This window comes from Acidocella sp. (genome assembly GCF_050253495.1).
GTDB lineage: Bacteria > Pseudomonadota > Alphaproteobacteria > Acetobacterales > Acetobacteraceae > Acidocella.
The window spans coordinates 227,939-285,328 of the sequence record NZ_JBFWIX010000001.1; the positions used below are offsets into that span (position 1 = coordinate 227,939).

The following is a 57,390-nucleotide window of genomic DNA, read 5'->3' on the forward strand; positions in this document are numbered from 1 at the left end:
ACCGCGGTCGGGCTTTATGTGACGTTCTATTATATCGGCGGCAGCTTCGGCGGCATCATCCCCGCCGCGGCCTGGCACACGACGGGCTGGGTTGGCTGCGCCGCCATTACCGCCGCCGTGCAGGTCGGCATGCTGGGCTTCGCGCTGCGCAGCTGGCGGGATAAATGATCACGCCTTGTCCGGGGCGGAATGGGTGGGATCCACCCAATAAACCTCCTCGGGCGGTTCGACGGGGTCGATCGTGTCGATATTCACCACCACGGCCTCGTTATCCGAACGCACCAGCACGCATTGCAGCACCTGGGTTGGATCGGCGTTGATCTCCTGGTGCGGCACATAAGGCGGCACATAAATGAAATCGCCCGGGCCGGCCTCGGCCACGAATTCGAGCCGGTCGCCCCAGCGCAGCCTCGCCTTGCCGCTGACCACATAGATCACGCTTTCCAGTGCGCCGTGATGATGCACGCCGGTCTTGGCGTTGGGGGTGATCGCCACGGTGCCCGCCCAGATATGCTGCGCGCCGACCCGGGCGTGATTGATCGCCGCCTGCCGGAACATGCCCGGCGTCTGCGCTGTGTTGGTGTCGAGCCGGTCGCCCTTGATGACGCGCACGCCATCATGTTTCCAGCGTGGCGCGGGTTCGTCGCCATGGTGATCGTGCGGCATGTTGTTCTCCCCTCTCGGTTCCGGCCAGCATGATGGCTTATCCCGCCCTTGAAAAGCCCCGCCCGGAATCGCCCGCGAGCGGGGGTCAGGAGCGGAAGCGCACCGCGCGGCCCGCCGGCTCGCCGCTCACCTGCCCCTCATACATCACCACATGGCCACGAATGATCGTCGCCATCGGCCAGCCTGTGCAGGCCGTGCCGTCGAAAGGCGTCCACCCGCATTGGCTGGCGATCCAGCTATTTTCGATGGTGCGCCGGGCCTTGAGATCCACCACCGAGAAATCCGCGTCATTCCCGGCGACAATCCGCCCCTTGCCGACCGCGCCATAAATCCGCGCCGGACCTTCGGACATTAATTGCGCCAGGCGCAGCAACGAAAGCCGCCCCGCATTCACCTGGGTCAGCATCAGGGGCAGCGTGGTCTGCACCCCGGTCAGGCCGGAATGACAGGATGGCCAGGGGCGTTCCTTGGCCTCGCGCGGGTGGGGGGCGTGGTCGGAGCCGATATTGTCCACCGTGCCATCCGCCACGGCGGCCCAGGCCGCATCCATATGGCGCTTGTCGCGCAAGGGTGGGTTCATCACCCCATAACCTCCAAGCCGCTCATACACATCCGGCGCGCATTGCAGCAGATGGTTCACCAGCACCTCACAGCCCACCAGATCCTTGTGCGCCTTCAGGAAGCCGAACTCCTCGGCGGTGGAGACGTGCAGGATATGCGCCGGGCGGCCCGTCCGCGCCGCGAGCGCGGCGATGCGCCGCGTTCCCTTGAAGGCGCATTCCTCATCGCGCCAGACCGCGTGCTGGCTGTATGGCTCGCCGAGATTGAAGAGCGGCTTGCGCTCCTGCAACCGGGCTTCATCCTCGGAATGGAAGGCCACGCGGCGGCGGCCAGAGCGCATCACCCGCTCGATGCTCGCATCGTCCGCGACCAGCAGATTGCCGGTGGAGGACCCCGCGAACACTTTCATGGCGCAAACGCCGGGCAGAGTTTCCAGCGCGCCCGTATCGTCCAGATTTTCCATCGTGGCGCCGGCGAAAATGCCGATCTCGCACCAGCTATGGCCCTCGATGTAATCATGCTTGGCTTGAATGCTCGCCGCATCCACCGCCGGCGGCTTGGTGTTGGGCATGTCGAACGCCGCCGTCACCCCGCCCAGCACCGCGCCCAGGGAGCCTGAGCGCATATCCTCCACCCCCTCGACCCCGCCTTGCCCGCCATCGCGGAAATGCACATGCGGATCGATCACCCCCGGCAGCACATGCAGCCCCTTGGCGTTGAAGCGCTCGGCCGCCGGCCCGAGATTTTTGCCGATGGCGGCGATCTTGCCGTGCCGCACCGCCACATCCGCTTCGCAAGCCCCCCAGGGAAGGACCAGAACACCGTTTTCCAGGATCAGATCATAGCTCATGGGCTTTCCTATAGGCCGAGAAGTTCAAAAGCGGCAGTGGCGACGGTGGCGACGCCAAGCCCCTGCATCGGCGCCTCGCCCTCGGGCCCAGGCGCCACGGCAATGGCGGTACGCAACCCGGCGGGGGCATATTCGCTGGCCTTGGAGCGGCCGAACAATCCCAGGGTCGGGGTTCCGGCGGCGGCGGCCAGATGCATCAGCCCCGAATCATTGCCCACGAACAGCCGGGCCCGGCGCAGGCAGGCGGCGGCTTGCGGCAATGAAAGGCGACCGACCAGATCGATGGCGTCCGGCAGGGCTTCCAGAACCGGTGCCGCCAGCGCCGCTTCCATCGCCCCCGGTCCGCCGAACAAGGCCGCGCGGGCGTCGGGGCATCTGCGCCGCAATTCATGAAACAGGCTGACGAACCGGTCCGCCGGCCAGATCTTTCCGTCCCAATTGGCCGTCGGGGCCAGGGCGATCACGGGCCCGTCCCCCAGCAAGGCGGCGGCCTTGGCGTCGTCCTCCGGCGCGGTCCAGGCCACGGGCAAGGGCGGCGGGTCGAACCCCAGCGCGGCGCCAAGCTGCGCATAGCGCCGGCCCGGGCGGCGGCCGCCCTTTAACATATAACGCTTGCGCGCCCCCAGGGCGAAGGTAATGGCCGAGCCGCGCACATCCACGGCGATGTCCCAGACATGCGGCACCAGCCTGGTCCAAAGGCGGAACCAATGCAGATCGTATTTCTCCTTCTCGAACACGATCAGCCGTTCCAGCGCCGGAAAACGCGTGAACACGCCCTCCGCCACCGCGCCGCAGGCAATGGTGAAACGCGCTTGCGGATGGCGCCGGCGCAGCGCCTCCAAGATGCCGCAAGAGATCACGGCATCGCCGATCCGGGAGGAAGTGATGAACAAAATCCGCATGCCCGGCGGCTGTAACCCGCCGCCGCGCCCACGGCAAACCTGGCGGGCTTGCGGTGGCCCCGCCATGGGCCCATCTTGTTCTGCATGAGCAAGATTGCGCATCTGCCGCGGCGCGGCGTTCTGGAACTCAGCGGGGCCGACCGCGTGGCCTTTCTGAACGGGCTGGTGAGCAACGATGTCCTGAAAGCCGGGCCAGGCCGGGCCGTGTGGGCCGCCCTGCTGACCCCCCAGGGCAAATATCTGGTGGATTTCTTCATCCTTTCGGATGGCGAGCGCCTGCTGCTGGACATGCCGCGCGCGGAGATCCCCGCCCTGGCACAGAAGCTGCGGCGCTACAAACTGCGCGCCGAGATCGAGATCAAGGATGTCTCGGAACATTTCAGGATCTATGCGGCCTGGGGGGGCACCCCGCCGCACATCCCGCTCACCGCCGCGGATCCTCGCCTGCCGGAGGCCGGCTATCGCTGCCTGAGCGAAACCGACATGCCCTGCAACGCGACCGAGCAGGATTATGCCGCGCATCGCATCGCCCTTGGCCTGCCCGACGGGCCGCCCGACCTGGAACCGGACAAAACCCTGCTCCTGGAAGCCGGGTTTGACGAACTTGGCGGCGTGGACTGGAAAAAAGGCTGCTATATGGGCCAGGAACTGACCGCGCGCACGAAACATCGTGGACTGATCAAACGCCGGCTGATGCCGGTGAAGCTGGAGCGGCCGGGCATTCCGGCGGGGACGCCGATCCTCGCGGATGGAAACGATGTCGGAACATTAAGATCAAGCGAGAATCTGCAAGGCCTCGCCACCCTGCGCCTCGATGCGCTGGAAAAACCCCTGTCCGCGGATGGAAGCCATCTCACCGCCTGCCCACCTGTCTGGCTGAAACGCACCGCCCCGCCTTAAGCGGAATGGAACGCCGCCACCGGGCGCACTGGCTGCCCGAGGAAGCCGCACCCCCAGCCTTCAGGCCGGGAGGGTAACGCGGCGCGTGGAACCGGCCTGTTGCACATCATGGAGAACCGACCACCCTTCCCGCGGCGAACGCCCTTCCATGAAGCCCGAATGTTCGAAATGCGCGCTGGCAGAAGATACGGTTCCGTTACGTATCGCCTCCGCGACATCGGGATATTCCGAGAGATACCAGCTTTCATCGACCGTCACCGGACGTGGCAGCCTGTTCTCGAAATAACCGGCGGTGATATAATGCGCGCGGGCGGATGCAAGCTCTCCGCTGCGTACCGCCTCCGCGACATCGGGATTGGTGAGCAGATACCACGCCTCGTCAATTTCGGCGGATTGCAGCAACAGCCTGATCAAATGGAGCAGCTTGTCTTCTTGCAACTCGACATAATGGCCCGCACCCGGACCTATATCACTCATCAAATAACTATATGAGCGCATCGCAACCACCCAGCCAAGACCATCAGTGCGCGAATATTAAAGCAGCCTTCACTGTGCGGCGCAACACAGGCTTCATAAAACTCGCGTAATTATCATTCCTCCCTCATGAAAAGCCCTGACCTTCTCATCGATCCAACAATAAAATCCTCACCTTTCCGAAACGCGGCCTTGAGCGCGGCGGGCTGATGGAGGACAAGATGAAGACGGGACTGGCGGCAGGAACTGGACGGAGACTCAATGGCGGTCAAAGGGCACGTGGACACGATGGAGGGCAGCTATGTCACCGGTTGGGCGGCCTCCGTGCCCGACACGGGCAATTGCGTCATCACCATCACGAATCTGGAGGGCAAATTACTGGCGAAGGGCCGTGCCTCGCGGCATCGGCCGGATCTTGCTTCGCTGGGGTTGGGCCGCACCACCCTGGCCTACAGAATCGCCGTTCCCCTCGGAGCGGACGCGCAAAAACTCCGTGTCTTCGCCGATGGCGAGGAGCTGATCGGCTCGCCCCTGGATGTCGGCCCAGGATTGTACGATGGGTTCTGCGCGGTCGAGACCGACAAGGTCACCGGTTGGGTCTCCGAACGCATGAAGGGTGGCGAGCCCCCCTTCATCACCGCGGTCAACCAGGCCGGCCTGGAGGTCGCGCGCGGCGCCAGCGCCTTCGAGCCCGGCGCCAAGGATCCGCTCTTCAACCCCGCGAAATTCACCCTCACGCTCGACAGCGATTGTTTCGGCGCCGGCGAAACCATTCTCGACATTTATGCCGATGGCGTGCCGATCGGCCAGACATCCTGCAATCTCGGCCTGCGCGCCTATCTGGAAACCATCACGCCAGAACGCGTGGCGGGCTGGCTCCATGCGCCGGACGCACCGAAACGTGTCTTCGAGCTATCGATCTATCGCGACGGCGTGCTTGAGGAAAATGTCACCTGCGAGCGGGAACGCACGGATGTGCGCGCGCATTTTCCCGATTGCGGCACGCCGGGTTTCGACATCACGCTGGCCTCCCAGCCGCGCCCCGTGGATCAGCCCGTCTCCCTGACGTTGCGCTTCGCGGGCGGACGGCGCGATCTGTTCGAGGGCCCTTATCTGCTGGCCGGCCGCCCCGCTGCGGTCACGGCAATTCACAAGGCCGCGCGTCTGGCCAATAGCGGCCTGCCCGGCATCGGCCCTGGCGAGCGGGCGGTGCTGACGGAAGCGCTGCGGGATTATCTCGTGAAAACCCGTGCCAGCGAGGGCGTGGTTCTGAACAAGCAGCCCAGCCAAGCGCACGCGCCGGGCAAGCTGCGCCTGGCGATCATCGTCCCGATTTATCGCGGCGTGGCGGTGACCCGCGCCTGCATCGAATCCGTCCTGGCGCACCGCGACCATGAAACCGATCAGCTTATCCTGATCAACGATTGCTCGCCGGATGCGGAGATGGCGGGCATGCTGGGCGCCTATCGCGCCGTGCCGAATGTGACATTGCTGGACAATGCGGAAAATCTCGGGTTCGTCGGCACGGTGAATCGCGGCATGACACTGGCCAAGGGGCTGGACATGCTGCTGCTCAACGCCGACACGGTGCTGCATGCGGGCGGACTGGATGAAATGATCCGCGTCGCCCACGCGCATCCCGAAATCGGCACCGTGACAGCGATGTCCAACAACGCGACCATCTTCTCCTATCCTTGCGCGGAATTGCGCGAAACTTCACTGCCAGACATTGACTGGCCCACCCTCGCGGCCCTCGCCCTGGCCGAGAATGCCGGGCGTTGCGAAGACGTGCCGACCGGTCATGGTTTCTGCATGCTGATCAAGGACGAGGTGGTCCAGCGCATCGGCTTCCTGGATGAGGCGTTCGGGCGCGGCTATGGCGAGGAGAACGATTTCTGCGCCCGCGCCGCGGCATTCGGCTACCGGAACGTGGCGGCGGGCGGCGTGATCGTGGAACATAAGGAGAGCATCTCCTTCGGCAATGAGCGCGCGAGCCTGATCGCGCAGAACCAGCCCCGGCTAAACGCGCTCTACCCGGAATATACACCGCTGATCATGGCGTTTGAAAAACAGGACGGGCTGCGCCGAATGCGCTGGGCGCTGGACCGTGCCCGGCTGAGCCGCGCGCGCGACGCGGGCACGCGCTTCGCGCTGGTCATCTCCAACGCGCTGGAGGGCGGCACGCCCAAGGCCATCCACGACATCGAAAACCGGATCGGCTATGGCGGCGCCACGCGCCTTTCCCTCAGCCTGACGGCGACCGGCTTGATCGAGCTGAGCTGCGAGGCGCCATTGCTGTGCGCGCATTTCACGGCCGAAGAGACGGACGAATTATTCGCCCTGCTGGACAGCGCCGCGCCCGAACTGGTGCTGGCGCATCAGCTTCTGGGGCTTCCCCTGCCCGTGCTGACCACGCTGCGCGGCTGGCTGCGGGGGGGAGAGGCCGAACAAAAAGATGCGAAAACGAAACGGAAACACCCGGTCCAAAACCGGCACAGCCTGTACTGGGCGCATGATTTCTACGCTTTTTGCCCGCGCGTGACGATGATCGACGCGATCGGCCGGTTCTGCGGCGGCGCGGATGCGCAGACCTGCGCACGCTGTGTCGAAATGGGCGGCGCGCATGAAACCTCCGTGCTGACCGCGCTGACCCCGGACGAACATCGCGCGCTTTTCGGTGAATTGCTGGCCTGTTTCACACATGTCATCGCCCCTTCGGCCAACGCGGCGCACTATCTGAGCAAGATTTTCCCGCATGTGGAGATCGAAACCGCGCCCCACCCCGAGCCCGCCCAGGCCGTCGCGGCGGCGGCGCGCACGGGCACGGACGACGAGATCGTGCTGCTGGGGGCCATTGGCCCGCACAAGGGCTCGCAGACATTGCTGGACATCGCGCGCCGGGCCCGGCTGACGCATCCGCATCTGCATTTCAGGGTGATCGGCTACACCAATATCGACCGGGCCCTCAAAGCCGTTGGCAATGTGACGATCACCGGCAAATACAAACCCGAGGACCTACCGCAATTGCTGCGTGAGACCAAGGGGCGGTTGTCGCTGTTTCTGCCCGCCTGGCCGGAGACCTATTCCTACACGCTCTCGGAACTGGTGAAGCACGGCTTCATTCCCTTGGCGCCGGATATTGGCGCGCCGGCCGACCGGATCCGCAAGACTGGTTTTGGAATCGTCTTTCCCTTCCCGGCCGATGCCGAAACGGTTCTGACGCTGATCGACGACATCGCCACCGGAGAGCGCTCCCCGCTGGCCAAGGGCGCACAGCCCATGGGCTTCTTTTCACGGCAGGAGGATCTCGACCGGCTGACGCGCCTGATTCTGGAGGAGGCCGGGCCCAAGCCCGCCATGCCGGTCAAACCCAGCCGGAAATCCATGAAACGCGGCACGGAAGCCAATGTGAGCCAACCCGCGCCTGGCGCTCTAACACCCTGACACAACCGGGCCGTTACGAGGCCTTGCCGGCGGCGGCGTCGATGCGCTTGCGATGGCGCATATTGTAAGATTTGTACGTGGCGAAACAGCCCGATGCCACGCCATGCCCCAGCGCACGCCGGTCCAGCAGCGCGACCCCCGGCGGCAACCCCGCCAGAACACCGCGCATGGCCAGATATTGCGCCAGCACCCTGGTCAGCAAGCCCGGGCCGGATAGCAGCCAGGGAATTTCATTGTCGCCGCGATTCAGCGCCGTCACCACCGCGCGCAGCGCCGCCTGCAACACGGGGTGCCCCGGCACCGCGGCGATGAAATGATTGGCCGCGCAGCCAAACTCCTCCTGCGCCAGCACCAGGGCCGCGCGCCGGGGCAGCACCATGTCCAAGGCGCGCAGGCAGCGATCGTCGGCATCGGCATATATACCGCCTTCCGCCACCAGCAGCGCCAGCCGGAAAAGATCGGCCTTTTGCGGTATCTCCCGCACGCGTTGATAAGCCTGCGAAACGGGCCCCGGAAATTTCGAGGCCAGATAGGCGCGCGCGCGCGCCTCATCGAAACAGCGCCACTCATAATCTGGGTTGCGGTCGCGCCAGCTGCGCATCATGTCCGCGACATCCTCGGGCGGCTCGGGCCTGTCCCAAAACGCGTTGATGACCCGGGGAATGGCCGGTGCTCCTTCCGCCTGGGGTATGAACTCCAGCCCCTCCGCCTGGCGCATGGCCAAAAGCAGGCTGGCGGCGGGGGCCGTGCTGTCGGGCGCCTCGCGCACCAGGGCGGCCAGGGGCTCCAGCCGGTTGCGGGCGGGCTGGACGCTCAAAGCATGAATCGCCCCGGCCAGCTCCTGGTCAAGGGCGTATTCATCGATCATCTGGCCCAGCAGGGATTGCGAGATATTCAGGGACTCCCCACGCAACCGGCGCTCGGCGGCCACCAGCTCATAATGACGGCGCAAATGCCGCCGCGCGCCGGGCAGGTCGAGCCGCATCAGCTTCACGCGCGTGAGGGCTTCCTGCAACCCGGCATCGTTGGGATTCAGCCCCGCCGCGCCTTCGTAATATTCAAGGGCGCAATCGATCTGCCACAGGCTTTCCGCCAGCGCGCCGACGGAACGGCGCTTGATGGCGTGCTCGGGCCGGGTGGCGGCGGGAATGCCGAACAGGCATTTCTGCACCATTGCGTCCGAACCGGCGAGCAGTTCGGTCTGGAAGCGCTCATTCCACAGCCAGGTCTGCTGCGGTGCCGCGGCCGTGGCCTCACGCGCGGCGCGCAATGCCTCGTCCATCTGCCCGGTGCGGCGCAGCAGCGTGATGCGCCAGCTTTGCAGCTGCGGGGTCACGCCATGCTCCAGCTCCACCGCCTGCAAACCCGCCAGTGCATCCTGAATCCGCCCTTGCCAGGCCAGCGTGTCCAGCATGCCGAACCGGAAAGCGAGTTCCCCCGGGCGGCGCCCGGCCGCGGCGCGGTAAATATCATGAGCCTGGGCGGCATCGCCCACGGTCAAGGCCTGGCTGGCCAGCTGGGTCACCGCATCCACATGCCCCGGGTCGAGCGCCAGGGCGCGTGTCAGATGTTCATTGCTCTCCCGCTGACGGCCCAGCCGGTATTCCTGGCGCGCCAGCTCGGCCAGCAGCGTGGGATTGTCCGGTTCCAGCGCCAAGGCCTCGACGAACCAGCGCGCGGCCTCGGCCTCCTGGCCGGCCTGGCGCTCGGTCTGGGCAAGATTGAGCAACAGCGGCAAATGACCGGGATGATCGCGCAAAAGCGCCAGCGCGGCCTCGCGCGCTTCGTCCAGCGCCCCGGAATCACGCAACGCCTCGATCAGCCCCAGACGAGGCGCCAGCTCCTCCGGAGCCCGCCGCGCGGCCGTCTCGAAATGCCGGCGCGCCTCATGATGCTCCGCCAAGGCACGGGCGCAATATCCAAGCCCCAGCTCCACCGCCCATAAATCGGGCTCCAGCGCCCCCGCCCTCAGCAGGCTCCGCCGGGCTTCCTCGACCAGGCCAAGGGCCCGTTCCTCCTCGGCAATATCCAGCCAGCGCCAGACATCCTCCGGCACCAGCCTGGCGGCCTGCCTGAACCAGTCGAGCGCCTGCGCGCGCTCGCCCGCCTGACGGGCCAGATGCCCCAGCGCGACATGCCCATGCCAGAAGGCCGGATGCCGCGCGAGCAACGCTTGCAGCACGGTGGCGGACTCCGCCGCCGACCCAGCCTCCCCCAGCGCCACCGCCAGGGCCATGGCGTGCCATGGTTCCTCCGGCGCCAGCCGCAACGCCGCGCGCAAGGCTTCCAGCCGTACCTCCATGACGGTCTCGGGCCGCGCCGCGAACGCCGCCAGCCGGCCGGCGAGATCCCCTGGCGAAAGGCTCAAGCGGGTGGGAAATTCCAGGCCGGTGCGCGCCTCACGGGCCGAGATGACGATCTCACCCGTTCCGGTGAGCGCCTGAAGGGAAAGCGGCCAAGCGAAGCCGTAATGGCCATCGCCATTGCCGGCATCCGCCACATCCTTGCGATAGAGATGAGCACCGGCCTGGCCCGCCCGCGCGCCATTGATGAAAAACGCGACCTCCAGCCGCTCGTCGGGACTGGCGGGGCACCACGCCCACCCGCAGACAAGAAGCCGGTCGCTCAGATTGTCGATATAACCGGCGGGCAGACAGGCCCCGCCGCTTATCCCACCCCCATCATTTGGTTCCGGTACACCCAACGAACTTCTCTTTCCGCTCAGAAAGTATCAATTATTAGCTGAACATGATCGTATCATTCTCAAATGATTTCAAGCCGGAATCGTAACTTAAATATTGCTTACAACCATTGGTCATTCAAGGAATTCCATACTAATTAAGCCTCAAAATGACGGGATTGTGATGATGGATTTCGATCTTTTCGTGATTGGCGGCGGTTCCGCGGGGGTGCGTTGCGCACGTATCGCGGCGGGCCATGGCGCGCGGGTGGGCGTGGCGGAATCGCGCTTCTGGGGCGGCACCTGCGTGAATGTCGGCTGCGTGCCGAAAAAATTCATGGTCATGGCGGCCGAATATGGCGCCGCCGTGTCGGATGCGCGGGGATTCGGCTGGACCATCACGCGCGAAGCGCATGACTGGGCCACGCTGATCGCGGCGAAGGACAAGGAAATCGCCCGTCTCAACACCATCTATCGCCAACTTTTAAACAAGTCCGGAGCGAAGATTTTCGATACAAAGGCTGTTTTTATAGACAGCCACACCCTCGATGTCGGCGGTCAGCGCCTAACGGCGGAAAAGATCGTCATCGCCACGGGCGGCTACCCGACGGGGCTCGACATTCCAGGCGCCGAACATGCCGTGATCTCCGACGATATTTTCGTGCTGAAGACCATGCCCCAGCGCGTGGCCGTGGTGGGCAGCGGCTATATCGCCGTTGAGTTCGCCGGCATTTTCGCCGGGCTGGGGGCGCAAACGCATCTGGTCTACCGCCAGCCTTTGCCGCTGCGCGGTTTCGACGAGGATCTGCGCGGCATGCTGGCCGAAGAGCTGGCGGGAAACAACGTGACACTGCATCCCGGCACCACCCCCGCCGCCATCACGGCGGATGGGGAGGGCAAGCAGCTCTCCCTGTCCAATGGCGAGGTTCTGGGGGTCGATCTGGTTTTCTTCGCCACCGGCCGGGCGCCCAATACCAAGGGCCTGAACCTGGAAGCCGCCGGGGTGCGAACCGGCGCCAAGGGCGAGATCCCGGTGGGGCCGGATTTCGCCACCAATATCGCCAATATCTACGCGCTCGGCGACGTGACGGACCGGCTCAACCTGACCCCCGTGGCGACCGCGGAAGGGCATGCGCTGGCGGACTCGCTGTTTGGCGGCCATCCGCGCGGGGTCAGTCTGGACAATGTGCCGACGGCCGTCTTCTCCATTCCGCCCATCGCGACGGTGGGGGTCACCGAGGCGCAAGCCCCGGCCGGCTCGAAAATCTTCGTCTCCAAATTCACCCCCATGCGCCACACCATCTCCGGGCGGAGCCGCAAGACGCTGATGAAGCTGATCGTGGACGCCAACACCGACAAGGTCCTGGGCGCGCACATGCTGGGCGAGGACGCGCCGGAGATCATGCAGGGTCTGGCGGTGGCGATCACCGCGGGGGCGACGAAGGCGGATTTCGACCGGACCATCGGCATCCACCCCACGGCGGCGGAAGAATTCGTGACCATGCGCACGCAGACCCGGTAAAAACCAACCCCGCCCCCGGCGTGGCGCGTGGCAGGGTTGCCGGGCCGTTGCGGGCCGGTGAGTAGCGCTCCGGCGTGAAACGCGCTTAATTAAGGCGATAAGGAACGCCCTTTGGAGACGATATGGATACGATCACCCCAGCCGAGTTGACGTCCGGCTGGACGCCGAGCAGCTGGCGCGACCACCCGATCAAGCAGGTGCCGAGCTATCCCGATCTGGATAAGCTCGCCGCCGTGGAGACGCGCCTGAGCATGTTTCCACCCCTGGTTTTCGCCGGCGAGGCACGGAACCTGAAGGCGCAGCTCGCCAGGGCGGCGCAGGGGCAGGCCTTTGTTCTGCAAGGCGGCGATTGTGCCGAGAGCTTCGGGGATTTCACCGCCAACATCATCCGCGACAGCTTCCGCGTGCTGCTGCAAATGGCGGTGGTGCTGACCTTCGGCGGCGCCATGCCGGTGGTGAAGCTGGGCCGCATGGCCGGGCAGTTCGCCAAGCCCCGTTCCTCCGACACCGAGACCATCGGCGCCACCACCCTGCCCTCCTACCAGGGCGATATCATCAACGGGCCGGAATTTTCCGCCGCGGCGCGGATCGCGGACCCGGCCCGCATGGAGTTCGGCTATTTCCAGTCCGCCGGCACGCTCAACCTGCTGCGCGCCTTCGCCTCCGGCGGTTATGCGGACCTGCATCAGGTGCACCGCTGGAACCTGGATTTCGTGCAGCATTCCCCCCTGGCGGCGAAATACCGGGATCTCGCGGCGCGCATCGACGAGACGCTGGGCTTCATGGCCGCTTGCGGCCTGACCAGCGCCGAAACGCCGCAGATCCGCGAAACGGATTTCTATACCAGCCACGAGGCGCTGCTCCTGCCCTATGAGCAGGCGCTCACCCGCGTGGATTCCACCACCGGGGATCATTATGCCTGCTCGGCGCATTTTCTGTGGATCGGCGACCGGACACGGCAGCTCGACGGGGCGCATGTGGAATTCATGCGCGGCATCAAGAACCCGATCGGCATGAAGGTGGGGCCGAGCATGACGCCGGACGAGCTGCTGCGGGTCATGGATGTGCTGGACCCGCAGAACGAGCCCGGCCGCCTGACGCTGATCACCCGCATGGGGGCGGGCAAGGTGGCCGAAAAGCTGCCCCCCCTGCTGCGCGCGGTCAAGCGGGCCGGCCGCGCGCCGGTCTGGCAGTGCGATGCGATGCACGGCAACGGCATCACCACCGCCGCCAAGGTGAAAACCCGCCGGTTCGACGACATCGTGACCGAACTACGCGGCTTTTTCGACGCGCATCAGGCCGAAGGCACGATCGCGGCGGGGGCGCATCTGGAAATGACCGGCCAGAACGTGACCGAATGCGTGGGCGGGGCGCGCGGCCTCTCGGAAGAGGGGCTCGGCACACGCTATGAAACATTCTGCGATCCACGGCTAAATGCCGAACAGGCGCTGGAGGTGGCATTCTACCTGGCCGAGGAGCTGAAGTCCCGCCGCGCGTCGCGGGCCGCGGCGTGACGCCGGTGCCATTGTCCGCGGGTGAAATCGCCGCGCGGACCGACGCCTATTTCAACCGGACCCGCGACATTGTCGCCCGGTTCGGCGATGCCGTGGTCACCTATGCCATCTTCCTGCGCCGCCCGGTGGTCTGCGCCCCGGCGATCATGGTGGAGTGGCTGAACGCCGTGGGCAAGGCGAGAGGACAGGATTTCACGATCGAGCTGCCCCATAAGGAAGGCGAATGGGTGGGCGCCGGTGAACCGCTGGCCTATGTCACCGGCTCCTTCGTGGCGCTCTCGGATCTGGAGACGCTGGCCCTGCAAAAGATCGGCGCGGCCTGCGTGGCGGCGCACAATGCCTTCCAGATGGCCGCCGCCTTGCCGAAATCCGCCTTCCTGGCCATGGAGGCGCGCCATTGCGCCGGGGCCGAGATGCAGGAGATCATGGCCTATGCCTGCGCCGTCGGCTCGCGCGCCGCGCAGGCGGAAGGTGCCAAGGGCTTCATCGGCAACGCCAACGACTGGACCGCGCATTATTTCGGCGCGCCGAAGGGCTATGGCACAATGCCGCATGCGCTGATCGGCTATGCCGGGTCCACGCTGCGGGCGGCGGAAATGTTCGTGGAGACCTTCCCGGAAGAGCCCCTGACCGTGCTGGTGGATTATTTCGGCCATGAGATCACCGATGCGCTGGAAGTCTGCCGCCATTTTCCCGAGATGGCCGGTGCTGGAAAACTCTCCGTGCGGCTGGACACGCATGGCGGACGCTATCTGCAAGGGTTGGGCCCGCAGGAGAGCTATGCCGTGCTGGAGCGCAACGCCCCGGGCGCGCTGCGCCGCTATCGCAGCCAGCGCGAGCTTGGCTATCTGATCGGCACCGGCGTCTCCGCCGCCGCCATCTGGAAAATGCGGGAAGTTCTGAACGAGGCGGGGTTTCCGGCGGTGAGAATCGTCGCCTCCTCGGGGTTCGGGGTGGAAAAATGCTCGGTGATGGCGGATGCCAAGGCGCCGATCGACGTGGTGGGCACGGGCAGCTTCATCCCCGAAAGCTGGAGCGAAACCTATGCCACGGCGGACATCGTCGCTTATGACGGGGTGCCGCGCGTGAAGATCGGGCGTGAATTCCTGCTGCGTCACGACAAAAGCTAAGGCACCGCCGGACGAGTTTGGGGCTGAAGATGACCGAGACGCTGAACATCGCCATCGCGCAGATCAATCCACATCTGGGCGCCATCGACCAGAATCTGGCAAAGCTCCGTGCCGCGCGGGCGGCGGGCGCGAAGCTGGGGGCGGATCTTGTGGTCACGCCCGAGCTATCCATCGCCGGCTATCCGCCGGAGGATCTGGTGCTGAAACCGGCTTTCGTGGCCGCCTGCGAGGCGGCGGCGGCGGAACTGGCGAAAGACACCGCCGATGGTGGGCCAGGGCTGATCGTGGGCCTGCCCTGGCGGGAGGGCGACAAGCTGTATAACGCCGCCTTCCTGCTGGAAGGCGGGCGGATCGCGGCGCGGCGCACCAAGGTGGAACTGCCCAATTACGGCGTGTTCGACGAAAAACGCGTCTTCGACCAGGGGCTGCCCGCCGGGCCGGTGCCATTCAGGGGCTTCCGGCTGGGGCTGCTGATCTGCGAGGATTGGTGGTTCCCCCATGTCCCGGAAACATTGGCCGAAACCGGGGCGGAGATGCTGCTCTCCATCAATGGCTCCCCTTACGAGGACGGCAAGCAGAGCCTGCGCGTGACACTGGCCGTGGAGCGCGTGGTGGAGACCGGGCTGCCTTATATGTTCGCCGCCCAGGTCTGCGGACAGGATGAGGTGGTGTTCGACGGCGCCTCCTTCGTGCTGAACGCCGACCGCTCGCTGGCGGTGCAGATGCCGCATTTCCAGGAAGCGGTGACGCTGACGCGCTGGACCCGCACCGAGACCGGACTGGTCTGCGCCCAGCAGCCGCTCTCTCCGGAACCTGAGCGTTTCGAGCTGATCTATCAGGCGATGATGTGGGGCCTGCGCGATTATGTGAACAAGAACGGCTTTCCCGGCGTGGTGCTGGGGCTTTCGGGCGGCATCGATTCCGCCATCTCCGCCGCCGTGGCCGCCGATGCGCTGGGGCCGGAGCGGGTGCGCGCGGTGATGCTGCCCAGCCCCTATACCTCCGCCCATAGCCTGGAAGACGCCGCCGATTGCGCGCGGATGCTGGGAATCCCCTATGAGACCATCCCCATCTCCGGGGCGATGGAGGCCTTTTCCACCGCGCTGGCGCCCGCCTTCACGGGCAAGGCGGTGGATATCACGGAGGAGAATATCCAGTCCCGCTCCCGTGGGCTGATCTTGATGGCGATTTCCAACAAATTCGGCCCCATGCTGCTGACCACGGGCAACAAGTCTGAAATGTCAGTCGGTTACGCCACGCTTTATGGCGATATGTGCGGCGGCTACTCGGTGCTGAAGGATATCTACAAAACCACCGTGTTCGAGCTTTCGCGCTGGCGCAACGAGAACCACCCGCAAGGCGCGCTCACCAAGCCCGGCCCGGCCATGCCGGAGCGGATCATCACCAAGCCGCCCTCGGCCGAATTGCGCGACAACCAGACCGACCAGGACAGCCTGCCCCCCTACGAGGTGCTGGATGCGATCCTGGAACAGCTGATCGAGGGCGAATGCTCGGCCGACGAGATCGTGGCGCGGGGATTCGAGCGCGCCACCGTGCTGCGGGTGATCAAGCTGCTGGACCGGGCGGAATATAAGCGCCGCCAGGCCCCGCCGGGGGTCAAGATCACCGCGAAGGCCTTCGGGCGGGACAGGCGCTATCCGCTAACCAACGGGTTTACCAACCTTATCAAATAGCTCGGGTCAGCCTCCCGCAATATTCGCTGTAATTCCTCTGGCCTTTTCCTGAGAAGCCGGTATTACACCCTTTCGCCCGGCCATTCTCCGGGCTGGTGAGTGGGGAGTTTAAATATAGCCGATGCCGGTGCCATTTTCCGCCGAAGATTTTGACCGTATCTTCGATTCAGCCATTATCCGCCGGGCTCAGAGCGTGATCGCGCTTGGCTTCGTGAAGGATGTGAAGCTGGTGGGCGATACCATCGAAGGAACCGTCGAGGATATGGACGGCACCAAGCGCATCACCTCCATCACGCCGGAGAAAAAGGGCAGCCGCGTCTCTTTCGCCGAGCGTGAATGCACCTGCGGCGAGCGCGGCTGCCGGCATCTGGCCGCCACCGCCCTGGCGGCGCTGGCGAAATTCCCCGAACTGCGCAAGGCCGAGCCGAAGGGCCTGATCGACACCATCGTGCCGGCGCAGGAACGCACCTACACACCGCCGCCCGCGCGCCCGCGCCCCACCGGCCGGCGCGCCCGCCCGGCCGCCACCTTGCTGCCCATGGCCCCCGAGGCGCCGGAACCGGGCGCCACCGTGCTGGAGCGCAAGGCCGTGCCGGTGCTGCGGCTGCGCCGTGTCGCCGGGCCGGATGAATTCAACCGCCAACGCATGATCGACGTGCTGACGCTGGATTTCGATTATGGCGGCGTGCGGGTGGACGGGTCCGAGGAAAACCAGTTCGTGCGCGTGCGCTCCGGCGGGCAGATGGCCTTCATCCGCCGCGACCCTGCGGCCGAGGCCGAGGCCCTGGACCAGCTTCGCCCGGACGGTTTCGTGCAGATGCGCGTGGCGGACGGCAAATCCGCCCGGGGCCAGCGGGTGCTGGTCTTCCGGGGCGAGGAAGCTTCCGCCAAATGGCACCATTTCGTCGCGGTGCGTGTGCCCGAGCTGACCGCCCTGGGCTGGCATAGCCAGATCGACGCGAATTTCGGCCCGCAGCTGGCCGACAATGTCGGCAGTCTCGACATGGTGGTGCAGGATGGGGAAAAGGGCACATTCTCCCTCGAATTCGGCATCGAGATCGATGGCGAGCGCCACGCGCTGCTGCCGATTCTGGAGCATCTGCTGGCGCGCGGCGGTTACGAGGCCGCGCAGATCGTGGAGGGGGAGATCATCACCTCGCTCGACGATGGCCGGGTGATCAAGCTGCCGGCGGAACGCATCAAGCGCCTGCTGAACGTGATGGGCGACCTGATCGAGGCGGCCGGGCGCACGGCGGAGAAAAACCTGGTGCTGCCGGTGGGAGCCGCCGCCACGGTGCTGGACCTTGAGGATGTGCTGACCACCTCCTGGCAGAACGCGGCGGACATCGAGGCTTATGTGGAGCGCTTCCGGGGCGAACCGGAGATCATCCCCGTGGAGGTGCCGGGGGCGTTCAAGGGGTCGCTGCGCCCTTATCAGCAGCATGGCGTGGACTGGCTGCAACATCTGGCCAGCCACGGGCTGGGTGCCTTCCTGGCTGACGATATGGGCCTGGGCAAGACCGCCCAGACCATCGCCCATATCTGCGTGGAGCATGCCGAGGGGCGGCTGAGCGCGCCGGCGCTGATCGTGGTGCCGACCTCGCTGGTGGCGAACTGGACCGCCGAGCTGCGCAAATTCGCCCCGCATCTGAAAACCGTGGTGCTGCACGGCATGGAGCGGCATGAGAAGCGCGACAATCTGGACGACACCAATGTGGTGGTGACCACCTACACGGTGCTGACCCGCGACATCGAGTTCATGAAGCCCCTGCCCTGGCATATGGTGGTGCTGGACGAGGCGCAGGCCATCAAATCCCCCGAGGCGCGGGCGACACGCGCCGTGTGCCAGTTGAAGGCGGATAACAAGATCTGCCTCTCCGGCACGCCGATCGAGAATAATCTGGACGAGCTATGGTCGCAATTCGCCTTCCTGATGCCCGGCCTGCTGGGCGACAGGCGCGGCTTCACCAAGCGTTTCCGCACGCCGATCGAAAAGAATGCCGACCCGGTGGTGCGCGGCCAGTTGATCAACCGCATCCAACCCTTCATCCTGCGCCGCACGAAATCCGAGGTGGCGACGGAGCTGCCGCCCAAGCACACCATCCTGCGGCGCATCTCCCTGGCTCCGGATCAGCGCGAGCTATACGAGACCATTCGCGGCACGCTGTACGAGACCGTGAAGGAACAGATGGCCGAGCGCACCCTGGCGCAAAGCCGCGTCATCGTGCTGGATGCGCTGCTGAAGCTGCGCCAGGCCTGCTGCGACCCGCGCTTGGTGAAGCTGGGCAATGGGCGCGGCACGGAAAGCTCCGCCAAGCTGGATGATCTGATGGAGATGGTGCAGGAGCTGATCCCGGAAGGGCGGCGGATCCTGGTCTTCTCGCAATTCACCTCGATGCTGGACCTGATCAAGCCGCGCCTCGATGAGGCGGGCATACCGTTCGTGGAGCTGCGCGGCGACACGCGCGACCGCGCCACCCCGGTGCAGCGCTTCGAGGCGGGGGAAGTGCCCTTGTTCCTGATCTCGCTGAAGGCGGGTGGACGCGGCTTGAACCTGACCTCGGCGGATACGGTCATTCACTACGACCCGTGGTGGAACCCGGCCATCGAGGCGCAGGCCTCCGACCGCGCGCACCGCATCGGCCAGACCAAATCCGTGTTCGTGTACAAGCTGATCGCCACCGACACCGTGGAAGAACGGATTCTGGAATTGCAGCAGCGCAAGGCCGAACTGGCGAGCATCGCCTTCCATGAGGCGGGCGGCATGGCGTTCAACTCCGCCGACATAGATTTCCTGTTCGGGCAGGACCAGCCCGCCACGGCGGAGGCGGCGGCCGCTTAGTGTCCTGATCGTCGATAGCGCCGGCAATCCGGCCGGATCCGGCGGCGCGCCGGACAATGAGCCTGGGCCATCTCCACGCCCCATATGGGCGGGCATTGCCCTGGGCCTGAACGGCTTTTCAGGCGCGGCTTTTCAGAAAAACCGCGCCATGTGTTTTGTTTCGGATGTTTTGTTTTGGAGCTTCATGGCCATGGGCAAGCTGGTCTGGCTCGCCTCCTACCCGAAATCGGGCAATACCTGGGTGCGGGCCTTTCTGCATAATTATATCGTCAATGCCGAAACCCCACACAGCATCAACAGCCTGGTGGATTTCTCGGTCTCTGAGTGCGCGATGGCGTTTTTCGGCGCGCCGGGCGAGGTGCTGACCCCGCAAGAGGCGCAGGCCAAGCGCCCCGCCATACATGACGCGCTGACCCGGCTGCATGAGGATCTGGTCTTCGTGAAAACGCATAATGCCAATCTCTCCTTGCATGGCGTGCCGCTCTGCTCTCCCGGCGTGACCGCCGGAGCGGTCTATATCGTGCGCGACCCGCGGGACGTGGCGCTCTCCTACGCCGCCTTCACCGGCAAGACCGTGGATGAGATCATCGCTTTCATGGCCGAGGCGGGAGCCGCCAATGCCGGCGATGGCACGCAAGTGTTCGAGCTGCTCTCCTCCTGGTCGTCCCATGCGCTGTCCTGGGTCGCCGCGCCGCGCCGGCTGCTGGTGCGTTATGAGGATCTGCTGGCCGAGCCGGAACGTTATTTCGGGCGGATCATCCGTTTTTTGAGCGCGCCGGGCACGGCCGTGGCGCCGGACCGGCTGCGCCGGGCTATTGATTTCAGCAGCTTCTCAACCCTCGCCGGCCAGGAAGCGAAGGAAGGCTACCGGGCGGGTGGCCCGAGCGGGGAAAAGTTCTTCCGCGCCGGCAAGGCGGGAGGCTGGCGCGAAGAGCTGAGCCCGGCCCAGGCCGCCGCCATCTGGGCCGCGCATGGCGGGGTCATGGAAAAATTCGGCTATCCGCGCGATTGATCCGGGAGCGGACAATCTGGCCTCGATTTTAGGTGACACTCCCATGGCGGCGGCGCTAGCGTGAAGATCCGGGCAAGACCCGACGATCAAGTGGGTTGCCCGGATTTCATTGGCCAATAGCCATTAGGAGACACCATGAACCTGCAATCGCGTCTCGAATCCCTGAAAGGGCGGCATGCCAGCCTGGAAAGCAAGATCGCCGATGAAGACCGGCGCCCGCAACCGGATATCTCGGCACTATCGCGCCTCAAAGTGGAAAAATTGCGGCTCAAGGAAGAAATGGAAAGGCTGAGAACACAATAAAGCGAACAGGAAAAGAACACGAATAGGAAAAGGGGGGCTTGAGCCCCCCTTTTTTCAGACTTGGCGCGGCGCGTGCGTCACGCGGCTTCCGTGTTCGGGCCGGGCGGGGGCGGGGGCGTCAAACCTTCCCGGGTCACGCGCTCATTGGCGGCGGCCACGGCGTCGTTCAGGTCGGACTGCTTGCACAGCCCCAAAATCACCGGATCGCGCGGCTTGATGTTGGCGCTGTTCCAGTGGGAGCGGTCGCGGATCTTCTGAATGGTGTCCTTGGTGGTGCCGAGCAGCTTGACGATCTGCGCATCGGTCAGATGCGGATAGGAGCGCAGCAGGAAGGCGATGGCGTCCGGGCGGTCATTGCGCTTGGCCACGGGCGTATAGCGCCCGCCTTTCTGCTTCTTCTGCATTTCCGGCTGGGGCAGCAGCTTGAGGCGGCGGGAGGAATCGGCCTCGCAACGCTGAATATCCTCCGCGGTGATCTGCTTGTTGGCCACCGGGTCATACCCGACAATACCCTGCGCGACCTCGCCATCCGCGATGGCCTGGACCTCAAGCGGATGCATGCCGCAAAAGGTGGCGATCTGCTCGAAGGTCAGCCCGGTCTTGTCAATCAGCCAGACTGCGGTAGCTTTGGGCATCAAGGGCAAGGACATGGATCGAATACCTTTTCTCGTTTCGGGCCGAGGCGCCCGGAACGGACTTAGTTACTCGCTTCGGCCGCGCAAGTACAACTGGCGCGGCTTATCAAGCGCCCGCCACCCTCAGGTCAAGACCAATCCATGACATTTTCAGAAGAAGACCTCCCGCCGCGAAAGAAAAAACTGCTGGACCCGCCTGTGCTGGACAGCCTGGGCGTGGAGGAGCTGGCACTCTATATCGCAGAGCTTGAAGGCGAGATTCTGCGGGTCCGCGCGGCGGTCAAGGCCAAGCAGGCGCATGCCACCGCCGCCTCCCTGTTCTTCAAACCGCCCGCCGGGGCGTGAGGAGCGGCATTTGCGCCATGGCGCGGCGGCAAAGCTTATCACCGGAAGATCTGGAACTCTGGGCGGCCTATGGCCGGACATTGACCCGCCTCATGCCCGGCAAATCGAAGCTTCCGGCACCGGCCGGGCCCGTCATTCCGGCGGCCCCGCCGCCCGTGATGGAGGCGCCCACCCCACCCGTGCGCCACAAGGGGCCGCCCGCGCCGCTTGGCGTGAACGCCGCCCCGGCGGGGGTGGATAAATCCACCTGGGGCAAGTTCCGCGCCCAGAAAATCCGGGCCGAGGCCCGGCTGGACCTGCATGGCCGCACCGCCGCGAAAGCCCACCGGGACGTCATGCGCTTCGTGGAGATGGCCCATGCCGCCGGGCTGCGCTGCGTGGAGATCATCACCGGCAATGGGGATATTCTGGCGCGGGAACTACCGCACTGGCTGAACACCCCCACGCTCAGACCGCTGATTCTGGGGCTGGCACATCCGCACGCGCGCAATAGCGGGTCCGTCCGGGTTCTGCTGCGCCGGCGCCGGGCATGACGCCCTTCGGCGAAAAACTGCGCCTGCTGCGCCAGGAGCGCGGCGTGCTCCTGAAGGACATGGCCGCTTCACTCGAAGTCTCCCCGGCTTATCTTTCGGCCCTGGAGCATGGGCGGCGGGGCGCGCCCTCCACCGGGCTGGTCCATCAGGTGTGCCAGTTTTTCGGCTTGATCTGGGACGATGCGGACGAGCTGGCGGCATTGGCCAAACAATCCCGCCCCCGGCTGAAGCTGAACAGCGCCGGGCTGACGGCCGGGCAGACAGCCCTGGCCAACCGGCTGGCCAAGGAGTTGCGCAATCTGGACCCGGAGACGGTGGCGGCCATCCAGACGCTGCTGGATGGCGCCAGACCGCTCACGCCGCCAACACGCCCCGCGCGCGCAAAGCGTCGAGCAAGGCCAGCAGAGGCAGACCCAGCACCGTGAAATAATCGCCCTCGACCCTGGTGAAAAGCTGCGCCCCGGGCCCTTCCAGCCGGTAGGCGCCGACGCAATGCAGGATCTCCCCGGCCTCGGCGGCAAGATAGGATTGCAAAAACGCCTCCGAGACATGGCGCATGGTCAGACGCGCGCGCTCCTCATGCGCCCAGAGCCGCTCCCCTCCCCGCACCAGGCAAACCGCGGTGACAAGCTCATGCGTCCGGCCCGCCAGGGCGCGCAAGTGGGAGGCCGCCTCGGTCAGATCGCGCGGTTTGTCATAAAGCTCATCGCCGCATGCCAGCAGCTGATCCCCGCCGATCACCAGCGCCCGCGGATAAAGGGCGGAAACAGCCCGCGCCTTGGCCAGCGCCAGGGCGGCGGCCAGCGCCGCCGGCGGGCCGGAGAAACCGGCTTTCAGCGCCGCCTCATCCACCTGGGAGGGCACGGCCTCGAACGCCACGCCCGCCCCGGCGAGCATGGCCTTGCGGCTGGCGGAGAGGCTGGCGAGAATCAGGCGTGGAGAGGCTGGCACACCTGCCTGTAACGCGCGGGGGACAGGCCCGTCCAGCGCGTGAAGGCGCGCGAGAAGGCGCTGAGTTCCGAATAACCCAGCAGCAGCGCGACATCGGTGAAGGCGATCCCCGGCAGGGAGGCGTAGCTTTCCGCCAGTTCACGCCTGATTCGCTGCGTTAACTCGGAAAAATCCGCTCCTTCCAGCGCCAGACGGCGGTAGAGCCCGGCACGGCTATAGCCCAGCCGGGAGGCGACGATGTCGATATTCGCCTCGCCGCTGGTGAACCCCGTGCGAATGAGGCTCAGCACCTGCCCCAGAAAATCTTCCGGCACGGCGGAGGAGGCTTGCCGGCGCAGCGCCTCCTCCAATGCCGGCAAGCGGGCGGGATCCGCCCCCGGCATGGGCATGGACAGCACGGCGCGATGAAAGATAAACGCATTGCGCGGGGCCGCATAATAGACCGGGCAGTTGAAGGCCCCCGCCACGGCTTCGGCCTCCACCGCGCGCAGATGCTCAAACTGCATTTCCAGCGGCGCCCAGCCTGGCCCCAGGCAGCGGCGGAAAATGCCCATGAAAATGGCGAGGGACAATTCCGCATCCTGGCGGCGCTGGGCAATGCGCCCATCCGTAATCCGGTATTCCAGCGCCATCAGCCCACCCTGGCCGCGCAGGGTCACGGCCGAATGCTCCTGCAAGGCCGGAAAATAAGCACAGAGATTGCGCAACGCCGCGCCAAGGCTGGGCGAGGCCAGAATCAACGCGCCGAGCGCGCCCATATTCTCCACGCGATATTGCAGGCCATAGCGCAGCCCGAAATCATCAGCGCCGGTCTGCCGGGCGGCCAGTTCAAACAAGCCGCAATAATGACCGAGATTGATGCGGCAGCCGGGATTCTCCACCTCTCCCATGCGCAGGCGGGCGGCGCCGAGAATCCGCTCGGCATCGCCGCCGCATTGGCCGATCACGCCAGAGACGCCCACCGCCGCCGCCGCCGAAATGCTCGGTTCAATGCCCATTGCCTTATCGCCTTTCAAAAATCCCTGTAGGGCATGGCCTTCTCATTTTCAACATAAAGCAATCGCCCAACAAAAGATCATATTCTGTTTCTTTTGTAGACAATCAATTTTCCAGCCCGTTTTTTCCGCCTAATTTGACGCCGAATGTCAAGCCTGAACGCATCGGGATGCGCTCTAGTCGCGGCTGACAACAAGATGCCCGCGCCCGGCGGCGCCATGGGGCATGGGAGCAAGGAGTGTATCGATGGACGATCTGCACCATTCCACGACGGCCGAACCGGGAGCCACCCCCGCCCCGCGCCACCCCTTGACCCCGCTGGACGCGGCGGAACTGCTGAGCGCGGTGGCGATCATCCGCGCCAACAAGACGTTTGGCGATCATGTCCTGTTCGAGGTGATCGAGTTGAAGGAACCCGCCCCCGACGCCTTGGCCGCCTACATGGCCGGCCGGTCCTGGCCGCGCGAGGCCCGGGCCAATGTGTTCCTGGCGGACAAACCCGGCATCTGGCGCCTGACATTGTCTCTGACCGACTCCGCGGTGACCTCGCAGAGCTTCCATCCGGAAGCCCGGCCGATGATCCAGCTCGAACAATTCATCCAGATCGAGGACATCGTCCGCGCCCACCCGGATTTCATCGCCGCCTGCGCCAAGCGCGGCATCACGGATATGAGCAAGGTCTGCGTGGATCCGTGGTCGGCCGGCAATTTCAGCGTCCCCGGCGAGGAAGGCGGGTATCTCTCCCACACATTCGCCTGGCTGCGCCTCTATGAGAACGAGAATTTCTACGCCCACCCCATCGAGGGCGTGAACGCGGTGGTGGACATCAAGGCGGGCAAGGTGATCCGCGTGGATGATTACGGCGCGGAGATTCCCGTGCCGATGGGTGAATATAATTATGAAGCGCAATTCCGAACGGAATTTCGCAAACCCCTCAAGCCGCTGGACATTGTTCAGCCGGACGGCCCCAGCTTCGAACTGGACGGGCGCGTGATCAGCTGGGACAAATGGCGCTGCGTGATCGGTTTCAACGCCCGCGAGGGTTTGACGCTGCACGACATCGCCCATGACGGGCGGCCGATCGTTCAACGCGCCTCCATCGCCGAAATGGTGGTGCCTTACGGCGTGCCGGATAACGGGCATTTCCGCAAGAACGTGTTTGACATCGGCGAGTATGGGTTAGGAAAACTGACCAATTCGCTGACCCTGGGCTGCGACTGTCTGGGGCATATCGCGTATCTCGACGCCGACCTGAACACGATGACCGGCGATATTTTCCATATCGAGAAAGCCATCTGCATCCATGAGGAAGACGATGGGATTCTCTGGAAACATTGGGATTTCCGTACCGGACGCACAGAGGTCCGGCGGGGGCGCAAGCTGGTGATCTCCTCCATCTGCACCGTCGGCAATTATGAATATGCCTTCTACTGGTATTTCGACCAGGCGGGGATGATCGAGTTCGAGATGAAGGCGACAGGCATCATCAACACCTCCGCCTGCCTTCCCGGCCAGCCCAGCAAATACGGCGTGGAGGTCGCCCCCGGCGTGCAAGGGCATATCCATCAGCACGCCTTCTGCGCCCGGCTGGAGATGGCGGTGGACGGGCCAGGCAATTCCATCGTCGAATGCAACTGCCACGCCGAGGAAGACCCCGCCAAAAACCCTTACGGCAACGCCTTTTATCAGGTGGACACGGTGCTGAAAACCGAACTGGAAGCCTGCCGCAGGGCCAATCCGGACACGCAGCGTTATTGGAAAATCATCAACCCCGGCAAACTGAATCATACAGGCAAGCCGGTTGGCTATAAATTGATGCCAGACGCAACGCTGACGCCTTATTTCAAGTCAGGTTCGCCCTCCGGCATCCGGTCGAATTTTATGCAGAACCATCTTTGGGTCACAAAATTCGATCCGGAGGAACGATATCCCGCCGGTGAATACATGAACCATTCCACCGGCGCCGGCGGCGTGGCGGACTTCGTCAAGCAAGACCGGAATTTGGAAAATACCGCGCTGGTGCTCTGGCATGTCTTTGGCCTGCATCATCAGGTGCGGACAGAGGATTTTCCAGTGCAGCCCTGCATCACCACCGGTTTCAAACTCATGCCCTCCGGATTTTTCGATCAAAATCCAGGCATCGACATCGCGCCCGGCGTCAACAGGGCCAGCAAACTGCACGGCGCGAGCTGCTGCGGACAATAAGGGGTTTCGGAAACAGAATACGTTATTTCGGCATACTGCTTGCATCGCAACTCAACGGCTGGCCCCGCCGCTTCGCGGCGAGACCGGCGAAGAACCTCACAGGAGAGCTTTCGTATGGTAGCTACGACGGACGTTGCCGCTCACGCCGCGCCCCAACTCAAACGCGGTGTGCTCAACCGCTTTGAGATGATGGGACAATCCATCGCCAATATCGCGCCCACCCTGACCCCCGCCCTGAATATTTCCGTGGTGGCGGGGCTGGCCGGTGTCGGCTCATGGATGGCGTATCTCATCGCCACGATCGGGCTTGTCTTCGTCGGCGCCTGCATCTCGGTCCTGGCGCGCCGCCATCCGGAAGCAGGCTCTTATTTCGTGTATATCGGCCGCAATTTCGGTCCCGTGACCGGCGCGCTCGCGGGCTGGGCGATGATCCTGGCCTATCTCACCACGGCCGCGGCCGTGACGTTCGGCGTGCCGCTCTTCCTTGGCAACCTGCTCGCCGTTTTCCATATCAGCCTGTCCTTCCCCGTACAGACCATCATCATGATACTGTTCCTGGGATGCGTGGTGTTCGCCGCCTATCGTGACATCCAGCTCTCCTCCCGCGCGGCGCTGGTTCTGGAATCCGTCTCCATCGGCATCATCATCGTCATCACCGGCATCGTCATCGGCAAGCACGGCACGGTGGTGGACCCGGTGCAGCTTGATATCGGCAAAATCCATTTCGGCGCGGTGATGTCCGCCCTGGTGTTCGGCGTGTTCAGCTTCGTCGGTTTCGAGAGCGCCGCCACGCTGGCCAAGGAATCCGCCAACCCGCACAAGAACGTGCCCTTCGCCGTCATCGGCTCCGCCGCCCTGGCCGGAACCTTCTTCGTCATTCTCTCCTACTGCATGATCATGGGCATGGACGACAATGCCAGCGCCATTGGCGGCAGCTCCTCCCCCTTCGCCGCGATGACCGACAAGGCGGGCCTGCCCTGGGCCGCGGCCGTGGTTTATTTCGCCGCCCTGGTGAGCGGTTTCGCCTGCGCGCTGGCCTGCCTCAACGCCAGCTCGCGCATGCTCTATTCCATGGGCCGCTACCAGTTCCTGCACGGCTCCATGGGGCTGGTGCACAAGGTCCACAAGACCCCGCACATGGCGGTTCTGGCATCCGGCGTGCTGACGCTGATCCTGCTTCTGGTGCTGCTGCCCGAAGGCTTCCTCAACGCCTTCGGTCTCACCGGCACCATCGCCACCTACGGCTTCGTCGTGGTGTATTTCGCCGTCTGCGTCACCGCCCCGGTGGATGCCTATCGCAGCGGCGCGGGCAGCCCGGTGCATATCATCCTGGGTGTCATCGGCGCGTTGCTGATGGGGTTCGTCATCTACAGCTCCGTGGTGCCCTACCCCGAGGCGCCGTTCAACGCCCTACCCCCGGTCTTCCTGATCTATATGGCGATCGGGCTGATCTGGTTCCTGATGCTGAAGGCGAAATCCCCGCAGGTGCTGGCCAGCATCGCCAACGACATGGAAGGCTAAAGCGACAGGCCTATATCCCGAATCTGAAATCCACCGGATTTCAGGAGCAGGATACCCCCCAACGGCCCCGGGCGCGAAGCCCGGGGTTTTTTCATGGCCACCCGCCTGCCCGGCCCCTCTCGCGCGGTTCAGAGCGCTCCAACCCGCAAAGGGCCATTGACTTCTCAGGCGAGGCGAAGTACCCGCACCCTCACCTCTCATGGCGGCGTAGCTCAGTGGTAGAGCAGGGGAATCATAATCCCTTGGTCGGTGGTTCAAATCCGCCCGCCGCTACCAATTTCTTCTTCATCGATGGATACGGACCGACCCCGGCTCAGGGGTAAAGTCCGCGCTCGTTCCGGGCCTCCAGCACCCGCGTACACGCCACCACGAAGGCGCCTGTGCGCAGGCTGATGGCATGCCGCTCCGCCGTGGCCCATATATGCTTGAGCGCGCCGGTGATGATCTGATCCAGGCGCATATTGATCTCGCTCTCGCTCCAGAAAAAGGAGGAGAAATCCTGCACCCACTCGAAATAGGACACGATGACCCCACCCGCGTTGCAGATGACATCGGGCAGGACCGTCACGCCGCGCGCGGCGAGGATATCGTCCGCGGCGGGAACCGTCGGGCCATTCGCCGCCTCCAGCACCAGCCTGGCGCGCAGGCGCCGGGCCCGTGCCTCGGTGATCTGCCCCTCCAGCGCGGCGGGAATGAGCACTTCCGCCTCCACATCCCAGAACTCCTCGCTCTCCAGCCTCTCCCCGCCGGAAAACCCCGCCACCGTGCCATGCGCGGCCACATGCTCGGTCAGTGCCCGCACATCCAGCCCCTGGGCATTGTACACACCGCCGCCATGGTCCTGCACGGCGACGATCTTGCAGCCCTCGCGGGCAAACAGCTCCGCCGCGTTGGCGCCGACATTGCCAAACCCCTGCAAGGCGATCCGCGCGCCCTCTGTCGGGATTTTCAACCGGCGCATCGCTTCACGCCCGGTGACATAAACCCCCCGCCCCGTGGCCTTCACACGGCCCAGCGACCCCCCCAGGCTCACCGGCTTGCCCGTGACGACGCCGGTGGTGGTGGCGCCGACATTCACCGAATATGTATCCATCATCCAGGCCATGACCTGGGCATTGGTATTCACATCCGGCGCGGGAATATCCCGCTGCGGCCCAATGATCAGGCCGATCTCGCTGGTATAGCGGCGGGTGACCCGCTCCAGCTCCTTGGCCGAAAGGCGCCGGGGATCCAGACGGATCCCCCCCTTGGCGCCGCCGAAAGGCAGGTTCACGGCCGCGTTTTTAACCGTCATCCAGGCGGAGAGCGCCATCACCTCCTCCAAGGTGACGGCGGGGTGATAGCGTATGCCCCCCTTACCCGGCCCGCGGGAAAGGCTGTGCTGCACGCGATACCCCTCGAAATGAACAATCTCCCCATTATCGAGCTGGACGGGCACATCCACGATCAGAACCCGCTTGGGGCGGCTCAGCGTCCCCGACCAACGGGCCAAATCGCCCATATAGGGCAATACGCGGTCAAGCTGCGCCAGATATGTGCCCCAAGGGCTGTCCGGCGCCGGCGACACATAAGACAGATTGGTGGACGGCGTCGAACCTTGTTGAATTCCGGTCACGTTGTTCCCCTCTTTTCATCGTCCCCTGGGCACGTTGGCATAAGAGCGTTCCAACACGCGACCAGGAACAATCAGGCCGCGCCGCCGGAACCCCATGGAGACGGCACCATCGGATGGATCCGGCCGGAAGAACCAGAGGGGAAGCCTTCGGGTCTGCCTTGTATGAAACAAATAGCTTGGGCACCGGCGGGGCGCGGGCACGCCCCGCCGGATGGCTCAGCTCACCGGAACGATCAGGCGGAACCAGAAACGCGTGTCGTTACCCGGATAATTCGTCTGCGTCACGGCATGGGTGAGATAGCTCTGTAAAATCACCGGCCCGAAATTATACCCGACCAGCCCGCCCATCGCGAACTGGCTTTGCTTGGCATAGCCGCTATAGGGTGTGCTGGTATCGGTGGAATAATAACCGACCGGCCCGAAACTCCATTTGCCGTAATTCTTCGTCGCGGTCAGGTCGAGGTTCAAATAATTCGGCACGGTTTGCGTGTTGATCTCATTTCCCAAAATCAGATTGGCGGTGAGATCGTAGCCATTGCCCGTATAGGAAATGGCGAAACGCTGGTTGATGGTGGTGCTGTCATTGGCGACGGGGCTATGCATCTTCGGATAGGTTCCCAGCAAATAGGAAACACCGACGCCATGCCCAAGGTCCCAGGCCAGCTGGCCCGCGAACCAAAGATTATACCAGCCCTGTACGTGAGAATCCGGCGTGCTCGCCTCGGCGAGGGGAAAAGCCGCGTAAAGCTGCAAGCGCCCTCCCAGCAAGGTCGCCGGTGTCGACCATGCCACGACCGGAATGGTGACCCCCAGACTCTCCTTGCCATATTGGCCGTAATCCGTGGTATCCAGCAAATAAACGCCCTGGGGCAATGGCGCGCCCGAGGCAAGGCCAATGGTTTCGCCCGGCTGGGTTACCGAGCCCGCCATGGCTGGCGAGGCGACACCGGCCAACAACGTGCCCGCCAGCAAGGCCAGAATTCTGGACGCACGTCTGCATTCATGAATCTTCATGGTTCCCCCTGTATGATCGGAAGACCGGCGCAACACCGCCTTCCCTCTTGCTTTTAACTTGGACATTCCGGCGCCACTTCCGCGCACCGAAGCGGTATCATGGCGGGCTTAAAATCCGCTTATGATACCGCCAGAAACGCGAAGCATTTTTTATGCCAAACAAAAAAACCTGAAAAAATCAGGAAAAATGCAAATCAACGCGGTCTGATCTTGTCATGTTTTTCCGCATTGTCGCAAAACGGAACAGTCAAAAAGTCAGCTTCATACCAGCGGTCACAGCGATCGGCGCGCCGATCGAATAGCTACGCGGGTTGCTGTAGCCCGGCGCCTCGGCGACATAAACATCGCCGACATCGGAATAGGTTCCATAGACATAATAACGCTGGTTGGTCACGTTATCGATATTGCCGAACAATGTCAGGCGTGGCGTCAGCATATAGCGCGTGTTCAGATTCAACAAAGCATAACCCGGCAGCTTCTTATCCTGGTTCGACGCGTCTCCGATCAGATAGCTGCCCGTCTGCGCCGTGCCGGTAAAGCCCAGCACCCAGCGCGGGGTCACATGATAATCCGCGCCGAACTTGAACAGATTTTCCGGAATGCCCGGCACGAAATCCCCCTTGTTGACGGTGATATCGCCATCGCCGTCGGCATAAGGGCTATTGCTCTGCTCGATGAAGCTCGATCCATATGTCGCCTGGATCCGGGAATAAGATCCATAAAGGCGCCAGCGCGACGAGACATATTGCACGGCCACATCACCGCCGCGCCGGTGCACGCTGCCGATATTGGCGAAATACCCGTTGCCTTGCGGGTTATATGGCGATTGCAGAAACTCTATATCGTCGCTGGCTTCATCATCATAAGCATCGGCCTGGATATTCAGGAAATTCCCGCCCACCAGGAACGTGCCGCGCAACCCAAGCTGAAAATTACGTGACACAATCTGCTTCAACGGCGGATCACCGGACATGAAATTGGCCATGGCGCAGCTATCCTCGGGGCTGGAGCATGACAATTCCGCCGGGGTGGGCGCCGCATTCTGTACCGACCAACTACCGTAAACCGTCAGCAGAGGCGTGATATTGTAAGCCGCCCCCAGGGAAGGATTGAAATGCTGATAATAATGACCGCCATTCAACCCGCCTGGCGCCGCGTTCGGATCGTAACCAAGCTGGTTATGCAATGCGATCTGGGCGATATTGAAGCGCCCGCCCGCCGTGAGGGAAAGCTTGCTGGTAATGTCGAACGTATCGGTAACGTATAAACCGTAATACGCATTGCGGACCCCAACATCCACGGGCACCGTTCCGGGTTCGTCCACGACATAGCCCAACCCCGTCCCGGGCAAGGCGTAATAATCGCGCGAATCCAGGGTCAAGGCGCCGTCATAGGCGGCGGCGTTATATGTGCTGTAGCCGCCATCGTAGCTCACACCGGCGACAAGCTGGCCCAGCCGGCCTTTATGCGTTATCTGCGCCGAAGCGCCATAGCCGTTGGTGTTGGTCGTGTTCAGATTGAGCTGGCCGTAAGCCTCGTCCCCATCCGGCAGATATTGCGGAATGATGCCGCCGCCGGCCATGGTGGCATAATCACCGCCCGCGCCACCTTGGCACAAATATTTTCCATCCCCGCAGGGCAGATCGCCAGGCCCGTTGCCGTTGACGAGATGCTCCCAGATATTCTCATAATAAAGCACGGCCTGCAGGGAGGTCTGATCCGTCAATTTGAAATCGAGCGTCGTGCTGACGCGCACATATTTATCATTGATGGAATTCGGCCCCGTGAACTGCGCCGAGGGATTCGCCTCCAGAATTTCAACCGGCACCGTGCCTGGCCCGTGCAACCCGGATTCAGCGGCGATGATGTTGACATGCATCTCAGCCCTGCTGCCGCGCCAGCCAAGGTCCCCATAGAGACTTTTCAGGTCGGACCCTTGCTCATCGCGCCAGCCTGTCTGCCTGGCGCCGGACACATCGATGTAAGCCGCCGTGTTTCCCGCCTGCTTGCCATATTCCAAATGTCCCTGGAGGGTGCCGAATGACCCGCCCTCGACCTCCAACGCGCCACCCGGCGCGGTAAACCCATTCTTCATTTTCACGTCGATGGCGCCACCAAGGGCATTGAGCCCATAAACCGGATTGCCCGCCACGATGTCGAAGGACTCGATGGCATCGTCCGGCAACAGGCTCCACATGGCGAGATCGCCAAACGGCGTGTTGAAACGGGCTCCATTCACGTAAACGGAAAGCCCCGCCGGCGTCCCCTGGATGGGCGACAGCTCATACCCATGATAGAGAATGGTCGGCTGGTACGGGTTGGCCTGGCTGTTTTGCAAATTCACGCCCGCGGCCTGCTGGTTCAATGTGCGGGTGAAATCCGCGCCGCCATGGCGCGTGAGATCCTGCGCTGAAAAACTTTGCACGGCGGTTGGCCATTTCTGGATGGGAATGCCTCCCCCTAATGGCGAAACACCGATATGCACATCGATTTCAGGATAATCCGTTTGCTTCGGCTTGTTGTCGGGCGTTTTATCTTTGGGGCTTTGCGCCATGGCGATGGCGGGCGTCAAAACCAGCCCCGCCAGCAAAAGCCGCCGCGATGACCGGAAGGTCATGACAGCCTTCTGTACTGAAAGGCACCCGGCCCCTGCCCGGCTTCCGCCGCCGCCATGGCATTCATGGCGTCATGACGCGGCGAGCGCGCGCAAACCGGGTCCGTCGCCGCCGGATCGCCCGTGATGGCCATCGCCTGGCAACGGCACCCACCCCAATCGACCTCCTTCAAGGCGCAGCTTGCGCATGGCTCGCTCATCCAGGCCGTGCCACGAAACTTATTGAAAGCTTCGCTGTTTTGCCAAATGTCCCGCAAGGATGCCTCCCCCAGGCGGGGAAATACCAGCCCGGGAATCGTTTCCGCCGCATGACAGGGCAGCACACGGCCATCCGGAGCGATGTTCAGCATTTTCTGTCCCCAGCCGCCCATGCAGGTTTTCGGCAAATCGGCATAATAATCCGGCACGACATAATCGATTTGCATCCGCGCGCCGATTTCGCGCCGCCGCGCATCCACCAGCGCATTGGCCGCCTCGAATTGCGCGCGGCTCGGCATCAAGGCGGCACGGTTCGCCAAGGCCCAGCCATGATATTGCACATGCGCGATTTCCAGCCGGTCCGCCTCCAGCGCCAGGGCCAGATCGATGATTGCCGGTAATTCCTCAAGATTTTGCCGGTGCATGACGGCATTGACGGTCAAGGACATGCCAAATCCCGGCACCATCCGCGCCACCTCCAGCTTTTTTTGATGAGCCCCCTCGTAATGGCCGATGCGGTCGGCGTTCCTCGCATCCGCACCCTGCAAGCTCACCTGCACATGGCCCAACCCCGCCTCGGCATAGGCGGCCAGTTTGGTCTCGTTCAGCAAAACAGCGGACGTAATCAGATTGGCATAGAGCCCGGCCTGGGTCGCATGCGCGATCAATGCCGTCAGATCCGGACGCAGGCTCGGCTCACCGCCTGAAAAATGAATTTGCAACACACCAAGAGCCGCCGCCTGGTCGATCGCGCCGCGCCAGAACGCCGTGTCGCGTTCAGCGCCGGCCTTCAGCATCTCAAGCGGGTTGGAACAATAAGGGCATTGCAGGGGGCAGCGATGCGTCAACTCCGCCATCACCGCCAAGGGCGGGGCAATATTCATAGCGTTACCAATGCGGCTTGCGCCAAATCCTCAAAAAACACCGTGACATCGGCGCTGATTTCCGCCTCCGGCGCCTGATAGCGGGTGGCCAGAACGGTCACGATCTCCGCCACGCTGCGCTGGCCATCGCATTCAGCGACGATGGCATCGGCGATGTCATCCAGAACCACCACGCGCTCAGGCGCCATCAGCACGGCGGTGTTGCGGGCCTTGTCGAACTGGCGCCGCACACCACGGCGCAAACGGGGCACGCTATGCGGCGTTACGCGCACCGCGCCAACGCCTCGCCCGCACCGAACGCGCCCAAAGGCACATGACCGGGAGAGACATAGGCGGCATAAAGCGCATCGAGCTGCGCCCACAGCACATCGCATTTAAAGCGCAGCGCCGCGATCACCTTCTCCTGCTCGGCGCGGTTCGTGGCATGCTGCTTCACATATTCCAGGGCAAAATTGGCATCGCGCGGGGCCTGGGTCAGCCTCGCATTGAAATAGACCAGCGTATCCTTTGATACCCAGTCATAATTCGACAGCATGCCCGAAACACGCTCCGCGATGATGGTCGGCGAAAACAGCTCGGTCAGGGACGAAGCCACCGCTTCCAGCAAGGATCGGTCACGCACGAAATGAACATAGGCCTCCACCGCGAAGCGCGTGGCCGGCAAAATCCCTTCCATGGATTCGACATAATCGCGCTCCAGCCCCACACCTTCGGCCAGGCGCAGCCAGCGGGCGATTCCACCATCGCCTTCGCGCTCTCCATCGTGATCGACGATACGCTGGCGCCATATGCGCCGCGACGCGGCATCCGGCAGGCGCGACAGCACGATCGCATCCTTGATGGGAATACAAGCCTGGTAATAATAACGGTTCAAGGCCCAGGCCTGAACCTGTGTCTTGTTCAACTCCCCTCCATGCAGCAGTTTATGAAACGGATGCAGGATATGATAGCGCTTGGCACCGACATCGCGCAGCACCGCCTCAAGCTCAGCATGTGAGAGCATATTCGTCATAACGTTACCTCCATCCCGTCATAGGCGACTTCCCAGCCAGATTCGCGGACTTTTGCAGCCTCTGGCGAATCGTCGCATAAGATCGGATTTGTATTATTGATATGAATGAAAATCTTACGTGTCTTCGTCAAGGATGAAAACGCGGCCATCGTTCCTTCCTCGCCGGAAACGGATAAATGCCCCATGCGCGCTCCCGTCTTCTGACTCAGCCCCGCCTCGATCATTTCGCGATCATGCCAGAGCGTACCATCGAAAAACATGACATCGCTGCTTCCCGCGCGGCTGAGAATATCCGCCGTCACATCGGCACAACCCGGAATGAATAAAATTCCGTGCCCCTCCTGATCTTTTATCGAGAGACCGATCACGCTTTCACCGCTGACCAGGGCCACCAGATCGCGTCCGTTTTCCTGATAAAGCGGCAGCTTGCCCGGTACTGAAAACGCCTCGACCGTCAGGCCAAGCCCGTTTCCCGCCGCGTCGCGCAACTTCACCGCGCCTCCCTCCGGCAAGAGTTCGCGTTTCACGAGCGCCGGATTCATGACGCCAAACACCTGATTTTCGTCCAACACGGAGCCGACGAACTCTTGTGCATAGAGCCTGAATTCATGCCCCTCGCGCAATGTCAGCAGCCCGGCGATACAGTCTATGTCCGCGCCGGAAATCACAACCGCGGCGATTGGATTGTTTCGCGCCCCGCCCTCATGGCATGGGTGCAAAATCTCATGCTCACGCAGTTGAAACGGCAAGTCCGGGCTGGCATTCAACAACACCCAATTTTTGCCATCGGCGCTGACCGCGAGCGAAGCCTGGGTTCGCGGTTTTACCGCGGGGTCACCGGCACGCGCGCGCCTACACCCATTGCAATGGCAGTTCCATTGTGGAAATCCACCGCCGGCGGCCGATCCAAGAACCCTCACGCGCATGGAAGAAACGCAAGCAATGCCTGGACCGGCTCCACCCTCTTACTTGCGGACAGCCGAAACGTAAGAATTGATCTCAGCGCCGATGCAAATCTGCTTGATAACCGGTTTATGCCACATTTTCATTCCTCCTTCGTTTTTGAAAACCAGCACCGGATGGCACCGGTATTTGCAACCACGCTGCAAATGTCTTGCCGGGCCTCGCGGCCCGGCGGAAATGTCTTTACTTGACCTGGGAAACCAGCGGCGTGGTGTCTGTCAACGCCTTGTCGTAGCTGATCGCCGTGGTGCCGGCGGGGTAACCGTTCTTTTGCAGAATATAGGCCATGATGTCCTCATACTGCGTATGGGTCAGGCTGCCCGGCTCGCCCGCGGGCATCTGCTGGGACAATTCCGCGAAAATCGCGGCCACGGTATAATTGTTGCTGGGCGCGGCGAAAGCCTGGCCAATCAATGCCGGCGCCGCGCCGCCTTCCAGATTCGCGCCATGGCACATGGCGCAATTCTGCACGAAGTCGGCCTCCCCGGCCTTGGCCTGAGCATCGGTATAGATCGACGGCGGCGTCCCCGCATGCGCGGCAACGGCCAGCAACGATGTAACAAGCCCTAAGGCCCCGATTTGCAGAAACTTCATCTTCCCTCACTCTTCCAGTTTTGAAACGCTCTTCACCGGAGCATCATAAGGTTTCACGACACCACCAAGCTGATGCGATGCGGTCAGCGACGTAATGGCCTCATTGAAATCCTTCACCGCCCGGCTATCTTGCGCCGTTTGCGGGTAGAGAGCAACAACGTTCCAATTCGCATAGGGCATGCTCAATTCCGCGACATGCACGCTATGGGGATGCATCGAGAGTTGCTGGTTGAGCCAGGGTTTCCAAATAAGGGCCGTTTTCACCTCGCCATCGAGCATCGCCCCATAAAGCTGTTCATTGGTGAAATAAACATGCTCGTGAGACATGGTCGCGACGGTGAAATAAGTCGTGGCGGGAGACATGTTGAGCACACCTATATTGCCCGCGCGCAACAGGCCGGCGAACCCGCCGGAGACATCGCCCTGCCCCACCGCCACGAATCCCGTGCGCACATAAGGCCGCGTGGCGCTCATTCCTTCCGGTATGTTGCCACCCCCCGCCTCCATGGGAAACCCCATGACCAGGTCGCATTGTTTGCCAAGCGCCTGGAGAGTCTTCTGGGTTTCGCCTTTCGGGCCGTCATCGTCGCCATCGCTATCCGCCTTCGTGGAATCACGCACCACGAAAGCCGCCACATCTCCCGCTTTCTGCGCCACGGCCCGCGCCACCGCCATATCGGTTGGCAGCATCGGGTTGGCCTTGTCCACACAAAAGGTGATGGTGCCCGCATGGGCAAGGCCAGGGCAAAACAGCGCCGCCGCCAGCAGCGCGGCGCTGGAGGAGAAAATCCCCGGCCGCTTGCGCGGCCGGGTCAGGTCACCTTTAGGAGCCAAGTTTGAAGACATAGAGCTGTCCAAAACGGGGAGTATCCTTCGTGGCATCGGCGAGCTTGCCACCCCAAATCGGCCACACGCCACCATAGCTGGTCCAAACCGCGACATATTCCGTGCCATTCACGCTATAGGCCACGGGATCGGAGAGAATGGACGATCCCAGGGCCGGGCTTGTCCAGAGATCCTTGCCGGTTTTCGCATCGAACGCATGCAGCTTGCCGTCGATCGTGCCGGAGAACACCACGCCCCCCGCGGTGGACAGCGCGCCCGCGTCCCAAGGTTCCTTGGTCTTATGCTGCCAGACCTGCTTGCCCGTATCCAGATCGATCGCCTGGAAAGACCCGAGATGATTCGGCGAGGTCGGATCGGGCAGCATCTTGAAGGTCTCACCCAGATAAGGCAGGCCGGCGGCATAGGTCACCGGCACACCGGTCATGGTCATGCAGGCATGCAGCGTCGGCACATAGGCCATATGATTTTGCGGATCCACCGCGATGGGCCACCAGTTCTTGCCACCCAAGAAGGAGGGGCAGGTCGTGATGGTCTTGCCCAGGGCCGGGCGTTCCGCCGGGTTGGTCTGGGTCACGCCATCCTTGATGCCGGTGATGGATGTATCGTGCACGAAGGGCTTGGCATAGATCAACTTGCCCGTGGTGCGGTCGATCGCATAGATATAACCGTTGCGGCTCGGCGAGATCAGCGCCTTGTATTTCTTGCCCTCATAGGTCAGGTCGGTCAGCACCGGCGTGTTGACACCGTCATAATCCCAGGTGTCGTTCGGGGTGTACTGATAATACCATTTCAGCTTGCCCGTATCCGGGTCCAGCGCCACGACGGAATCGGTGTAGAGATTGTCGCCCGGGCGCATGGTTGCCAGCCATGGGCCAGGATTGCCAAGCCCCCAGAACAACGTGCCGGTTTCCGGATCGTAGGTGCCGGTCATCCAGGGCGAACCGCCACCGGTCTTGTAGGCGCCCGCCGGCCAGGTCTTGCCCCCAGGCTCGTTCTCGGACGGTGTGGCATAGAACTTCCAAAGTTCCTTGCCGGTATCGGCATCCAACCCAACGATGAAACCGCGCGCGCCATATTCGCCGCCGCCCGAACCGATGATGACCTTGCCATTCACGATCAACGGCGCCTCGGTAATGGAATAGCCGGTGCCAGGCTGCGCCAGGGATATATTCCATTTCACCGCGCCGGTCTTGGCATCCAGCGCCACGACATGATTATCCAGCGTGCCGAAGATCACCAGATCTCCATAAAGCCCGACACCACGATTATTCGTGTCGCAGCACAGCGTCTTGAAGGCCGCCGTCGGCAACGGATAATCATATTGCCAGAGCTTCTCGCCCGTCGTCGCGTTATAGGCGATGACATGGTCCTTCGCGGTGGTCACGAACATATAATTGCCGTTGATCACCGGCGCGTTCTCGAACGCATCGGGAATGTCGATCTTCGGCGATGTCCAGGCCGTGGTGAGCTTGGCGACATTCCCGGCGTTGATCTGGTCGAGCTGCGAATAATTCTGCCCGGAATAATCATGGTTGAACATCAGCCAGCCATCATTGCTCGCGGCATTGTCCAGCATTTCATTGGTGACGGACGGATAAGCGCCAGGGTCGGCATGCGCCACCTGCGTTGCCGCCAACGCGACACTCAGGCCAAGCCCGGCACCAGCCAGCAACCTCCCCATGAGCCTCGAAGAATTCGGAACATTCATTCTGTTTCCCCTTGTTCTTGTAAAACCTAAAACCTTAGCCTCGTTAACCGCGAGCGGTCACGCATCAGGGATGCGCTCGCTCCCGTCTCCCAACAATCATCACGGAATCCGTAATGAATCCTTAAGGCCAGAGCCTTACCTCGCCATCGCACCGCGCGGCGCGTCTCCGCCACCAAGCCGTTCCAGCTCGGCATCCGTAAAAACCCGCGACCTTGTGAGAAAGCGCAACCCCGTGCCGTTCTCCAAAGAGAACATTCCTCCCATGCCTTCCACCACATCGATGGTCAACTGGGTGCAACGCCAATATTCAAACTGTGAGCGGCTCATGAAAAACGCAGCCCCGCCAATCTCTCCCAGCTTCACATCGTCGGGCGCCACAAGATAATCGCCCACCGGATAACACATGGGGGACGACCCATCGCAGCACCCGCCCGACTGATGAAACATGATCTCCCCATATTTCGCCCGCAGGCTGGCGATGAGATCCAGCGCGCCTGGCGTGGCCAGAACACGCGCCGGACAGTGCGACATCAGAAAAAGCCCAGTGGTTTCTGGCTATAGCTGACCAGCAGGTTCTTGGTCTGCTGATAATGGTCGAGCATCATCTTATGCGTTTCGCGGCCAATGCCGGATTGCTTGTACCCGCCGAAGGCGGCATGCGCCGGGTAGAGGTGATAGCAATTCGTCCAGACGCGCCCAGCCTTGATGCCACGGCCCATGCGGTAGGCGCGGTTGCCGTCGCGCGACCACACACCGGCCCCCAGGCCATAAAGCGTGTCGTTGGCGGCGTGCAGCACCTCTTCCTCGGTCTTGAAGGTGGTGACGGACAGAACCGGCCCGAAAATCTCCTCCTGGAAGATGCGCATCTTGTTGGTGCCATGAAACACCGTCGGGTTGATGTAGAACCCGCTGGACAGCGCCCCGCCAAGATCCGCCTTGCCACCGCCGATCAACAGCTTCGCGCCTTCCTGCTGACCGATGTCGATATAGGACATGATCTTCTGCATCTGCTCCGAGGAAGCCTGCGCGCCGATCATCGTGGACATTTCAAGCGGGCTGCCCTGCTTGATGGCGGCCACGCGCTTCAACGCCTTGTCCATGAACTTGTCGAAAATGCTCTCCTGGATGAACGCCCGGGACGGGCAGGTGCAGACCTCGCCCTGATTCAGCGCGAACAGCACCAGCCCTTCGATCGCCTTGTCCAGGAAATCGTCATCCTCGGCCATCACGTCGGAGAAGAAGATGTTGGGCGACTTGCCCCCCAGCTCCAGCGTCACCGGAATGAGGTTGTGGCTGGCATATTGCATGATCAGCCGGCCCGTCGTGGTCTCGCCGGTAAACGCGATCTTGGCGATGCGGTTGGAGGATGCCAGCGGCTTGCCGGCTTCCAGCCCGAACCCGTTCACCACATTGATCACGCCCGGCGGCAGCAGATCGCCCACCAGCTCCATCAGCACCATGATGGAAATCGGGGTCTGCTCGGCGGGCTTCAGCACCACGGCATTGCCGGCGGCCAGCGCCGGCGCCAGCTTCCAGATCGCCATCAGCAGCGGGAAATTCCAGGGAATGATCTGGCCGACAACACCCAACGGTTCATGAAAATGATAGGCCACCGTGTCATGGTCGATCTCCGACAGCGCGCCTTCCTGGGAACGCACGCAAGCCGCGAAATACCGCAGATGATCGATGGCCAGGGGCACGTCGGCGGCGGTGGTCTCGCGGATCGGCTTGCCGTTATCGACGGTTTCGACATAAGCGAGCAAATCGAGATTCTGCTCCATCTTGTCGGCGATTCTCAGCAGGGCCTGGGCCCGCTCGGCGGGCGGGCGCTTGCCCCACGCCTCGGCCGCCGCATGGGCCGCGTCCAGCGCCAGATTGACATCCGCCTCGTTGGAACGCGCGGCCTGCGTGAAAACCTGACCGGTGATGGGCGAGACATTGTCGAAATACTGGCCCGAGAGCGGCGCGGTGAATTTGCCGTTAATGAAATTATCGTAACGCGGCTTGAAGGAAAAGCCGGAGACCGAGCTGCCGGACAAAGGCGCGATGGCGGCGTCGAGCATAATCTTGTTCCTCGTTTTGTTGACACGGTTGAATTCGTGCCAGTGGACGTTCAGCCAACTACCCAGCAAACCCCATGCCAAACCTGAAAACGGCTTTCCGCCTCGAATCCTCATCCCGTTACGGGCATGAGGCGCGTTACAAAAAAATACACCGTCCCAAAACTGAACATGCCACACCCTCATTCGCTGCATTGCGGCATCCGCGCAAACTTGTTTCAGATTTATTGAAATTCAAAATATAATGAAAATTACTCGATCATTGTCTCTTTTCCGTCTCCAGCGCCCGGCATTCGCCATCGCGGCGGGCATGGTGCCGCGCCGCGCCGGCACATGCTGGCCCCTTCCGGAAATTGACAATCATCATTCCCGTCCGCGCATGGGTTTGTATGCTGCGCGCGGCTGTCGGCCTGGCATAACGGCCACGGCTGGCAAACTGAACTGCAAGGGAAAGTTTTCGTGAGCGACAAAATGTCCAAATCCGATGTGGCGGTCCCGGGTAACACCCGGACATGGCCCGCCGACCCCGCTGGCTGGGCTAAACAGTTCACGGACTGGGCCAGAACCGCTTATGCCAAGACCCCCGCCGCCAGTTGGCCCGCGGGTGCCGGGCCCATGGCGGAATTCACGCTCGATAGCTGGCAGCGCTCGGTGCTGTTTCTGGATCTCCTGCGCAAGCGCGGCAACGAGCAGGTCGACATAACCGCCAGACCCTCCGCGACCGTGCTGAGCTTCGGTTACGAGGTTCTCATAAGCGGGCGCGCCTTGCCACGGCCCATCAATTATTCCCTGTCGCGCATCGTCCCGCCGCCGGGCGTCGAAATCAACCCGCGCAAGCGCCCTGTCGTGGTCGTGGATCCAAGGGCGGGGCAAGGGCCCGGAATCGGCGGCTTCAAGACGGAAAGCGAAATCGGCGAGGCCTTGCGCAACGGCCACCCCGTCTATTTCATCAATTTCTCGGCAAAACCCGAGCCGGAACAAAGCTTTCTCGATGTCGTGGAAGGACAGATCGGCTTCTTCGAGCATGTCGTATCCCTGCATCCGGACGCGCCGAAACCCTTCGCCGTGGGCAATTGCCAGGCCGGTTACCAGACTCTCATGGTGGCGATGCTGCGCCCCGATCTGTTCGGCCCCATGATGGTGGCCGGCTCGCCAATGTCCTACTGGCAAGGCGTCCACGGCAAAAACCCGATGCGTTATGCGGGCGGCCTGCTTGGCGGTTCCTGGCTGACAGCCCTGGTTTCCGACCTTGGCGGCGGCAAGTTCGACGGCACCTGGCTGGTCCTGAATTTCGACAATCTCAATCCCGCCAACTGGCTCTGGGGCAAACAATACACGGTCTATTCCGAGATCGACACGGAGAGCCCGCGCTATCTCGGCTTCGAGAAATGGTGGGGGGATTTCATCACCCTCAATGGCCGTGAAATCCAGTTCCTGGTCGATCAGCTCTTCATCGGCGACAAATTGACCCGCAACGAGATCCGCTCGAGCGACGGCAAGGTCTTCGACCTCAGAAACGTCACCTCCCCAGTCATCGCCTTCACCTCGGAAGGAGACAACATCTCTCCCCCGCCGCAAACATTGGGCTGGATTCTCGATCTTTACAAAGATGTCGACGCCATCCGGGCGGAAGGGCGCACGATCGTCTATTGCGTGAACCAGAAGGTCGGGCATCTCGCCATTTTCGTTTCCGCCAAGGTCGGCGCGAAGGAAGATGAGGAAATGCTGCGCCTCATGGACCTGATCGACTGCCTGCCGCCCGGCCTGTTTGAACTCGTCATCACGCCAACGCCCGAAGATGAGGTCAAAGCCGGCGCGCATCCCTGGCATAGCCGCTTCGAGTTGCGCTCCCTGGACGACATCCGCGCCTTCGGCCGCAACAGCGTGGAAGATGACCGCGCCTTCGCGACAGCCGCGCGTGTCTCCGAGATCAATCACTCACTCTACAACACTTTCCTGCAACCCTTCGTGCGCATGGCGGCGACACCGTTGCTGGCCGAGGCCGTCTTCAAATATAACCCCTTGCGGCTCAGCTACACGATGTTTTCGGACAGCAACCCGTTCATGCATGGCGTGGCCAAGCTCGCCCAGCAAGTCTCGGCGGCGCGCAAACCCGCGGGCGAGGGCAACCCCTTCGCCGTTGCCCAGAAAAACCTGTCCGATCAGATCAATACCGGGCTCGATGCCTATCGCGACGCGCGCGACGCGATGGCCGAAAAGCTTTTTTTCTCGATCTATGGCTCACGGATCCTGCAAGGTCTTGTCGGCGTCAATCTGGACGGCAAGGTACGGGAGCTGCCACCCGGCAACCCGTTGAGGGACGCATTCCAAAAACAGGCCATCGCCGCATTGCGCGACCGCCTGCGGGATGGCGGGTTCGACGCGGCCCTGATCCGGGCGATCCTTTATGTGATCTCGGCGGAGCGCGTCATCGATGAATCCTTTGGCGCGGCCCTCAACGAAGCCCGCCAGAATCTCCTGCGCCTGCCGCTGCCGGCCTTCAAGCTCCTGGCGCGGGAGCAATTTTATCTGCTGCTGCTGGAACGCGAAAAAGCCGTGGAGGCAATTGCCGACATGGTAACCGAAGCCGGGGAGCGGAAAACCCTGCTTGAGAAAACCATCGCCATCGCCACGGCGGATGGCGCTTATCCCCTCTCCAAGCAGGTTCGCGTGGAAACGCTGGGCACCATGCTGGGCATCGCCTCCGCGCCTGCCGGCAAGACAAAAACCAAGGCGTGATCCTTCCCGCATGGCTCAAGCCGGGCCATCATGTCTTCGCCGCGCAGGTTTGTTCCGGCGCGGCGAAGACAGCATGAACAATATATGCGCCAACCCGCCCAAAAACCGAGGGGATGGCGCCCACCCAAATCCCGCGATGCGCCGGCTTGGCCAGCCCGCGCATCACATCGCGGCCGCCAGCACAACAAGCCCGACGGTCTCGCCAATCACCTGCGCCGCGCCCAACACATCCCCGGTAAAGCCGCCAATCTGCCATCTGGCCAGCAACGCGACCCCCAAAACCGCCAGCGCCATGCCCGCCAGCGGCACGAAACACGGGGCCGCGCCGGTCACGCCGGTCAGCAGCGCCAGCCCCGCCGCCAGCATCAGCCCCACCAACACCGGCCCCCTCGCCACCGTCTCTCCGGCCGCCTGGCCCAGCCCGTCGGCGCGGGCGGGCGGCAAGGCCAGCATCACCACCGGCAGCAGCGCCCGGCTCCACGCGCCCAGCACCGCCAGCCTTGCCACCATGCCCACAGCCGGCAAGGCCGCCATGCACTCCGCCCGTACGCCCAGAACCAGGATCAGCGCCACCACCCCATAGCTGCCGATCCGGCTGTCGCGCATGATCTCCAGCTTGCGCGCCTTGCCGCGCCCGCCGCCAAACCCGTCCGCCAGATCCGCCAGCCCATCCTCATGCATCGCCCCGGTCAGCAACGCGCCAGCGCCGATCGCCATCGGCGCCGCCGCCATGGGCGGCAGCCCGGCCCGCGCCGCCAGCCAGAATACCAGCCCCGCGCACGCGCCCACAACCGCCCCCACAACCGCATACGCCCATGCGCAAGCCGCCAGAGGCGGCGCCCGCTCCATCCGCCCCACCGGCAGACGGCTCAGCAGCATGAAGGCCAGCCGCGCCTCGTCGAACAGGCGCCCCCCCAGCTTCATGCGTCGGAGACACCCGCCTCGGCGAAGGTCGACATGCCATTATGCGCCTCCAGCGCCGCGCGCACCACGCCCAGCGCCACGGCGGCGCCGCTGCCCTCGCCCAGCCTCATCCCCAGCGCCAGCAACGGTGTCTTGCCCAGCGCGTCCAGCAGCCGCCCATGCCCCGGCTCGGCGCTCACATGCCCGGCCAGGCAATGCGCCAGCGCGCCCACGCCCAGCTTTTCCAGCACGGCGGCGGCGGCGGTGCAGATAAACCCGTCCAGCAACACCGGAATCCGGTATATCCGCGCCGCCAGAATCGCGCCGCAAATCGCCGCCTGCTCACGCCCGCCAAAGGCGGCCAGCACCGCCAGCCCGTCCTCGCGCACCGCCCGGTGCCGCGCCACGCCGGTCTCGACCGCCAAAATCTTCCGGCTCATCCCCGCCTTGTCGGAGCCCGTGCCCGGCCCGGCCCAATCCGTGGCCGCCCCGCCGAACAAGGCCATCGCCAAGGCCGCCGCCACGGTGGAATTGCCGATGCCCATCTCCCCCAGCAACAGAATATCCGCCGCCGGATCCACGGCTTCAGCCCCCTTGGCCATGGCCGCCAGCACCTCCGCCTCGCTCATGGCCTCGGTTTCGGTGAAATCTCCGGTCGGGCGCTCCAACTCCAGCGCCACCACGGCCAGATCCGCGCCGCTGGCCCGGCAAAGCTGGTTGATCGCCGCGCCCCCCGCCTTGAAATTCTCCACCATCTGCACGGTGACCTCCTGCGGATAGGGGTTCACCCCTTTCGCGCACACGCCATGATTCCCCGCGAACACCAGCCCCTGCGCCTTACCGATTCGCGGACACGCAACGCTCCGCCAGCCCGCCATGAACAAGGCCACTTCCTCCAGCCGGCCGAGCGATCCGGGTGGTTTGGTCAATTGCATCTGGCGCGCCCTGGCCGCATCGGCGGCCTTTTCATCGAATGCCGGCAGGCAGGCCAGACGGGCGCGCAAGGCCTCGAACGAGACCACGGGAAACAGAGACTCAGCCATCATCATCCAATCAACTCAAACATGCCGGCAACATACGCTCACAACAGAACGGGGCCAAAAGGCCCCGTTCATGAGATCATGTCCAACCGTTACGGGTGGCCGCCACCGCCACCGGGCCCACCGCCCGGTCCGCCGCCGCCGCCGCCAGGGCCACCGCCGCCGGGTCCGCCACCATGGCCGCCGCCCCAGCCAGGACCGCACCCGCCCATCCAGAACGGGCCGCAACAGGCCGAAAGAGACCCCGCCGCCAGCACCAGAACCCCCACCAGGAATACTTGTCTCAAACCTCGCATCTCAACTCCTTCTGAAACGCCATTGTCCGGATATAAGGCGCCGAATACGGCCAAAGAGGGCGCTGAATGTAACAAAACATAATCATGACCGTTATTTCACCCGTAACGGATAACCGGAAACGATCAGTTGCACCTCCTCGGCCAGCCGCGCCACCTCCTGGTTCAGCCGCCCCGCCTCGTCCCGAAAATCCCGCGCCACCCGGTTTGCGGGCACGATTCCCATACCCACCTCGTTGGTGACGAAAATCACCGGCGCCGCCTGCACCCGCAGCACCGTGCATAAAAGCCGCGTCTCCGCCGCCACATCCCGCCCCGCGCCCATCAGATTGGCAAGCCAGAGGGTCAGGCAATCCACCAGGCGCGGCCCCGCCCCATCGCTGGCCGCCAACGCGCCCGCCAGATCCAGGGGGGCCTCGCTCTCCCGCCAGGGCGATCCGCGCCGGGCGCGGTGCGCGGCGATCCGCGCCGCCATTTCCTCATCCCCCGCCTCGGCGGTGGCGATGTAATGGGGCGGCCCGGGCAAGGCCAAGGCCCGGTTTTCGGCATAAAGGCTCTTGCCTGAGCGCGTGCCACCCGTGACGAGAATGATCATGGGCCGTCTCCAAACATCATTTGGCCGCGTTGCAAAGCCCGCCCGGGCCGGCGCGCCGGCCCTCTACAAAATCAGCAGCACCAGCACCACCAGCAACAGCAATCCCAGCCCGCCGCCATAATAAATACCGCCAGATCCCACGAACAGCCCGCCATGCAGGCCAAACCCGCCGCCCAACAGCAACAGAATGAGCAGAATAACCAGTAAAAGCCTCATCTCTTATCCTCCTGTCCCTTGGTGTCTCTCCAGGATCTGGGGAGATGAAGCCGCCCATGCCGGCGGCTTTCCGTCTCTTCATGAAATTCTCATCGCCCGCCCTTCAAAACCACGGCGCGGCTCAAGGCACGGGCCCGCGCGCTTCGCCGCCGGAGTCCAAAGCTTTGTCCGCGCCCACGCCTTTCAGCCCGGGCGGTTTCGGCCTAAGCCGGACAGGCGCTAGAACCCTGATCCCATGTCCTCGCCGCCCGTCCTCCGCCTGCTGCTCATCCGCCATGCGCGCGCCGTCAACCGCACCGACCTGGCCGGGCGGCTGGACGTTCCGGCGCAACCGCCACACGGCCCCTCCCTTGCCCATGCCCGCCAGCGTCTCGCCGCCCTCTGGCCAGACCCGCCGCGCCTTGTCACCAGCCCCGCCTTACGCTGCCGCCAGACCGCCAGCGCCTTGCTGCCGGGTATACCGGCACACGAGGATGCCCGGCTCTGGGAGCAGTATTTCGGCGCATGGGAAGGGCAGGCCACCGCCTCCTTGCCGGATCTCGGCCCGCTCAGCCGCGCCGCCCTCGCCGCGTACCGCCCGCCCGGCGGAGAAAATTTCCAGGATCTCGCCAGCCGCGCCACGCCCGCCCTGCGGGAAATCGCCACCCAGGGTCCAGCCATCATCGTCACCCATGCCGGGGTGATCCGCGCCGCGCTCGGGCTGCTGGGCTTGGGCGAGGCCGCTCTGGGCCTGGCCTTCGAGATTGCCCCCCTTTCCGCCACGCTGCTCACCGCCTCGGCGGGAGACGCATGGGCCATCGGCTTCGTCAACCTGCCCTTGGCGCCCCAATGATGTGGCACCCCGCCGCCATGGCGCTCGCCTTGGCGCTCGACGCCGCCATCGGCTGGCCGGACGGGCTGTTCCGCCGCATCAGCCACCCCGTCACCTGGTGCGGCGCCTTGATCTCGGGGCTGGAAACACGCTGGAACCAAGGCGGAACCGGGCGGCGGCGCCTGGCCGGGCTGGTGGCGGCCTTGCTGGTCATCCTGCTCAGCGCCGCCGTGGGGGCGCTCTTGCAGGCCCATGCCGGCCCATGGCTCACCGCCCTTCTGGCCTGGCCGCTGCTCGCCGCGCGCTCCCTGCACCAGCATGTCGCCGCCGTGGCCGGGCCCCTGGCGCGGGACGACCTGCCCGCCGCGCGCCGCGCCGTTTCCATGATCGTGGGCCGCGACCCGGACAAGCTGGACAGCCCCGCCATCGCCCGCGCCACGCTTGAGAGCCTGGCGGAAAACGCCTCCGATGGCATCATCGCCCCGCTTTTCTGGGGCGCGCTCTTCGGCCTGCCCGGCATCATGGCCTATAAGGCCATCAACACGCTGGATTCGATGCTGGGCCACCGCGTCCCGCGCTATCGCGCCTTCGGCTGGGCCAGCGCGCGCATCGACGATCTCGCCAATCTCATCCCCGCGCGCCTCACCGCCCTGCTCTTCGCCCTGGCGGCGCGGCACAAACAAGCGGCCCTGCGCACCGCCTGGCGGGACGCGCGGCATCACCGCTCCCCCAATGGCGGCTGGCCCGAGGCGGCCATGGCCGGGGCGATGGGGCTACGCTTGTCCGGTCCGCGCATTTACGGCAACGAGACCGCCAACGAACCATGGATCAACGCCCCGGGCCGCGACCCGGGGGCACAGGATATTATCGCGGGGCTGGGCCTGTACCGGCGGATGCTGCTGCTGGCCGCCGCCTGTCTGGCGCTCGCCGCCATTTTATAGAGGCTTGAGATGAAACGAGACCATGGCGGCGATCTGGACACGGCGATCCAGCAATATGGCGGCACGCATGCGGACTGGATCGACCTTTCCACCGGCATCAACCGCCAACCCTACCCCGTGCCCGCGATCACCCCGGCGGCCTGGACCGCCCTGCCCGCCGCCAGCGCCACCGCGAAGCTGGTCGCCACCGCCCGCACCGCCTACCGCACGCAAGGCGCGGTGCTGCCCCTGGCCGGGGCGCAGGCGGCCATCCAGTCCATCCCGCTGCTCTCCAAGCCCGGCCGGGCGAAGATCATGTCCCCCACTTATAACGAGCATGCCGCCGCCCTGCGCGCCCTGGGCTGGCAGGTGGAGGACGCCGCGACGGCGCAGGCAACCGCCGGAGCCGACCTCGCGGTTATCGTGAATCCGAATAACCCGGACGGGCGTTATCACGATCCCAAATCACTGCTGGCGCTGCTGCCCAAGGCCGGGCGGCTGGTGGTGGATGAAAGCTTCGCCGACCCGTACCCTGAACTCTCCCTGGCGCCGGAAGCAGGCCGCGAGGGGCTGGTGGTGCTGCGCTCCTTCGGCAAATTTTATGGGCTGGCGGGCATGCGGCTGGGTTTCGCCCTGGGATGCGACGCGGACATCGCCGCCCTCTCGCAAGTGGCTGGCCCCTGGCCGGTCTGCGGCCCGGCGCTGGAGATCGGCGCGGCGGCCCTGGCCGACACAGGCTGGGCACGGACCACCATTGCCCGGCTGATGAGCGAAATCGACCGGATGGACCGGATGGCCGGGCTGGCGGGCTGGCGGGTTGCCGGCGGCACCTGCCTGTTCCGGCTCTACGACACGCCCAACGCCGAAGCCGCGCGGGCAAAGCTGGCGACGCGCCATATCTGGTCGCGGATCTTTCCTTATTCCGACCGCTGGGTCCGGCTTGGCATGCCGGGCACCGAGGCCGAATGGGCACGGCTGGGCGCGGCACTTCTGGAGGCATGATGGAATTCAACGCGGAACAGGCCAGGATCCTGGCCGAGATCATGCTTTGGCGGCGGGATGTGCGGCATTTCCTGACCGACCCGGTGCCCGAGGCGGTGCTGGACAGGCTGCGCCTGGCGATGGACCACGCCCCTTCCGTCGGCAATGCCCGGCCCTGGCGGGTGATCCGCGTGGAAAGCCCCGCCTTGCGCGGCGCCGTGCGGGCGGAGTTCACGCGCTGCAACCAGGAGGCCGCCGCCAGCTATGAGGGCGAGCAGGCGGGCGCCTATGCCAAGCTGAAACTGGCCGGGCTGGACGCCGCCCCCGTGCAGCTGGCGGTGTTCACCGAGACCGACCCGGAGGCCGGGCACCGCCTCGGCCGCGCCACCATGGAGCTGACGCTACAGCAATCCACCGCCATGGCGATCTTCGCGCTCTGGCTGGCGGCGCGGGCGGAGAATCTGGGGCTGGGGGCGGTCTCGATTCTGGAGCCTGCCGTGATCGAGCGGCTGTTCGGCGTGCCCGCCCATTGGGAGTTTTCCGCCTATCTCTGCATCGGCAAGCCCGCCTTCACCGACGACACGCCGCTGCTGCACCGCGCGGCGTGGCAGCGGAATGAAGAAACGGTGTGGGAGCGTCGATGAGGGTTCGCTGTTTTCAGCAACCAGCCATCCCAAAACCCCCTATGGGCTGAGGGCCAGCACCCCCTCCACATCCAGATGCGCCTCCAGATGCGCGGCCAGCCCATCCAGCGCCGCCTCGATCGCCGCGCCATGAGAGCCCGGCGCCACGGAAGCCCCGAGCATGGCCAGGAAGGCGGCGCGGAACGCATCCTCATGAAACAGCCCGTGCAGATAGCTGCCCATCACCAGCCCATCCTCCGAGACGGCACCATCGGGCCGGGAACCGACCATGGCGAAGGGGCGGGATGCGTCCGCCCCCTGGCTCTGGCCGAGATGAATTTCATAGCCCGAGACCTTCAGAGCGCTTTGGATATGGACAGCCCGCACCAGGCCAAGCTGCTTCTGGCGGTCCATGCGGGTGGAAATATCCAGCAGCCCCAGCCCCGCCATGGCGCCGGGCGGGCCTTCCAACCCCTCAGGGTCGGCAACCTCCCGCCCCAGCATCTGATAACCGCCGCAAATGCCCAGAATGCGCCCGCCGCGCCGGCGATGGGCCAGCAGGTCAATGTCCCACCCCTGGGCGCGCAGAAAAGCCAGGTCGGCGCGTGTGGATTTGCTGCCGGGAATGATCGCCAAGGCCGCATCGCCGGGAAGGGGCTGGCCGGGCTCGACCAGCACCAAATCCACGCCCGGCTCGGCCCGCAGCGGGTCGAGATCGTCGAAATTGGCGATGCGGGAGAGGACGAGGCAGGCGATTTTCACCCCGCCCCGCCCCGCCGCCACCGGGCGGGCGCGGCGGAGATCCTGCGCGTCTTCCCCGGGCAGGCGGGCGGCATCGGCGAAGTGGGGCAACACGCCGAAACCGCGCCAGCCGGTGCGGGACTGGATGAAGCCATAGCCCTCATCGAACAAACGCGGATCGCCCCGGAATTTATTGACGATGAAGCCTCGCACCAGGGCGGCGTCCTGGGGCGCCAGCACGGCCTGGGTGCCGACGATCTGGGCGATGACGCCGCCCCTGTCGATGTCCCCCACCAGCACCACCGGCACGTTGGCGGCCTGGGCAAAGCCCATATTGGCGATGTCGCCCGCGCGGAGATTGACCTCCGCCGGGCTGCCCGCCCCTTCGACGATGACGAGATCGTGCGCGGCGCCGAGGCGCTGGAAGCTGTCCAGCACCGGGGCCAGGAGCCTGGGTTTATAGGCGGCGTAGTCGCGGGCTTGCAGCGTGGCGAGGCGCTGACCGCGCACGACGATCTGCGAGCCTGAGTCGCTTTGCGGCTTCAGCAGCACCGGGTTCATGTCCGTGACCGGGGGCAGGCCGCAAGCCAGGGCCTGCAAGGCCTGGGCCCGACCGATCTCACCGCCATCGGCCGTGACGGCGGCGTTGTTGGACATGTTTTGCGGCTTGAAGGGCGCCACGTTCAACCCGCGCCGCAGCGCCGCCCGGCAGAGCCCCGCCACCAGCAGGGATTTGCCGACATTCGAGCCCGTGCCTTGCAGCATCAAGGCGCGCATCAGAATTCCACGCCGGGCTGGGCCTTGATGCCATCCCGGAACGGGTGCTTCACGGCGGTCATTTCGGTCACGAGGTCGGCGGCCTCGATCAATGCCGGTTTCGCGTTGCGCCCGGTGAGCACCACATGGGTCGAAGGCGGTTTTTCGGTCAGGAGAAACGCCACCACCTCATCCACATCCAGATATTCGTAACGCAGGGCGATGTTGATTTCGTCCAGCAGGACCATGCGGATGGCGGGGTCACGGATCAGCTCTTTCGCTTTCTTCCATCCGGCCTGGGCGGCGGCGATGTCGCGGGCTTTGTCCTGCGTTTCCCAGGTGAAGCCCTCGCCCATGGCGTGAAACTGGCACAGCGTGGCGAAATGGGTGGTGAGGAGGCGGCGCTCGCCCGTGTCCCACGCGCCCTTGATGAACTGCACCACGGCGCAGGGCATCTGGTGGGCGATGCAGCGCAGGACCATGCCGAATCCGGCGGAGGACTTGCCCTTGCCCGGCCCGGTATGGACGATGACGAGCCCTTTTTCGCCGGTCTTGCCCATCATGATTTTGTCCCGCGCGGCCTTGATGCGGGCCATTTTCTCGGCGTGGCGGGTCGCGTCGTCAGGGGAAATGGTCATGGCGGCTCTCCTTGACTCTGCCCGGCACATGCGGCCTTGTGCGGCAGACCGTGCTGGTGCCTGGCTTATGTCAGGCCAAAAGGGAATGCGATAGGGGCCCACCCTGAATCGCAGCCGCCCCCGCGACCGTGACCGGAGAGGTTGCCCGATGCCACTGGCGAAAGCCGGGAAGGTGGGCGCCGAAGGGCTTCACCGCCCCTATCCGCAAGCCGGGAGACCTGCCAGGACGGACCATTGATCGAGCGGACGGGGTGTGCCGCTACGGGGCCTTTGCGCGCGCTTGGCGCGTGTTTCCCGTTTCGCGCGCCCGCGCCGCATAGAGGAGTGCGAGGGTTGAATGGGTGCCACGCTGCATGTCTGCATCACCTGCCGGGCCGGATTGAAGCCGGCCGAGGGAGCCCCCTGCGCCGGGGCACGGGTGCATGAGGCGATCAACGCCCTTGCCGTGCCGGAAGGCGTGACGGTGAAGCCGGTGGAATGTCTTTCCGCCTGCAAGAACGGGCCGAGCATCGCGCTCACCGGCCCGGGGCGCTGGTCTTATATTTACGGGCCGGTCGGCGAGGACGATGCCGCCGTGATTCTGGAAGGGGCCGCCGCCTATGCCGGAACGTCCGATGGCATTGTGCCCTGGCGGGAGCGCCCCGCCCTTTTCCGCAAAAACGTGATTGCCCGTTTGCCAGCCATGGAAGCCAATTCATGACCGACCTCGCGAAAATTCCCGTCACCATCGTCACCGGTTTTCTCGGCGCGGGAAAGACGACGCTGATCCGGCATTTGCTGGCCAACCCCGGCGGCAAACGCCTGGCGGTGCTGGTGAATGAATTCGGCACCATGGGCGTGGATGGCGAGATCTTGCGTGGCTGCGCGGATGAGAATTGCCCGGAGGAGGCCATTCTGGAGCTGGCGAATGGCTGCATCTGCTGCACGGTGGCCGATGAGTTCATTCCCACCATGGAAAAGCTGCTCGCCATGGACAAGAAGCCGGATCATATCCTCATCGAGACCTCGGGCCTGGCTTTGCCCAAACCTCTGCTGAAGGCGTTCGACTGGCCGGCCATCCGCTCGCGCGTGACGGTGGATGGCGTGGTGGCGATGGCGGATGCGGAGACCGTTTCCGCCGGGCAGTTCGCGCCCGAGCAAGGGCGCAACGGCAATGAGCATGACACGCCGCTCTCGGAAGTGTTTGGGGATCAGATGGCCTGCGCGGATCTGATTTTGCTCTCCAAGGCGGATCTGGCCGGGGCGGAGAAGCTGGCCAGGGCGCGAGAGGTGGTGGCCAAGGCGCTGCCGCGGCCGGTGCCGATGCTGCCGATTGCCGATGGGGTGATCGAGGCGCGGATTCTGCTGGGGCTGGAGGCGGCGGCGGAAGACGATGTGGAGGCGCGGCCCTCCCACCATGATGGGCAGGCCGCGCATGAGCATGATGATTTCGCCACCATCGTGATCGACCTGCCCGAGCGGGAAAGCGCGGCGCCGTTGCTGGCGGCGATTGAAAAGCTGGGGCGCGAACAGAGGATTTTGCGGGTGAAGGGGCATGTGGCGATTGCCGGCAAGCCGATGCGGCTGCTGGTGCAGGCGGTGGGGGCACGGGTGCGCAGCCAGTTCGACAAGCCTTGGGGGGCCGAACCGCGCGCCTCGCGTCTGGTGGTGATCGCCGAGCGGCATGACCTGAACGCCAAGACAATCCGGGCGGCGCTGGGCGGGTAGAATGCATATCGTCTTCCGGGAAAACCATGGGCTGGAAGAGGCGGAGACCCCGCACGATCTCCGCCAGGACCCGGCGGAGATCGTGGTGCTGTCTTTCTCGGACAGCGATTTGGGGGCGTTCGCCGCCGCCTGGCGGGGGGCGAAGGCGCGGGGGTTAAGGCTGCCCAGTCTGCGGCTGGCGAATTTGGCGCTGCTGCGCCACCCGGTTTCGGTGGATGTCTATGCCGAGAAGACGCTGAGCGGCGCCAAGGCCGTGCTGGTGCGGTTGATCGGCGGGGAAGGCTACTGGGCCTATGGGCTGGATAGCTTGCGGGACCTGGCCAGGCGCAACGGGCTGAGGCTGGCGGTGCTGCCGGGCGATGGACGGCCGGATGCGGTGCTGGATGGCTATTCCAACCTCGCGCCGGAGCGGCTGGGTGAACTGGCCCGGCTTTGCGAGGCGGGCGGACCGGAGGCGGCCTTGGCCGCGCTGGCGCATCTGGCGCGCGAGATCGGACAAGAGGTCGGCGCCGGGGCGGTCACGAAGCTCCCGGATTGCGGGATGTACGAGCCTGAAACCGGCCCTGCGGCGGCGCGCGGCATGGCAGGCGCGCCGCGCGTGCCCGTGATGTTTTACCGTTCCTATCTGGCGGCGGGAGATATGGAGCCGGTGGATGCCCTGATCGCCGCCCTGCGACAGGAAGGGTTCGACGCGTACGGGCTGTTCGTGCCATCCTTGAAACTGCCGGAGGCGGCGGCTTTCGTGGCGGCGCATTTGCGCGGCCAGCCGCCGGCGGCGATCGTGAACACGACGGCGTTTTCCGCCGCGGGGGACGATGGGACAACGCCGCTGGACGGGCCGGGCGCGCCGGTGTTTCAGGTGGCGTTTTCAACCGCGCGGCGGGAGGATTGGGCGGCCTCGGACCGCGGGCTCTCACCAGCGGATCTGGCGATGCATGTGGCGCTGCCGGAAATCGACGGGCGAATTTTCCTGGGCGTGGTCAGTTTCAAATCCACCGGCATCCGCGATGAGGATCTGCAATTCGCCCGGGCCACGCACCGCGCCGAACCGGAGCGGGTGGAGGCGGTGGCGAGGAAGATTGCCGCCTGGGTGAAGCTGGCTGAAACGCCCAGGGCGGCGCGGCGGCTGGCGATGGTGCTGTCCACCTATCCCGGCAGGCCAGACCAGATGGCCCACGCGGTGGGGCTGGATGCGCTGCAAAGCGCCAATGAAATTCTTGGTTTTCTGCAACAATCCGGGTACGCGACGGCACCCGTTGAACATCTGGCCTGGCGCTTGAAGGCTGACGAGGCCGGCTGGCCGGTGGCGGCCTATTTGGCGGCGTTGCGGCATTTACCACAAACCTTGCGAAACGACCTGGAAAAATCATGGGGCGCGCCGGAGATGGATGCCGCCGCATGGGACGGCATGTTTCATTTTTCCGTCGTGCATGCAGGCAATCTCACGATCGCCCTGCAACCGGAGCGCGGCGCGCGGCAGGGGCGCGAGGCGCGCTATCACGATCTTTCCGCCGTGCCGTGCCATGGCTATGTGGCGTTTTATCTCTGGCTGCGGGCACAAGGGATGGATGCGCTGCTGCATCTCGGCGCGCACGGCACGCTGGAATGGCTGCCGGGAAAGAGTGTGGCGCTCCGCGAAACCTGCTGGCCGGAGGCGCTGATTGGCGATCTGCCGGTGATCTACCCCTTCATCGTGAACGACCCCGGTGAGGCGGCGCAGGCGAAGCGGCGGATCGGCGCGGCGACGATCGGGCATTTGCCACCGCCCTTGGCCCCGGCCGCGATGCCGGAGCCTCTGCAAAGGCTGGAGGCTTTGCTGGATGAATATGCCACCGCCGAGGGGCTGGACCCGAAACGACGGGAGCGGCTGATCACCGATATTCGCGAGGAAGCCCGCGCCCGCGGGGTGGAACGGGAGCTGGAGCTGGCGGCGGATGCCACGCTGGCGGAGGCGGTCACGCGGATCGACCGGTTTGTGTGCGATTTGAAGGAAAGCCGGTTTGGGGACGGGCTGCATGTGTTCGGCACCGGCGCTTGCGGCGCGGCGGAACGCGCCGGGCTGCTGGCGGCCCTGGAGGGCGCGCGGGTGGCACCCGGGCCCTCCGGCTCACCCGCGCGGGGGCGGACGGATGTGCTCCCCACCGGGCGGAACATGTTCGCCGTGGATCCGCGCGCCATTCCCACCCGCGCGGCGCATGCGCAAGGCGTGAAGCTGGCGGAGGAGCTTCTGCGCCGGCATTTGCAGGAGAACGGGGACTGGCCGAAGCGTTTACTGATCGACCTCTGGGGCTCGGCCACCATGCGCAATGCGGGCGAGGAGTTTGCCATGGCGCTGCATCTGGCCGGGCTGGCGCCGCGCTGGGAGGAGGGGAGCAGCCGGGTCTCGGGCTTTGAGATTTTGCCGCCCGCCTTGCTGGGACGCCCGCGCATCGATGTGACGCTGCGGATTTCCGGACTGTTCCGGGATGTGTTTTCGCATCTGGCGCAGCTCTTCGCGGCGGGTGCCGAGGCGCTGGCGGCGCGCGAGGAGATGGCGGGGGAGAACCCGTATGTCATGCGCGGGCCGCGCGTGTTCGGCCCGCGCCCGGGGCAATATGGGCTGGCGATGGGAGACGCGCCGGCGATCTTTACCGAAGCGGCGCGGGCCCAGGCGGCACGGGCCTGGCTGGCGGGGGCGGAATGGGCCATCGGCGCGGATGGCGTGTCACGCGCGACATCCGAGGCGCTGAGGGAGAGGCTGCGAGGCACGGATGGGTTCGTGCATGTGCAGGACCTGCCGGAGACGGATTTGCTGCTGGCGGCGGATTATGCGGCGCATGAGGGCGGGATTGTCGCGGCGCTGGACTCGCTGGGGGTGAGCGCGCCGCCGCTCTACCATCTGGACGCCACGAACCCGCGAGCGCCGCGCGCCAGGATGCTGACGGAAGAAATCGCCAAGGTGGTGCGGGCCAGGGCGGCGAATCCGGCCTGGGTGGGCGGCATGATGCGCCATGGCTTCCGGGGCGGGGCGGAGCTGGCGGCCACGCTGGACCATATGGCGGCCTTCGCCAATCTGGCCCGGGCGGTGCCGGGGCATTTGTTCGAGCTGTATTTCGAGGCGACGCTGGGGCGCGACGAGGTGGCGGCGTTTCTGGCGGCGGAAAACCCGGCGGCGCTGGCCAGGATGCGGGATGTGTTTGCCCGGCTGCGCGCCTCGGGGCTGTGGGAGACGCGCAATAACGCCATCATCGCCAGGCTGG

General features: G+C 64.3%; 50 protein-coding genes, 1 tRNA gene and 1 riboswitch (2 of these 52 only partly in view). Of the genes, 24 read left to right on the forward strand and 27 right to left on the reverse strand.

Annotation, left to right across the window (positions count from 1 at the left end):
• Positions 1–168: the end of an MFS transporter gene (locus AB7D48_RS01065; RefSeq protein WP_427975327.1), read on the forward strand. 1,014 nt of this gene lie to the left of the window's left edge; 168 of the gene's 1,182 nt are visible here — the last part of the coding sequence; its start codon lies off the left edge, out of view; its stop codon occupies positions 166–168.
• On the opposite strand, the gene AB7D48_RS01070 is transcribed toward AB7D48_RS01065, so the two are convergent.
• The 3 genes from AB7D48_RS01070 to AB7D48_RS01080 all read right to left on the reverse strand — a co-directional run bounded on the left by AB7D48_RS01070 (position 169) and on the right by AB7D48_RS01080 (position 2,979).
• Positions 169–666 (reverse strand): cupin domain-containing protein, encoded by a 498-nt coding sequence (locus AB7D48_RS01070; RefSeq protein WP_427975329.1) that lies wholly within the window; start codon positions 664–666, stop codon positions 169–171.
• A gap of 85 nt (positions 667–751) precedes the next feature.
• Positions 752–2,077 carry a dihydroorotase gene (locus tag AB7D48_RS01075; RefSeq protein ID WP_427975331.1) on the reverse strand — a complete coding sequence of 442 codons (1,326 nt, stop codon included), beginning with the start codon at positions 2,075–2,077 and terminating at the stop codon, positions 752–754.
• A gap of 8 nt (positions 2,078–2,085) precedes the next feature.
• Positions 2,086–2,979: a glycosyltransferase family 9 protein gene (locus tag AB7D48_RS01080; RefSeq protein WP_427975655.1), complete on the reverse strand. Its 894-nt coding sequence runs from the start codon at positions 2,977–2,979 to the stop codon at positions 2,086–2,088.
• Between the two features lie 84 nt (positions 2,980–3,063).
• Between AB7D48_RS01080 and AB7D48_RS01085 the strand changes: the two genes are divergently transcribed.
• Positions 3,064–3,879, forward strand: a complete 816-nt coding sequence (locus tag AB7D48_RS01085; RefSeq protein WP_427975333.1) for a YgfZ/GcvT domain-containing protein — start codon at positions 3,064–3,066, stop codon at positions 3,877–3,879.
• 60 nt (positions 3,880–3,939) lie between these two features.
• Here AB7D48_RS01085 and AB7D48_RS01090 read toward each other — a convergent pair whose 3' ends face one another.
• Positions 3,940–4,356 carry a hypothetical protein gene (locus AB7D48_RS01090; RefSeq protein WP_427975335.1) on the reverse strand — a complete coding sequence of 139 codons (417 nt, stop codon included), beginning with the start codon at positions 4,354–4,356 and terminating at the stop codon, positions 3,940–3,942.
• A gap of 258 nt (positions 4,357–4,614) precedes the next feature.
• On the opposite strand from AB7D48_RS01090, the gene AB7D48_RS01095 reads away from it, so the two are divergent.
• Positions 4,615–7,797 (forward strand): glycosyltransferase, encoded by a 3,183-nt coding sequence (locus tag AB7D48_RS01095; protein WP_427975337.1) that lies wholly within the window; start codon positions 4,615–4,617, stop codon positions 7,795–7,797.
• 13 nt (positions 7,798–7,810) lie between these two features.
• On the opposite strand, the gene AB7D48_RS01100 is transcribed toward AB7D48_RS01095, so the two are convergent.
• The gene (locus tag AB7D48_RS01100; RefSeq protein WP_427975339.1) at positions 7,811–10,501 is read right to left on the reverse strand and encodes a glycosyltransferase; all 2,691 of its coding nucleotides are present in this window, start codon (positions 10,499–10,501) and stop codon (positions 7,811–7,813) included.
• Between the two features lie 163 nt (positions 10,502–10,664).
• On the opposite strand from AB7D48_RS01100, the gene gorA reads away from it, so the two are divergent.
• The 7 genes from gorA (at position 10,665) to AB7D48_RS01135 (ending at position 20,494) form a co-directional block, all read left to right on the forward strand.
• Positions 10,665–11,999, forward strand: a complete 1,335-nt coding sequence (gorA, locus tag AB7D48_RS01105) for a glutathione-disulfide reductase (RefSeq protein ID WP_427975341.1) — start codon at positions 10,665–10,667, stop codon at positions 11,997–11,999.
• Between the two features lie 122 nt (positions 12,000–12,121).
• Positions 12,122–13,513 (forward strand): class II 3-deoxy-7-phosphoheptulonate synthase, encoded by a 1,392-nt coding sequence (locus AB7D48_RS01110; protein WP_427975343.1) that lies wholly within the window; start codon positions 12,122–12,124, stop codon positions 13,511–13,513.
• 11 nt (positions 13,514–13,524) lie between these two features.
• Entirely contained in the window at positions 13,525–14,643 is a 1,119-nt protein-coding gene (locus AB7D48_RS01115; protein ID WP_427975657.1) for a nicotinate phosphoribosyltransferase, read from the forward strand.
• Between the two features lie 29 nt (positions 14,644–14,672).
• On the forward strand, positions 14,673–16,337 hold the full coding sequence (locus AB7D48_RS01120; RefSeq protein WP_427975345.1) for an NAD+ synthase: 1,665 nt from the start codon (positions 14,673–14,675) through the stop codon (positions 16,335–16,337).
• Between the two features lie 121 nt (positions 16,338–16,458).
• The gene (locus tag AB7D48_RS01125; RefSeq protein ID WP_427975347.1) at positions 16,459–19,179 is read left to right on the forward strand and encodes a DEAD/DEAH box helicase; all 2,721 of its coding nucleotides are present in this window, start codon (positions 16,459–16,461) and stop codon (positions 19,177–19,179) included.
• A gap of 148 nt (positions 19,180–19,327) precedes the next feature.
• Positions 19,328–20,191 (forward strand): sulfotransferase domain-containing protein, encoded by an 864-nt coding sequence (locus AB7D48_RS01130; protein ID WP_427975349.1) that lies wholly within the window; start codon positions 19,328–19,330, stop codon positions 20,189–20,191.
• A gap of 135 nt (positions 20,192–20,326) precedes the next feature.
• Positions 20,327–20,494 (forward strand): YdcH family protein, encoded by a 168-nt coding sequence (locus AB7D48_RS01135; protein ID WP_427975351.1) that lies wholly within the window; start codon positions 20,327–20,329, stop codon positions 20,492–20,494.
• Positions 20,495–20,571: 77 nt separating this feature from the next.
• Here the strand turns inward: AB7D48_RS01135 and AB7D48_RS01140 are convergent, their stop codons facing one another.
• Positions 20,572–21,144, reverse strand: a complete 573-nt coding sequence (locus AB7D48_RS01140) for a DUF1013 domain-containing protein (protein WP_427975353.1) — start codon at positions 21,142–21,144, stop codon at positions 20,572–20,574.
• A 126-nt stretch (positions 21,145–21,270) separates the two neighbouring features.
• Between AB7D48_RS01140 and AB7D48_RS01145 the strand changes: the two genes are divergently transcribed.
• Genes AB7D48_RS01145 through AB7D48_RS01155 form a run of 3 tightly spaced genes read left to right on the forward strand, consistent with a single transcriptional unit; the run spans position 21,271 to position 22,432 of the window.
• Positions 21,271–21,474: a DUF1192 domain-containing protein gene (locus tag AB7D48_RS01145; protein WP_427975355.1), complete on the forward strand. Its 204-nt coding sequence runs from the start codon at positions 21,271–21,273 to the stop codon at positions 21,472–21,474.
• A gap of 17 nt (positions 21,475–21,491) precedes the next feature.
• Positions 21,492–22,007: a Smr/MutS family protein gene (locus AB7D48_RS01150; RefSeq protein ID WP_427975357.1), complete on the forward strand. Its 516-nt coding sequence runs from the start codon at positions 21,492–21,494 to the stop codon at positions 22,005–22,007.
• Positions 22,004–22,432, forward strand: coding sequence for a helix-turn-helix domain-containing protein (locus AB7D48_RS01155; protein ID WP_427975359.1), 429 nt, complete (start codon positions 22,004–22,006; stop codon positions 22,430–22,432). The genes AB7D48_RS01150 and AB7D48_RS01155 overlap by 4 nt, the downstream gene beginning before the upstream one ends.
• Here AB7D48_RS01155 and AB7D48_RS01160 read toward each other — a convergent pair.
• A complete protein-coding gene (locus AB7D48_RS01160; RefSeq protein WP_427975658.1) occupies positions 22,362–22,904 on the reverse strand; it encodes a Maf family protein in 543 nt (180 codons plus the stop codon). The two genes, AB7D48_RS01155 and AB7D48_RS01160, sit on opposite strands and share 71 nt — an antisense overlap.
• A gap of 32 nt (positions 22,905–22,936) precedes the next feature.
• On the reverse strand, positions 22,937–23,956 hold the full coding sequence (gene qhpR / locus AB7D48_RS01165; RefSeq protein WP_427975360.1) for an AraC-like transcriptional regulator QhpR: 1,020 nt from the start codon (positions 23,954–23,956) through the stop codon (positions 22,937–22,939).
• A 244-nt stretch (positions 23,957–24,200) separates the two neighbouring features.
• Between qhpR and AB7D48_RS01170 the strand changes: the two genes are divergently transcribed.
• The 3 genes from AB7D48_RS01170 to AB7D48_RS01180 all read left to right on the forward strand — a co-directional run bounded on the left by AB7D48_RS01170 (position 24,201) and on the right by AB7D48_RS01180 (position 27,956).
• Positions 24,201–26,159 (forward strand): primary-amine oxidase, encoded by a 1,959-nt coding sequence (locus tag AB7D48_RS01170; RefSeq protein ID WP_427975362.1) that lies wholly within the window; start codon positions 24,201–24,203, stop codon positions 26,157–26,159.
• A gap of 114 nt (positions 26,160–26,273) precedes the next feature.
• Entirely contained in the window at positions 26,274–27,680 is a 1,407-nt protein-coding gene (locus tag AB7D48_RS01175; protein ID WP_427975364.1) for an APC family permease, read from the forward strand.
• A 201-nt stretch (positions 27,681–27,881) separates the two neighbouring features.
• Positions 27,882–27,956 (forward strand) — tRNA-Met (locus AB7D48_RS01180).
• 37 nt (positions 27,957–27,993) lie between these two features.
• Here AB7D48_RS01180 and AB7D48_RS01185 read toward each other — a convergent pair.
• The 13 genes from AB7D48_RS01185 to adh form a co-directional block, all read right to left on the reverse strand.
• Positions 27,994–29,295: a Glu/Leu/Phe/Val family dehydrogenase gene (locus tag AB7D48_RS01185; RefSeq protein ID WP_427975366.1), complete on the reverse strand. Its 1,302-nt coding sequence runs from the start codon at positions 29,293–29,295 to the stop codon at positions 27,994–27,996.
• Between the two features lie 216 nt (positions 29,296–29,511).
• Positions 29,512–30,309: a transporter gene (locus tag AB7D48_RS01190; protein ID WP_427975367.1), complete on the reverse strand. Its 798-nt coding sequence runs from the start codon at positions 30,307–30,309 to the stop codon at positions 29,512–29,514.
• Between the two features lie 247 nt (positions 30,310–30,556).
• Complete coding sequence (locus tag AB7D48_RS01195; RefSeq protein ID WP_427975369.1) at positions 30,557–32,926, reverse strand: TonB-dependent receptor; 2,370 nt, start codon at positions 32,924–32,926, stop codon at positions 30,557–30,559.
• The gene (gene pqqE / locus AB7D48_RS01200; RefSeq protein WP_427975371.1) at positions 32,923–34,005 is read right to left on the reverse strand and encodes a pyrroloquinoline quinone biosynthesis protein PqqE; all 1,083 of its coding nucleotides are present in this window, start codon (positions 34,003–34,005) and stop codon (positions 32,923–32,925) included. Before pqqE ends, AB7D48_RS01195 begins: the two co-directional genes overlap by 4 nt.
• Positions 34,002–34,277: a pyrroloquinoline quinone biosynthesis peptide chaperone PqqD gene (gene pqqD / locus AB7D48_RS01205; RefSeq protein WP_427975372.1), complete on the reverse strand. Its 276-nt coding sequence runs from the start codon at positions 34,275–34,277 to the stop codon at positions 34,002–34,004. The genes pqqE and pqqD overlap by 4 nt, the downstream gene beginning before the upstream one ends.
• The gene (gene pqqC, locus AB7D48_RS01210; protein WP_427975374.1) at positions 34,268–35,017 is read right to left on the reverse strand and encodes a pyrroloquinoline-quinone synthase PqqC; all 750 of its coding nucleotides are present in this window, start codon (positions 35,015–35,017) and stop codon (positions 34,268–34,270) included. The genes pqqD and pqqC overlap by 10 nt, the downstream gene beginning before the upstream one ends.
• Complete coding sequence (gene pqqB, locus AB7D48_RS01215; protein ID WP_427975376.1) at positions 35,014–35,943, reverse strand: pyrroloquinoline quinone biosynthesis protein PqqB; 930 nt, start codon at positions 35,941–35,943, stop codon at positions 35,014–35,016. The genes pqqC and pqqB overlap by 4 nt, the downstream gene beginning before the upstream one ends.
• A gap of 39 nt (positions 35,944–35,982) precedes the next feature.
• Positions 35,983–36,066: a pyrroloquinoline quinone precursor peptide PqqA gene (gene pqqA / locus AB7D48_RS01220; protein ID WP_427975660.1), complete on the reverse strand. Its 84-nt coding sequence runs from the start codon at positions 36,064–36,066 to the stop codon at positions 35,983–35,985.
• A gap of 97 nt (positions 36,067–36,163) precedes the next feature.
• Positions 36,164–36,574 (reverse strand): c-type cytochrome, encoded by a 411-nt coding sequence (locus AB7D48_RS01225; RefSeq protein ID WP_427975378.1) that lies wholly within the window; start codon positions 36,572–36,574, stop codon positions 36,164–36,166.
• Between the two features lie 6 nt (positions 36,575–36,580).
• Complete coding sequence (locus tag AB7D48_RS01230) at positions 36,581–37,408, reverse strand: hypothetical protein (RefSeq protein ID WP_427975379.1); 828 nt, start codon at positions 37,406–37,408, stop codon at positions 36,581–36,583.
• On the reverse strand, positions 37,398–39,101 hold the full coding sequence (locus AB7D48_RS01235) for a methanol/ethanol family PQQ-dependent dehydrogenase (protein ID WP_427975380.1): 1,704 nt from the start codon (positions 39,099–39,101) through the stop codon (positions 37,398–37,400). The genes AB7D48_RS01230 and AB7D48_RS01235 overlap by 11 nt, the downstream gene beginning before the upstream one ends.
• Before the next feature lie 162 nt (positions 39,102–39,263).
• Complete coding sequence (locus AB7D48_RS01240) at positions 39,264–39,659, reverse strand: DUF779 domain-containing protein (RefSeq protein WP_427975381.1); 396 nt, start codon at positions 39,657–39,659, stop codon at positions 39,264–39,266.
• On the reverse strand, positions 39,659–41,191 hold the full coding sequence (gene adh / locus AB7D48_RS01245; RefSeq protein ID WP_427975383.1) for an aldehyde dehydrogenase: 1,533 nt from the start codon (positions 41,189–41,191) through the stop codon (positions 39,659–39,661). The genes AB7D48_RS01240 and adh overlap by 1 nt, the downstream gene beginning before the upstream one ends.
• A gap of 456 nt (positions 41,192–41,647) precedes the next feature.
• Between adh and AB7D48_RS01250 the strand changes: the two genes are divergently transcribed.
• Complete coding sequence (locus AB7D48_RS01250; protein ID WP_427975385.1) at positions 41,648–43,927, forward strand: DUF3141 domain-containing protein; 2,280 nt, start codon at positions 41,648–41,650, stop codon at positions 43,925–43,927.
• Between the two features lie 162 nt (positions 43,928–44,089).
• Here the strand turns inward: AB7D48_RS01250 and AB7D48_RS01255 are convergent, their stop codons facing one another.
• The 4 genes from AB7D48_RS01255 to AB7D48_RS01270 form a co-directional block, all read right to left on the reverse strand.
• Positions 44,090–44,851: an adenosylcobinamide-GDP ribazoletransferase gene (locus AB7D48_RS01255; RefSeq protein WP_427975387.1), complete on the reverse strand. Its 762-nt coding sequence runs from the start codon at positions 44,849–44,851 to the stop codon at positions 44,090–44,092.
• Positions 44,848–45,876: a nicotinate-nucleotide--dimethylbenzimidazole phosphoribosyltransferase gene (cobT, locus tag AB7D48_RS01260; RefSeq protein ID WP_427975388.1), complete on the reverse strand. Its 1,029-nt coding sequence runs from the start codon at positions 45,874–45,876 to the stop codon at positions 44,848–44,850. Before cobT ends, AB7D48_RS01255 begins: the two co-directional genes overlap by 4 nt.
• Before the next feature lie 381 nt (positions 45,877–46,257).
• On the reverse strand, positions 46,258–46,758 hold the full coding sequence (gene cobU, locus AB7D48_RS01265) for a bifunctional adenosylcobinamide kinase/adenosylcobinamide-phosphate guanylyltransferase (protein ID WP_427975389.1): 501 nt from the start codon (positions 46,756–46,758) through the stop codon (positions 46,258–46,260).
• A gap of 63 nt (positions 46,759–46,821) precedes the next feature.
• Entirely contained in the window at positions 46,822–46,974 is a 153-nt protein-coding gene (locus tag AB7D48_RS01270; RefSeq protein WP_427975390.1) for a DUF3309 domain-containing protein, read from the reverse strand.
• A gap of 235 nt (positions 46,975–47,209) precedes the next feature.
• On the opposite strand from AB7D48_RS01270, the gene AB7D48_RS01275 reads away from it, so the two are divergent.
• The 4 genes from AB7D48_RS01275 to bluB are packed head-to-tail and all read left to right on the forward strand — an operon-like array spanning position 47,210 to position 50,330.
• Positions 47,210–47,806: a histidine phosphatase family protein gene (locus AB7D48_RS01275; RefSeq protein ID WP_427975391.1), complete on the forward strand. Its 597-nt coding sequence runs from the start codon at positions 47,210–47,212 to the stop codon at positions 47,804–47,806.
• A complete protein-coding gene (cbiB, locus tag AB7D48_RS01280; protein ID WP_427975392.1) occupies positions 47,803–48,726 on the forward strand; it encodes an adenosylcobinamide-phosphate synthase CbiB in 924 nt (307 codons plus the stop codon). The genes AB7D48_RS01275 and cbiB overlap by 4 nt, the downstream gene beginning before the upstream one ends.
• Before the next feature lie 9 nt (positions 48,727–48,735).
• Positions 48,736–49,707 carry a threonine-phosphate decarboxylase CobD gene (gene cobD, locus AB7D48_RS01285; RefSeq protein ID WP_427975394.1) on the forward strand — a complete coding sequence of 324 codons (972 nt, stop codon included), beginning with the start codon at positions 48,736–48,738 and terminating at the stop codon, positions 49,705–49,707.
• Positions 49,704–50,330 carry a 5,6-dimethylbenzimidazole synthase gene (gene bluB, locus AB7D48_RS01290; RefSeq protein WP_427975395.1) on the forward strand — a complete coding sequence of 209 codons (627 nt, stop codon included), beginning with the start codon at positions 49,704–49,706 and terminating at the stop codon, positions 50,328–50,330. The genes cobD and bluB overlap by 4 nt, the downstream gene beginning before the upstream one ends.
• Before the next feature lie 39 nt (positions 50,331–50,369).
• Here the strand turns inward: bluB and AB7D48_RS01295 are convergent, their stop codons facing one another.
• Both AB7D48_RS01295 and cobO read right to left on the reverse strand, forming a co-directional pair.
• Positions 50,370–51,827 carry a cobyric acid synthase gene (locus tag AB7D48_RS01295; RefSeq protein ID WP_427975396.1) on the reverse strand — a complete coding sequence of 486 codons (1,458 nt, stop codon included), beginning with the start codon at positions 51,825–51,827 and terminating at the stop codon, positions 50,370–50,372.
• Entirely contained in the window at positions 51,827–52,444 is a 618-nt protein-coding gene (cobO, locus tag AB7D48_RS01300; RefSeq protein WP_427975398.1) for a cob(I)yrinic acid a,c-diamide adenosyltransferase, read from the reverse strand. Before cobO ends, AB7D48_RS01295 begins: the two co-directional genes overlap by 1 nt.
• 37 nt (positions 52,445–52,481) lie before the next feature.
• A riboswitch (cobalamin riboswitch) is annotated at positions 52,482–52,684 on the forward strand.
• Positions 52,685–52,781: 97 nt separating this feature from the next.
• Between cobO and AB7D48_RS01305 the strand changes: the two genes are divergently transcribed.
• The 3 genes in view from AB7D48_RS01305 to cobN are tightly spaced (at most 1 nt apart) and all read left to right on the forward strand, a layout consistent with a single transcriptional unit that may run on beyond the window.
• Complete coding sequence (locus AB7D48_RS01305) at positions 52,782–53,144, forward strand: DUF1636 family protein (RefSeq protein WP_427975399.1); 363 nt, start codon at positions 52,782–52,784, stop codon at positions 53,142–53,144.
• Positions 53,141–54,151: a cobalamin biosynthesis protein CobW gene (gene cobW, locus AB7D48_RS01310; RefSeq protein ID WP_427975400.1), complete on the forward strand. Its 1,011-nt coding sequence runs from the start codon at positions 53,141–53,143 to the stop codon at positions 54,149–54,151. The genes AB7D48_RS01305 and cobW overlap by 4 nt, the downstream gene beginning before the upstream one ends.
• 1 nt (position 54,152) lies before the next feature.
• On the forward strand, positions 54,153–57,390 hold the 5' portion of the coding sequence (gene cobN / locus AB7D48_RS01315) for a cobaltochelatase subunit CobN (protein ID WP_427975401.1). Its footprint extends 11 nt past the window's final position; 3,238 of the gene's 3,249 nt are visible here — the first part of the coding sequence; its start codon is at positions 54,153–54,155; its stop codon lies beyond the right edge, outside the window.

Bases quoted from the DNA above. Each gene is read 5' to 3' on its own strand.
- AB7D48_RS01110 (WP_427975343.1), top strand. From the start codon at position 12,122: ATGGATACGATCACCCCAGCCGAGTTGACGTCCGGCTGGACGCCGAGC.
- AB7D48_RS01195 (WP_427975369.1), bottom strand. From the start codon at position 32,926: ATGACCTTCCGGTCATCGCGGCGGCTTTTGCTGGCGGGGCTGGTTTTG.
- cbiB (WP_427975392.1), top strand. From the start codon at position 47,803: ATGATGTGGCACCCCGCCGCCATGGCGCTCGCCTTGGCGCTCGACGCC.
- bluB (WP_427975395.1), top strand. From the start codon at position 49,704: ATGATGGAATTCAACGCGGAACAGGCCAGGATCCTGGCCGAGATCATG.
- AB7D48_RS01190 (WP_427975367.1), bottom strand. From the start codon at position 30,309: ATGAAGATTCATGAATGCAGACGTGCGTCCAGAATTCTGGCCTTGCTG.
- AB7D48_RS01170 (WP_427975362.1), top strand. From the start codon at position 24,201: ATGGACGATCTGCACCATTCCACGACGGCCGAACCGGGAGCCACCCCC.
- AB7D48_RS01155 (WP_427975359.1), top strand. From the start codon at position 22,004: ATGACGCCCTTCGGCGAAAAACTGCGCCTGCTGCGCCAGGAGCGCGGC.
- AB7D48_RS01125 (WP_427975347.1), top strand. From the start codon at position 16,459: ATGCCGGTGCCATTTTCCGCCGAAGATTTTGACCGTATCTTCGATTCA.
- adh (WP_427975383.1), bottom strand. From the start codon at position 41,191: ATGCTCGACGCCGCCATCGCGCCTTTGTCCGGCAGCTCGGTCTCCGGC.
- pqqC (WP_427975374.1), bottom strand. From the start codon at position 35,017: ATGACGAATATGCTCTCACATGCTGAGCTTGAGGCGGTGCTGCGCGAT.
- pqqB (WP_427975376.1), bottom strand. From the start codon at position 35,943: ATGCGCGTGAGGGTTCTTGGATCGGCCGCCGGCGGTGGATTTCCACAA.
- cobU (WP_427975389.1), bottom strand. From the start codon at position 46,758: ATGATCATTCTCGTCACGGGTGGCACGCGCTCAGGCAAGAGCCTTTAT.
- pqqE (WP_427975371.1), bottom strand. From the start codon at position 34,005: ATGAATATTGCCCCGCCCTTGGCGGTGATGGCGGAGTTGACGCATCGC.
- AB7D48_RS01305 (WP_427975399.1), top strand. From the start codon at position 52,782: ATGGGTGCCACGCTGCATGTCTGCATCACCTGCCGGGCCGGATTGAAG.
- cobO (WP_427975398.1), bottom strand. From the start codon at position 52,444: ATGACCATTTCCCCTGACGACGCGACCCGCCACGCCGAGAAAATGGCC.
- gorA (WP_427975341.1), top strand. From the start codon at position 10,665: ATGGATTTCGATCTTTTCGTGATTGGCGGCGGTTCCGCGGGGGTGCGT.
- pqqA (WP_427975660.1), bottom strand. From the start codon at position 36,066: ATGAAAATGTGGCATAAACCGGTTATCAAGCAGATTTGCATCGGCGCT.
- AB7D48_RS01075 (WP_427975331.1), bottom strand. From the start codon at position 2,077: ATGAGCTATGATCTGATCCTGGAAAACGGTGTTCTGGTCCTTCCCTGG.
- AB7D48_RS01240 (WP_427975381.1), bottom strand. From the start codon at position 39,659: ATGTCGCACTGTCCGGCGCGTGTTCTGGCCACGCCAGGCGCGCTGGAT.
- AB7D48_RS01090 (WP_427975335.1), bottom strand. From the start codon at position 4,356: ATGAGTGATATAGGTCCGGGTGCGGGCCATTATGTCGAGTTGCAAGAA.
- AB7D48_RS01130 (WP_427975349.1), top strand. From the start codon at position 19,328: ATGTGTTTTGTTTCGGATGTTTTGTTTTGGAGCTTCATGGCCATGGGC.
- AB7D48_RS01175 (WP_427975364.1), top strand. From the start codon at position 26,274: ATGGTAGCTACGACGGACGTTGCCGCTCACGCCGCGCCCCAACTCAAA.
- AB7D48_RS01275 (WP_427975391.1), top strand. From the start codon at position 47,210: ATGTCCTCGCCGCCCGTCCTCCGCCTGCTGCTCATCCGCCATGCGCGC.
- AB7D48_RS01235 (WP_427975380.1), bottom strand. From the start codon at position 39,101: ATGGGGAGGTTGCTGGCTGGTGCCGGGCTTGGCCTGAGTGTCGCGTTG.
- AB7D48_RS01270 (WP_427975390.1), bottom strand. From the start codon at position 46,974: ATGAGGCTTTTACTGGTTATTCTGCTCATTCTGTTGCTGTTGGGCGGC.
- AB7D48_RS01080 (WP_427975655.1), bottom strand. From the start codon at position 2,979: ATGCGGATTTTGTTCATCACTTCCTCCCGGATCGGCGATGCCGTGATC.
- AB7D48_RS01085 (WP_427975333.1), top strand. From the start codon at position 3,064: ATGAGCAAGATTGCGCATCTGCCGCGGCGCGGCGTTCTGGAACTCAGC.
- AB7D48_RS01120 (WP_427975345.1), top strand. From the start codon at position 14,673: ATGACCGAGACGCTGAACATCGCCATCGCGCAGATCAATCCACATCTG.
- AB7D48_RS01225 (WP_427975378.1), bottom strand. From the start codon at position 36,574: ATGAAGTTTCTGCAAATCGGGGCCTTAGGGCTTGTTACATCGTTGCTG.
- AB7D48_RS01150 (WP_427975357.1), top strand. From the start codon at position 21,492: ATGGCGCGGCGGCAAAGCTTATCACCGGAAGATCTGGAACTCTGGGCG.
- qhpR (WP_427975360.1), bottom strand. From the start codon at position 23,956: ATGGGCATTGAACCGAGCATTTCGGCGGCGGCGGCGGTGGGCGTCTCT.
- AB7D48_RS01295 (WP_427975396.1), bottom strand. From the start codon at position 51,827: ATGCGCGCCTTGATGCTGCAAGGCACGGGCTCGAATGTCGGCAAATCC.
- AB7D48_RS01070 (WP_427975329.1), bottom strand. From the start codon at position 666: ATGCCGCACGATCACCATGGCGACGAACCCGCGCCACGCTGGAAACAT.
- AB7D48_RS01145 (WP_427975355.1), top strand. From the start codon at position 21,271: ATGACATTTTCAGAAGAAGACCTCCCGCCGCGAAAGAAAAAACTGCTG.
- AB7D48_RS01140 (WP_427975353.1), bottom strand. From the start codon at position 21,144: ATGTCCTTGCCCTTGATGCCCAAAGCTACCGCAGTCTGGCTGATTGAC.
- cobW (WP_427975400.1), top strand. From the start codon at position 53,141: ATGACCGACCTCGCGAAAATTCCCGTCACCATCGTCACCGGTTTTCTC.
- AB7D48_RS01095 (WP_427975337.1), top strand. From the start codon at position 4,615: ATGGCGGTCAAAGGGCACGTGGACACGATGGAGGGCAGCTATGTCACC.
- cobD (WP_427975394.1), top strand. From the start codon at position 48,736: ATGAAACGAGACCATGGCGGCGATCTGGACACGGCGATCCAGCAATAT.
- cobT (WP_427975388.1), bottom strand. From the start codon at position 45,876: ATGATGGCTGAGTCTCTGTTTCCCGTGGTCTCGTTCGAGGCCTTGCGC.
- AB7D48_RS01255 (WP_427975387.1), bottom strand. From the start codon at position 44,851: ATGAAGCTGGGGGGGCGCCTGTTCGACGAGGCGCGGCTGGCCTTCATG.
- AB7D48_RS01135 (WP_427975351.1), top strand. From the start codon at position 20,327: ATGAACCTGCAATCGCGTCTCGAATCCCTGAAAGGGCGGCATGCCAGC.
- AB7D48_RS01160 (WP_427975658.1), bottom strand. From the start codon at position 22,904: ATGCTCGCCGGGGCGGGCGTGGCGTTCGAGGCCGTGCCCTCCCAGGTG.